Genomic DNA, 57,350 nt, shown 5'->3' with positions numbered 1-57,350 from the left:
CGCCAGGCCTTGAAAGACGGGATGGCGCTGTGCGAAAAGCATAATGACTATGTCAGCCGCGACATCATCCTGGCGCAGCTGCGCGATACGGAAGAAGACCACGCCTACTGGCTTGAAACCCAGCTTGATCTGATCGAGAAGATCGGCCTGGAAAACTACCAGCAGTCGCAGATCTGATTTCCATGAACGGCCGGCGGCGATATCGCTGACGGCCGTGCGTGACGGCGGACACGATCCGCCTGAAGCCTCCGGTCGGCTTGCAAGATGAAATGGCCCTGCAATGCAGGGCCATTTTCATTTCCCTTTCGATGCCGCGTACCGGCATGCCCAGGCACCCGACCCTGCGACAGGGGGCTTCCTGGTCATGCCTGCCCGCGCGCTGCCGCCCGTGCCCGAGTCAAGGGGCGCACCCGCAATACATACACCACACTGATCAGCGCCATCCAGGATACGCCGGCATATAGCGAAACGCGCGAGCTTTCGCCATAGCCCAGCATGAAGAACACGAATCCGATGAACAACAGGCTGATGTAGGGTGTCACGCCCGGCAACGGCAGGGCAAATGCTGATTGTTCGCCCCGAGCGCGCTGGCGCCGGCGAAAGGCCATCCAGGTCAGGACGATCATGGCCCAGGTCCAGACCACATTGAATGCCAGGATGGACATCATCCAGCCAAAGGCCTCATCCGGCACCACATAATTCAACAACACCCCCAACCCCATGCACACCACCGTGGCCAGCACTGCCAGCGCCGGAACACCATTGGGCCGCACCGCACGGAACACGGCAGGTGCCTGGTGGCTGTCTGCCAGGCTTTTCAGAATGCGGGCACCACTGAACAAAATGCAGTTGAAACTGGACAGTGCTGCTGTAATCACCACAAAGTTGATGATCCCTGCCGCCTCGCGGATCCCGAGTTTCTCGAAGGTCATCACGAACGGGCTGCCTTGGGTACCCAATTCATTCCACGGATAGATGGCCAGGATCACTCCCACCGCCGCCACGTAAAACAGCAGGATGCGCCACAGCACCGAATTGACCGCTCGTGGAATGGTACGACCAGGGTTCTCGGCTTCCGCCGCAGCAATACCGATCATTTCCACCCCGGCAAAGGAATAGGCCACCACTGGCAAGGCCAGCAGCACACCAGTGAAACCATTGGGGAACCAGCCGCCATGCTGCCAGAGATTGGACCAGCCGATAGGTACGCCGCCATTGCCCAGCCCCATCATGATCATGCCCAGCCCACCCAGTATCAGGGCGACGATGGTCACGACCTTGATGAGCGCAAACCAGAACTCCGTCTCGCCGAAGATTTTGACAGCCATCAGATTCAGCAGGCAAATGGAGGCAATGGAAGAAAACACCCAGATCCACTGCGGTACATCCGGGAACCAGACCTTCATATAGACCCCGACCGCCGTGGATTCCGCAATGCCGACCCCGACCATCAGAATCCAGTAATTCCAGCTCGAAAGATAACCCGCATACGGCCCCAGATACTCACGCGCATACGCGGCAAAAGAACCTGTCACCGGATGATGTACGGTCATTTCGCCCAGCGCGCGCATGATCAGGAAAATGACACCGCCGCAAACGAGATAGGCCAATAACACCGAGGGGCCGGCCGCTTTGATCGCCGTGGCGGATCCCAGGAACAGTCCAACGCCGATGGACATGCCCAAGGCCATGAAAGTCAGCTGTCGGGCACTTAAAAGTTTAGGGTGTGGAGTCATCATGATCGCAAAGTAGGAACATCAGGAATCGGAATGGATGAGGGCAGCCCATCGCAGCCGGCCTGTCTGTCACCCACGCCAGAATTAAACTATTTTTTGCATATACGCAAAACAAGGGTAAACGCCTAGCGCAAACCCGAAGATAAAAAAATGCCCTTCCAGCCAGCCTGGAAGGGCAATCTATCAAACCGCAGCGCAGCGCCTTCGCACTGTCCCTTTACGCGCCCAAACGATTTACCTCACAACAACTCCGACGCACCATCCAGCACTTCCTGCCCATGCCGTGCATTGGTCATCAGATTGCTTTCGGCTGTAATCACGCCAATGATGCGCGCCAATTGCCGGCTGACACTGATATAGGCATGGCCGATCATGCTTTCGAAATACAGCGAGTCGCCTTTTGCCAGACGCGCCACATCGCCGTTTTCAAAATGCACCTCGATCTCGCCCGACAGCACATAGACAAACTCGACACCGGCGTGACGGGCAAAATCCTCAGGCCCGTTCACCTGCCGCGCATGTATGGTCCCCAGCACCGGATTGATGGGCTTGCCGGTCGCTGCCGTCGCCAGGAATTCATAGGTAAACGACAGCCCCCGATAGGACACGCCCTCTCCCGCCCGCGTCACAATCGGCCCTGCAAAAGGGGCTTGCACCTCGCCATCACAGGCAAACAACGCCCCCATATCCAGCTGCAGCGCCTGCCCCAGCGCTGCCACATTTTCATAGCCCAGCGCCAGCTGCCCACGCTCGGCGCGCGAGATGGTGGTAATCGACACCCCTGAGCGTGCCGCCACCTGCGCGAGCGTCCATCCCAGCTGCTTGCGTGCCACACGCAGACGCTTGCCCAACATCTCTGGTGCCAGCATATGGGGCACGCCTGGCGACCGTTGCGGGTTCTTTTTCAAAGCTTCCTCTCAAATTCTGTTGCCTGCCTCTCTGTAGCCGAATTTTGCCAGCAACCGGCCACGCTGGCAGCATTCCCGCCGCCACGATCGTTCCATCCATTCACAAATCCCAAAAATATTTGCTTAAACGCAAATTTTGTTTGATACTCGATGGATATCGTTCATGGCGCCGCTGCCAGCAGGCATGGCCAGGCCGCCTTCAAGCCAGTCAAAGGACTGTGACATGCATATTGTTGTCGTGGGTGCCGGCGTCGTCGGCACTGTCACCGCGCTGACGCTGGCGCGTGCAGGGCATCAGGTAGAAATCGTGGAAAGTGCCGGCGCCGCAGCGACGGGCGCCAGTTTCGCCAATGCCGGCCTGATCTCGCCTGGCCACTGTTTCAGCTGGGCCGAACCGGGTATTGGCCGGGCCGCCTTGCGCGCCCTGCTAGGCCGGGACGAAGGGCTGGGTATCTGCCAGCCGTGGTCGGCGGCGCTGCTGCGGTGGGGCTCGCTCTTTCTGCGCGAAGGGACACATGAACGCTGGCGCGCCAACTCACAGGCCGCCCTGAAGCTGGCAGCCTATTCCCGCGACCAGCTCTTTCGCAGCGCCACACCCGCCTCCAACGCCTTTGGCGGCCACCAGCATGGCATCCTGTACCTATACGGGGAACAGGATCACCCCGGCCCGGATGACGCCACACTCCTGCACGAGGCCGGCGAGCCCTTCACGGCATTGGACCATGAGCAATTGCTGGCGCAGGAGCCCATGCTGCGCGATGCAGACATCGCATTTGCGCGCGCCGTTCACTGCCCCAACGACGGGACCGGCGATGCCGCCCGCTATACCCGTGCCGCGCTGGACGAAGCGAGCGCCTTGGGCGTCCGCATTCATTTTGATGAGCCCGTCCTGGCGCTCAGTCAGCAGGGCCAGGCTGTCAATGGCGTCACCACCGCACGACAAACCTATCATGCCGATGCCGTCATCGTGGCTGCCGGGCTTGCTTCAAGCGCGCTGCTGCGCCCGCTGGGCTATCGCTTGCCCATCTATCCTGTTACGGGCTACTCCCTGTCCTACCGTCCCGCACCCGCTTCATCCCCCCGCTCAGGTGCCGTATCCATTCCTCACAAGATTGCCTGGGCGGCCTTCGGCGACGACACCATGCGTTTCACGGGATTTGCCGATATCGGCATTCCAAGCCATAAACAAGCCACGGCACGGCTGGCCCAGCTGACGGAATTCGCCCATCTCGTCTGTCCGCCATTGGCACGGGCAACGCCATCCCAATGGATAGGGCAACGTCCCATGACACCGGACAATCTCCCCTTCCTGGGCCAGAGCGCCCATCCCGGGCTGTGGCTCAACTGCGGCCATAGCGCCATGGGCTGGACCATGGCCTGCGGTTCGGCGCAAATCATCGCCGACCTATTGCAAGGCCGGACGCCAGCCATTGATCTGCACCCCTATCGCTGGAACCGCTACCGGCGCTTGAGCCGCCAAGGCGACTGAGCCCCCGGCGCCACCCAGGACGCGCGCCCTGCAAAGATCAGGCGACGCCTTCCACTCCCATGCGTCCTCACCTCAATGCCATGCCCCCATGTCATTCACCCAGGTCACTCCGCCCTGCCAGGCGCATGGATTTTTTCACTTTCCACCAGGAGCCCTCCATGAGCCAGCCCCCCGTCTTTCATCCCGTCTCTGCTGATCTCCCCTTCTCCGCCGCGGTCAGGTACGGCGACTTGCTGATGCTGTCCGGCCAGATTCCTTTTGATGAAGAAGGGAAACCACATACAGGAAGTATCGAAGCCCAGACACACGCCGTTCTGAAAGCAATAGACGCGACCCTGAACGGCCTGGGCAGCTCGCTGGAGCATGTGATCAAAGCCAATGTCTGGCTGGCCGACCTGCAGGATTTCGCTGCCTTCAATGCAATCTATCGCAGCTACTTCCAGGCGGGACGCTATCCGGTACGCAGCCTGGTACAGGCGCAACTGGCGTTCAAGGTGGCCGTGGAAATCGAAGTCCAGGCCATCATTCCCCAAGCCTGAGCGACACCTGCCCAGGGCGATGCCGCAACCTCGCAGCGGCATGCCCGGGCTGCCTCAGGGGCAGAGGCGCCGGCCTGATGCAAAAAGCCCCTTCCCGGTCGCCAGGAAGGGGCTGGAAAGGGGCTGCCATGTGTGCCCAATACCATTTTTACCAAAGCACATTTCCTGCTGCCTCGGGCACCGGCAGCGCGGAGAGATCGCGCTGTCCGCCCGACAGTGAAAATGGCCCTGCGGCTCATGATCTCAAGGCAACACCCCACCCGCGCTTGCGGCACGGGCAGCGCCTCAGGCTCAGGCCTGCAACACTTCCAGGCCTCCGACGTACGGGCGCAGCGCTGCCGGCACGCGAATGGAGCCATCTTCCTGCTGATGGTTTTCCAGCACCGCTACCAGCGCACGGCCTACGGCCAGGCCCGAGCCATTGAGGGTATGCACATACTCGGGCTTGCCCTTTTCCTGGCGGCGCACACGCGCCTGCAAGCGGCGGGCCTGGAAGGCCTCGCAATTCGACACCGACGAAATCTCGCGCCAGGTATCCTGCGCCGGCAGCCAGACCTCCAGGTCATAGGTCTTGGCAGCGGAAAAGCCCATATCGCCCGAGCACAACAGCACGACGCGGTAGGGCAGCTCCAGCGCCTTGAGCACATTTTCCGCATGACCGACCATTTCTTCCAGTGCATCATAGGATGCGTCCGGATCCGTGATCTGCACCATCTCGACCTTATCGAACTGGTGCTGGCGGATCATGCCGCGCGTATCGCGGCCACCGCTGCCCGCTTCCGAACGGAAGCAAGGCGAATGGGCCGTCAGCTTCAACGGCAGCTGATCTGCCGCCAGGATTTCATCACGCACCGAGCCGGTCAGCGTGATTTCCGAGGTCGAAATCAGGTACAGGTCTTCAGCCGTACCGTCTTCCTGGCCGCCTTTGGTCACCCAGAACATATCGTCCTTGAACTTGGGCAGCTGGCCGGTACCAAACAGCGTCGGGCTTTGCACGATGTACGGCGTATAGCATTCGGTATAGCCATGCTGCTGCGTCTGCAGATCCAGCATGAATTGCGACAATGCACGATGCAGGCGAGCCACCGGGCCGCGCATGAACGCGAAACGCGAACCCGACAGCTTGGCTGCCGTTTCGAAGTCCAGGCCCAGCGGCGCTCCCAGCTCCACATGATCACGTGCGGCAAAAGGCAGGGGAGCAGGACGACCGTCCGCCGCTGCCGCGCCAGGCAACCAGCGGCGCACCTCAACATTGTCATCGCTGTCCTTGCCTTGCGGCACGCTGTCATGCGGCACATTGGGCACCGCCAGCAGCAGCGCGTTCAGGTCTTGCTGCAACGTGCCCAGCTCATCCTCCAGGGCTTTCAGCTGCCCCGGAATCTGTTGCGACTCGGCCATCACGGCGCTGGCGTCCTCCCCTTTAGCCTTGAGCTGGCCGATCTGCTTGGCCAGCGCATTGCGGCGTGCCTGCAGGTTTTCGGTTTCCATTTGCAGGGATTTGCGGCGTCCTTCCAGCGCATTGAAACGCTCCACATCAAAGGAAAAGCCACGCAACGACAGGCGTTCGACGATGGCGAGCAAATCTTTACGCAGCAGGGTAGGCTCTAGCATGATGAACAGTAGCAGTAATAAGGAATCGACCCCAGCCAGACGGCTGGAACGGAGATTGTTGCACGCCGGCGCGCTCCCCGAAAGGGCAAGCACGCGTGACGCAATATCGGCTGGCGGCCATGGCACCATGGCAGCGACGCTTACAAGCTTACAAGCGCGGCGGCAAACCGCCAGACATCAGGAGGGTTTGCGGCGCGATTCGCGATCCAGCTCGCGCAGAAAGGCCAGCTTTTGCTGAATTTTAGCTTCCAGCCCACGGTCGGTCGGCTGGTAGAAACGCGCCTTCATGCCATCCGGAAAATAACTTTCGCCAGCCGCATAGCCATGCGGCTCATCGTGTGCATAGCGATAGGCCTTGCCATGGCCCAGCTCTTTCATGAGCTTAGTCGGCGCGTTGCGCAGGTGGATGGGCACAGGTGCACTGCCATTGCTTTCGGCAAACTTGCGCGCCGCTTTATAGGCGTTATAGACCGCATTGGACTTGGCGGCACAGGCCATATAGACCACCGCCTGCGCCAGCGCCAGCTCGCCCTCGGGGGAGCCCAGGCGTTCATAGATATCGGCGGCATTCAATGCCAGTTCAGTCGCACGCGGGTCGGCCAGGCCGATATCCTCGACAGCCATGCGCACAATTCGCCGTGACAGGTAGCGCGGGTCGGCACCGCCATCGAGCATGCGCGCAAACCAGTACAGCGATGCATCCGGATCCGAACCGCGTACCGCTTTGTGCAAGGCGCTGATCTGATCATAAAAAGCATCACCGCCCTTATCGAAACGGCGCAGGTTCTGCGACAACGAGGTTTCCAGCCATTCGCTGTCCACCGTATCGCGGCCGGCGCCCAACGCCGATTCCGCCACCACCTCCACGGCGTTGATCAGGCGGCGCGCATCACCGTCGGCCCACCCGGCCAGCTGCACCACGGCTTCTTCAGAGAAACTCAGCGCGGGTACGCCTTCTGCCGCACGATCGGCATTGAAGGCTTCGACCGCCCGGCGCGCCAGACGCGCCAGCTGCTCGCCGTCTAGCGCCTGCAGCACATACACGCGCGCCCGCGACAGCAAGGCGGAGTTCACCTCGAACGACGGGTTTTCGGTAGTCGCGCCGATAAACGTGAACAGCCCGCTTTCCACGTAAGGCAGGAACGCATCCTGCTGAGCCTTGTTGAAGCGGTGTACCTCATCGACAAACAGGATGGTACGCCGCCCCTGGCCCTGCGCCGCCTGAGCCGACACGACAGCGTCGCGGATATCCTTGACGCCGCCCAGCACAGCGGAAATGGCAATGAAATGGGCGTCGAAACCATCAGCCATCAGCCGGGCCAACGTCGTTTTCCCCACGCCCGGCGGGCCCCAGAAAATCATCGAATGCGGCCGGCCTGATTCAAATGCCACGCGCAGCGGCTTGCCCGGTCCCAGCAGGTGCTCCTGCCCGACCACTTCATCCAGATTGCGCGGCCGCAAACGTTCGGCCAGCGGCACGCTGCCCGGTACCGCCTGCGAAAACAGATCCCCGGCCATCATTACATGACCACCACATCCGTTCCGGCAGGTGGCACGAAGGTAAACAGGCTGTCATCCAGCTGCCCGGCCGTCCGCAGGTCTTCCAGTTCGATACGTGTCATCTGGCCAAAGCCATCACGCACTTCCAGTACAACGGGCAGGTTGTCGCGCAAACCGATATCCAGGCTTTCAAAACCGGCATCCGTCTGGCGCGGCGTCGCCCGCAACCATTCCAGGCCTCCGCGCGCCGGGCGCGGCGTCAGCACGAAATTATCGTCCAGCTTGCCCGAGCCAAACAGAATGGCTGCAGGCGAAGCGCCGATGGCCTCATCCACGCGGCGGCGCGTCATCTGTTCAAGATCCGGGTCATATTGCAACAGCACTTCGCCATCGGACAAGACCAGTTGCTCATAGGGACGCTTGACTTCCCAGCGGAATCGGCCCGGCCGCTGAAAGGCGAAATCGCCTTCTTGCGGCGCCGCCTGACTGCCATCTTCCGCATGCACCACCTGGGTGAAGTGCCCCTGCGCTGCCTGCACATCACCAATGAAGGCCTGCAACTGCGCCAGCGCATCCGCCCGCGCCAGCGAAGCGGAACACATCAGAACTGCAAACAACATCCACTTGCGCATACCGGCCTCCCAGCCCAAAACGCTACGCTGCATCATTCATTCCACAACAGGCTGACGCGATGCCCAGGTCAATCCGATTCTTCTTCACGCCTGGGCGCGAGAATCTCGCGGTTGCCGTTTGACTGCATGGGCGATACGACCCCTGCCACTTCCATTTGTTCCAGCAAACGCGCTGCGCGGTTGTATCCAATACGCAGGTGGCGTTGCACCAGGGAAATCGAAGCACGCTTGTTCTTCAGGACGATCTCCACAGCCTGATCGTACAGCGGGTCGGACTCCGCATCGGCAAAGCCCGTGACGCTACTGACGCCATCACCGGTTTCCCCTTCCACCGCCCCTTCCAGCAGGCCTTCTACATAATTGGCTTCGCCCTGCGCTTTCAGCGACTCGACGACGCGATGCACTTCCTCATCGGAAACAAAAGCACCGTGCACGCGTTCTGGCAGCCCCGACCCCGGCGGCATATAGAGCATATCGCCCTGGCCCAACAGGGTTTCCGCGCCCATCTGGTCAAGAATGGTGCGCGAGTCGATTTTGGACGAGACCTGGAACGCAATACGGGTCGGAATATTCGCCTTGATCAGGCCGGTAATGACATCCACGCTGGGCCGCTGCGTTGCCAGTACCAGGTGGATGCCCGCTGCACGCGCCTTCTGCGCCAAACGGGCGATCAGTTCTTCGATTTTCTTGCCGACCACCATCATGAGGTCGGCCAATTCGTCGATGAAAACCACGATATGCGGCAAATGGCCCAGGGGTTCAGGCGCATCCGGCGTGAGCGAGAACGGGTTGGGAATGTTTTCCTCGCGCTTTTCTGCTTCGCGTATCTTGGCGTTGTAACCGGCCAGGTTGCGCACTCCCAGCTTGCTCATCAGCCGGTAGCGTTTTTCCATCTCATTGACGCACCAGTTCAGCGCATTGGCGGCCTGGCGCATGTCGGTCACGACCGGCGCCAGCAGATGCGGAATGCCTTCATAGACGCTCATTTCCAGCATCTTCGGGTCGATCAGGATCAGGCGGGTATGGTTGGCATCAGCCTTGTACAGCAGCGACAGGATCATGGCATTGATCCCGACCGATTTCCCCGAACCCGTGGTGCCCGCAACCAGCACGTGCGGCATGCGGGCCAGATCGGCCACGACCGGATTGCCTGCAATATCCTTGCCCAGCGCCATGGTCAGCGCCGACGCACTGTCATGATAGGTGCGCGACCCCAGGATTTCCGAGAGCTTCACCATTTGCCGGCGCGGATTGGGCAACTCCAGCCCCATCAGGTTCTTGCCCGGAATCGTTTCCACCACACGGATATTCACCATGCTGAGCGCACGGGCCAGATCCTTGGCCAGATTGACGATCTGGCTACCCTTCACCCCCGTCGCCGGTTCAATTTCGTAACGGGTGATGACAGGGCCGGCCTGAGCGGCCACGACTGTAACCTGCACCCCGAAATCAGCCAGCTTTTTCTCTATCAGGCGCGATGTATATTCAATCGTTTCCTGCGAGACCGTTTCCTGGGCCTCCGGTGCCGGATCCAGTAGGCCCAACGCCGGCAGATCACCTTGAACCGCCTCGGCAAACAAGGTCTGCTGCTTTTCCTTTTCCACACGGGGCGATTTCTGCACTTCGCGCACGGCGGGTTCGATGCGCACAGGCTCGTGCACCATTTTTTCCTGTTTGGCCACCACCTGCTCTTCGCGCTCCGCCTTCGCGACCGCGCCCACACGCCTGTCCTGGCGCGCCACGTAGGCGTCACGGATACGGCATACGACCGTTTCAATCAGGAAACCAATGCGTTCCGCCAGGCGTACCCAGGAAAAGCCGAAGAACAGGCTCAGGCCGATTGCCATCATGACCAGCAATGCCAGCGTGCTGCCGGTAAAGCCGATGGTGTTCTGCAAAACGCCCTTGAGCAGCTGGCCGATCACACCGCCAGCGCCGCTGGCATTGGCGCTGGCCGCCGGCAGCTCGGTTCCCCAGGAATAGAAGCGCAGCGCCTCCAGGCCGACCGAACCCAGCAGGATCAATCCGAAACCCAGCCCTTGCTCCCAGCGCACGCGCGGCAAATCATTGCTCGCCTCATCTTCGGCCTGCAGGCCGAACATGCGTGCCAGGCGACGATAGCCGGCACGGACGCGCTGGGCCAGCAAAACAACCCACCACCACGCGGAAAATCCGAAGATCAACAGCAGCACATCCGCCACATGGGCGCCCGCTACGCCCCCCATATTGGTGACTTCCGCACCTGGCATGGACGAACGCATCCAGCCTGGATCCTGACTGCTCCAGGTGTACAGACTGATACCCAGCCAAACGGCCAGGAAGGCAAACAGAATCCAGCGTGCTTCGCGAAACAGCGATGAAAGACGGCTTTGCAGCGGCGAAGGGCCGTTGCGCGTATTCCGTGAAGAACGAGGGGAACGTGTTACCCGCGGTGTGCGGGATTTTGAAACAGGTACGCGAGGCATGGGGTCATTATAATTGCTGCACTGTTCAACGAATGTAAACCTTGTCAGCCATGTCCACGACCAAACACGCCAAAGTCCTGATCCTGGGTTCCGGCCCTGCCGGCTATACCGCCGCTGTCTATGCCGCCCGTGCCAATCTGCAGCCTATGCTGGTCACGGGCCTGGCCCAAGGCGGCCAGCTGATGACCACGACGGAAGTCGATAACTGGCCTGCCGACCCGCTCGGCGTGCAAGGCCCCGAGTTGATGGAACGGTTCCAGAAGCATGCGGAACGCTTCAATACCGAAATCGTTTTCGACCATATCGACAAGGTCGATTTCAGCACCCGGCCGTTCCGCCTGCATGGCGATAGCGGCACGGACTACACCGCCGATTCCGTCATCCTGGCTACGGGCGCTTCCGCCAAGTATCTGGGGCTGCCATCCGAAACCGCCTTCATGGGCCGGGGGGTATCGGGATGTGCTACATGTGACGGATTTTTTTACAAAAATCAGGATGTGATCGTTGTCGGCGGCGGCAATACCGCTGTCGAAGAAGCGCTGTACCTGTCGAATATCTGTCGCCATGTCACGGTAGTGCATCGCCGCGACACCTTCCGCGCCGAACCCATCATGGTGGATAAGCTGATGGAAAAGGTTCGTTCCGGCAATATTTCGCTCAAGCTGTTCCACGAGCTTGATGAAGTGCTGGGCGATGAAAGCGGTGTAACGGGCGTGCAACTACGTGATGTCCAGACGGGCCAGCTCAGCAAGCTGGAGGTCAGCGGCGCTTTCATCGCCATCGGCCACCATCCCAACACGGATCTGTTCGTCGGCCAATTGCAGATGCAGGATGGCTATATCATTACCCGCAGCGGCCAGAGCGGACTTGCCACCATGACATCGGTGCCTGGCGTTTTCGCAGCCGGCGACGTACAGGATCATGTGTACCGCCAGGCGATTACCAGCGCGGGCACCGGGTGCATGGCTGCGCTGGACGCCCAGCGCTGGCTGGACGATCACGAAGCCCAGAAATGAGCACGCGCAACAAGCCCCTCAAAGGCGGCCTGGAAGATCTGAAACGCCTGCACCAGCAGGCGCGCGAACGCGACGAGCAGCAATTGGCCCGCCAGCGGCTGGCCGCTCGCCAAGCAGCGGCTTCGGCAGTTTCGGCTGCCGCGCCTGCCGGCCGTGCTGCCGACCGCGCCACCGCAGCTGCCCAGGCGGTGGCCAGGCTGGCGCCCAAGCCAGCGGCCACCCCTGCCCTGGCGGGCGAAAAACCGGAGTCAGGCACGGACTTTTACCGTCCGCTTGGCAACGAGGATGATGCCACCCTGCTGTTGCGCAGCCTGGCGGGTGTCATGCCCATCCGCCAGGGGCATGACGTCAACACCAAGGTCTATCGTTCCGCCCCCAGCGATGAGCAATTGCGCAAGCGCCAGGCTGCGGCCGGGGTGGCAACGCTGGAAGAAGCCCATATTCCTGCTCCCGCCGTGTCGGACGAATATATTGCCGCGCGACTGATCGAGAACGGGACAGCCTATTTGCGCGCCGGGATGGCGCCCGACACCATCAAGCGCCTGCGCCGCGGCAAATGGCCGTTCCGCACAGAGATTGACCTGCATGGCATGACGGTCGATGCAGCCCGCGCGGCATTGCTGCCTTTTCTTGCAGCCAGCCGTGCCCAGGGACACCGGGGCGTACGGGTGATCCATGGCAAGGGTTTGGGATCACCGGAACAGCAACCGGTCCTGCGCGAGAAGGTAAAGACCTGGCTGGTGCAATATCCGGACGTCCAGGCCTTCGCCCAGGGGCGCGAGGCCGATGGCGGCGCTGGCGCGGTGCTGGTTCTGCTGGCAGGACTGGATGGCAGCGACGACTAGCGAATCAGGTCAGCAGCCGCGCTTCGAACTTCCATAGCGCCCGCCTGCCCTGAGCAGGGGGCGCTATGGCAATTCCGCATCGCGCCGCAAAATTGGCCAGTATTTTCTAGCGTCCGGATTGACGCGCTTGCAGCGGGCAGGTGCTCAAACCCAGCAAGGGATAGAGCGGGCAATAGCGTACCAGCCCCGTCAGCAGGGGCAGGATACCCAGCCAGCCCCACCATCCGATGACGCCGGACGCCGCCAGGATGATTAGTACCAGGCCCAGAATGACCCTCAGGATGCGGTCCAGGCCGCCAACGTTGGTTTTCATGCATGCTCCCGTCTCTCTTGAATGCACAGTTGCCGTACTGGTTGATTACGCGTGTCAGGCCCTGATCGCCCGTCGGTTCCACGGCATTTTCATGAGCACGCGAGCCAGCCCGCAGAATCCCGAGATACCGGCAAAAATCAGGCCGCAGCCGATAAAACCAGGAATGATGTAGAAACCCGGCGCGACGCCCGCCCCCAGAAGCGTGCCCAGCAGTATCATGGCACCCGCCGCAATTTGTACCTGGCGCTGCAGTTCCAGGGGTTGCTTTGCATCGGCGATCACGGGCAAACCCGCTTTTTTCCATGCATTCAGGCCGCCTTCCAGAACATATGCCTGACAATCCGTGCAAGCCGCCAGCGATCCTGCATTCAACCGTGTCCGGTTACCGGAACGACAATGGAAAATGACGGCAGGCGCACCTTCTATCCCGGCGCCGCTCAACAATTGCTCCATGGGGATATGGCGCGCCTCCCCGATATGCTCCCGCGCATATTCCCCCTCGCCACGGATATCGACCAGCAACGCGCCCTGATCCATCAATCGACGCGCGTCATTCGGAGAAATCACTGGTAATGACATATAAAAAACTCCTGGCAAAATTTCAGATCTGCACACACCTGCCACTTGCGACCGATACCCGGCCATACCGCGACTGCCAGCCGCCCGGCCCATCACACCTGGCCGGCACACGCACCGCAACCCGTTACACAAATGGTGGGAACTCGCTTCGCGGAAAGCGCTCAAAACAATATACTAATTCATATTATATTATTTAATAAATCGTTTTCTGCTAACTATGCACTCAACCGACCCTGCTTTTGCCATGACGCCTGAACAGCTGCGCGGACACGCCGGACAGGCATGCGCGCTGCTCAAAGCATTGGCCAATGAAGACCGCCTCATGCTGCTGTGCCAGATTGCGTCTCGCCAGCGCCTCAATGTCAGCGAACTGGAAAGCGCAACCGGCATCCGCCAACCCACGCTATCCCAGCAGTTGGCCGTCTTGCGGCAGGAGGGACTGGTGGAAACGGAAAAGGAAGGCAAGTATGTTTTCTACAGACTGGCCAACGAAGATGTCGTAAGCATTATGCAGACACTCTGGAACATTTATTGCGCGCCCACGGCATCTTCCGATCCACACCGCACATAAAAAACCCTAGCCCCTGATCCGCACAGGTTTGCGTGCTGCCCTGCCGCCCGGCTCGCATGCAAGATGCAGGCCACGAACAACGCCCTGCCTGCGACTCAGGCAGGCAACTGCCGCCAGCCTGGTATCAGCCAAACATCCTCCAGGTTCCGAGCAGGCCTTGGCAGGCTGAAACGCCAGGGCGCTGCGGTGCCAGCACAGGTACTGCGTTCAAAACATAAATTAAGACTAATATAATAGTGGCATGCCTGCGCGGAAACGCAAAAAGGCCAGCTTGCGCTGGCCTTTTTGCTTTCTTCTTTTTATAGGGTACTGCCTGGTTTTATGATTTTTATATTTACCGGATCACGCCGGTTCGCTGCCCATGCAGGGCATGTCTCCTCACCTGCATGGACGCAATTGTGCACGATGACAGTGCAGGATGCACTAGGGGAATGCCCTAGATAGGGTCACTACTAGGGTGCGAAATTCATAGAGGCTATCGCCATGCGCACACACTTTTCCGACATTCTCCCGCAGGGGGTTCAGCCAGGCGCCATGCGGTTCAGCGGCAGCATGCATGGATCGCATAACCCGGCTCATCCCCTTGCATGGTGACCCACTGCCCGATCCTGAGCACCATTATGGTGCATCCATGATGTCATGGCATTGCCACATGAATTCAATATGCTGGGCGGCGCACCCTGCGCTGCTCGTCATTTGCCCCTGCCTAACTGCTGTTTTCTCATTGGACTTTCCAGACCGAGGTTTTTCCCATGAACGATTCTTCCCGCACTCCGTCCCTGGACGATACTGCCCGCCGCATGCGAGCCGACTTCATCGACAGCCTGGATGAAGAGCTGGAGATGGAGCTGGACGACGAGCGCCTGGCCCATTTTGCCGACCTGCTGCCAGGCGCCGACAAGGGCGACGAAGATGAAATGGATCGCCGGCTTTATTTCCGCGAACTGCTGCGCCTGCAAGGTGAGCTGGTCAAGCTGCAGGACTGGGTCGTCCACAAGAAGCTGAAGATTGTCGTGCTCTTCGAAGGACGCGATGCTGCCGGCAAGGGCGGCACCATCAAACGCATCACCCAGCGCCTCAACCCGCGTATCTGTCGCGTGGCCGCCCTGCCCGCCCCCAGCGAACGGGAGCGTTCACAATGGTACTTCCAGCGCTATGTGCAGCATCTGCCCGCCGGCGGCGAGATCGTGCTGTTCGACCGCAGCTGGTACAACCGGGCGGGCGTCGAACGTGTGATGGGCTTCTGCACGGACGACGAATATGAGGAATTCTTCAACAGCGTCAGCGAGTTCGAAAAGATGCTGGTGCGCTCCGGCATCGTCCTCATCAAATACTGGTTCTCGATTACCGACGACGAACAGCACCGCCGCTTCCTGATGCGCATCCACGATCCGCTCAAGCAGTGGAAGCTGTCGCCAATGGACCTGGAATCCCGGCGCCGCTGGGAAGACTACACCAAGGCCAAGGAGACCATGCTGGAACGCTCGCACATTCCGGAAGCGCCCTGGTGGATCGTCGAAGGCGTGGACAAGAAACGCGCGCGGCTCAACTGCATCAACCATCTGCTGGGGCAAATCCCCTACCAGACGGTACCGCACGAAGAAATCGCGCTGCCCCCGCGCATCCATCACCCCGACTACATCCGCCACCCGGTACCCAAGGATATGTACGTCCCGGAAATCTATTGAACCACGGCCTCACGCCGCACCGTTCAAAGCGTCCGTATCTGCGCCAGCAGCTCGTCCGGGCTGCCATAGACAGCCGTGGACGGCAGCAACTGCATGGTTGCGTCCACCTCCAGCAGCAACGTCGGCACCCCACGCGCATGGGCCGCCTGCATCAACCGGCGCGCATGCTGCGTGCGCGCCTGCAAGGCTTGCACCAAGGCCAGGTCGGGTTCCGCCAACGCGGCGGCCGCCTGCTCCAGCCCCATCTCGCCCAGCAAGCTGACCAGCGAGTCGGTGCGGGTGATATCACGCCCATCGACATAACGGGCCAGCTGGATCGCCTTGAGGGCTTCCAGTTCGCGCTCGGGTGTGCGCTGGTGGACGGCCTGCAAGGCCAGCGTCGCCGCGCCGCTGTCGAACATACCGCCCGCTTCCAGTACCTGCCGACGATAGGCCTCGGTAAAGCGCTGCCCGGTCAACTGTTCGATACGCTGGTCATTCGACCACGCATATGCGGCAAACTCCGTATCCATGACGCGCGCGCCCGGCCCGGAAAACAGACCGGTCGGCCATAACGCCAGCGTCAGGCCCGGTTCCGACTGCGCCTTGCCCATGAAGGCCGACGCGCCATAACACCATCCGCAGAGCGGATCGAACAGGTAATGCAGTGTTTTTTCTTTGACGGACATTTTTATGCTCCAGGCCGGGGGGCGCTGCCCCCAGGCCAGCAAAGTTCAGAACATGGTGTTGCGGTTGGCGGCGTCGGCAGGTACTTCCTGTATGACATCCCAGTGTTCAACAATGCGACCATCCTGCACCCGGAAGATGTCAATGACAGCCTGTCCGCGATCCTGTTCGCCATTGGTCGAATGCACATGCAGGTAAACCAGATCGCCATCGGCAGCGCTGCGGACAATACGCGCCTGTGATTGCGGGTTCTCCTGGAAATAGCCTGTGAAAAAGCCCACAAATGGCGCCTTGCCATCGGGCACCGCCGGATTGTGCTGAATATAGTCTTCCGCCACGACGGCTGCCGCCGCGACCGTGTCATGCTGGTTGAAGAAACGTTCGTAGAAATCGACGACCAGGCGGCGGTTGGCGTCCTCCTGGGCCAGATTCCGGGCAGCGGTGTGCTGCACCACCGGTTTGTTTGCAGAGGCCGGAGCGGCCGATGCGCTGGCTGCTGCCGATTGCGTTGCAGCAGCCAGTGCACTCATGGAAAACAGAACAGCGCCCAGGAGGGCATGACGGAAATTGAGGGACATGGAAACTCCTTATCGTCCTTGTCGCTGCCCGTTGCATCAATGCGCGGGCAAGGTTGCGCAATAGGCATAAACAGTTAGGCACAATCGGTTGGCTGGGATCGGGGCACGCCCATGGCGTCCCGCCGCCGGTCTGTCTTGCGCCTCTCGGCGAGCATCAATGGTCTATAAAATAGACCAATAAAACGCATACTACCCTTACTGTCTGACGCCGACAAGAAGTCACACCGGCGTGACTACCCCGCGGCAAACCCAGGCATCCAATCCGCAACCGTTGCACAGCAAGCGCCCTGCCTGCTCCCTGCGCGGCATGCCCGCATCGCGCAGGCGGCCTGAACGGATATTGCCTGGATGAACCGGACACGAGCGGCGATGGAACCTGAATCCCGCCATCCCGGGCGCCAACCCGCTGACGCAGTGACAACGGCACCAGCCTCGGCCCAGGCCTTGCTCCAGACTTCAAAAAAAAACGGTCGCGCCGGATTTCTCCTGCACGACCGCTCTACGCCCAGGCTGAATGCCCGGAAGTCCAGCAAGCGCCATGCCCTGACGGGCCGACGCCTGCGCACATTGTTTACATGTTGTCGATCATGACCTTGCCGAAGCCCGAGCACGATACCTGGGCAGCCCCTTCGAGCTGACGCGCGAAATCGTAGGTCACATGCTTGGAAAGAATGGCCTTTTCCATGCTGGAGACGATCAACGCGGCAGCTTCCACCCAGCCCAGGTGGCGCAGCATCATCGCCGCCGCCAGGATTTCCGAACCGGGATTCACATAATCCTTGCCCGCGTAGCGCGGCGCCGTGCCGTGCGTGACCTCGAACAAGGCGGTGGTATCGGACAGGTTGGCGCTGGGAGCAATCCCGACAGCGCCGACCTGTGCGGTCAACGCATCGGAAATGTAGTCGCCGTTCAGGTTTAGCGTGGCGATGACATCGTATTCCGCCGGGCGGCGCAGGCTGCGCTGCAGGAAGGCATCCGCCACCACATCCTTGACGATGATCTCGCGGCCCGTCTTGGGATTGCGGAACTTGCACCACGGCCCGCCATCAATAGGCTTGGCATCGAATTCGCGGCGCAACAGTTCATAGCCCCAATCACGGAAACTGCCCTCCGTGAACTTCATGATATTGCCTTTGTGCACCAGCGTGATCGAGCTGCGATCGTGGTCTATGGCATATTGCGCCGCCTTGCGTACCAGGCGCTCGGTGCCTTCGCGCGAGACCACCTTCACCGCCAGCGACGCCGTCTCCGGGAAACGGATCTTGCTGCCCGCGCCCAAACGGTTACGCAGGAATTCGATCAGTTCCTTGGCTTGCTCGGACTCGGCCTGGAATTCAATCCCGGCATAAATGTCCTCGGAATTCTCGCGGAAGATGACCACATCCGTCTTTTCCGGCTCGCGCACCGGTGCCGGCACGCCCTTGAAATAGGCCACGGGACGCAGGCAGACGTAGAGATCGAGCCGCTGGCGCATCGCCACGTTCAACGACCGGATACCGCCACCCACAGGCGCCGCCAGCGGCCCCTTGATCGACACGACATACTCGCGCAACGCCTCCAGGGTTTCATCCGGCAACAGCATGTCCGGCCCATAGACCCGTGTTGCCTTGGCCCCCGCATACACTTCCATCCAGTGTATGGCGCGCTTGCCGCCATAGGCTTTCTCGACGGCAGCGGCCACGACCGACTGCATGACAGGGGTAATATCCACGCCCACGCCATCGCCCTCGATGAAGGGAATGATGACCTGATCGGGAACATTCAGCGAGCCATCGCGATTGACTGTAATTTTCTGGCCCTGCTCTGGAACCTTGATGTGCTGGAAAGACATAGGCGCTCGTATGCTTGGTTCGATGCTTGTGCGACACTGCCGGCCATCCGGACGACCCCCAAGGCCGTACCTTCCCTCCTGTGCGCCGCAAGCGGCGTGGCCAGGCAGAATGATCGCTGATTTTATCCTGCATCCGCCGATTGCGCCGTCAACCGCGGCGCCATGGCGACCCCGGTGCACAAAGGACACATTCCCTCACCATAAAGAAGACTGACTCTGCCATCGGACTGACCCATCTGACTGGCACAATTCAGGTCGTTCCAGGCTGCGATCACCTTGACCGGCCATCACTGCATGCCTGTCGCCCGGGCAAGGAAAAAAATATGAGCGCCACCCCGGCAGAACGCCTGCCCATCAACGCCTACGCAACCGTACAAAACCTGCCTGCCCTGGATTTTCCCCACGAGATGCTGGGTTGCCGTGGATTGGACGACCCGGAGCTGGCGCCGCACCTGCAAGGCTTCGTCGGCTATGTCATGAACCGGGGGGATGGCAACATGAGCGCGCGGCGCTACCATCTGTGGCGCCATATCCAGCGTGTCGGCCAGCAGGCCAGTTTCACCATCGACAGCAGCGACAGCCATGCGCTGGCCGGCATGCAGGAATGGGCCTACCGCGCCAATGCCATCCTGTTCCTGCCCGATGGCTCGGTGCGCGACCCGGCCCTGCGTATTCTGATGGCAGCCGATGGCGAAGCCGACGACGAAGCGCGGCTGCCCTATCCGCCTGACGCCCTGCAGCGGCGCGCCCGCACCCTCGCCCTGCTGGAACAGGCGCGCCCCGCGCCGCCTGCCGGCATGCCGCCCTCGTTGGGCGTGGACGAGGCCGCCCTGCCCGCCGCCGCGCAGGTCGTGCAGCGCGCCATGGCCTTGTTCTGCGTCGCGGCGCACGCCGAGGCCATGCTCAATGGCGACTTCGGCTTCGCAGCCATCATGCGCGCCCGCAACCCCGACGGCGTCGCGGCCCTCAGCCCCCTGGAAAGCGAATTCCTGGACGCGACCCCGGACAGTCCGGAAACCGCCTCGGCCCAGGCTGAAACCGCCAACAATCTGGTGTGGCGCTACGAAGCGCTGCGGATCCTGCTCTGGGCGCTCTCACTGGCCGAGATGGATCCGGCAGAGGCCACTTCGGCAGCACAACCGCAGGCCTTGTCGCACACCGTGCTGCGCCTGGCCGAGGATGCCGCGTTCCGCCAGGCCGCGTGCCTGCGGCCTACCGATGAAATTCTGGATGCGCTGGACATCGTCTGGCGCCAGCACTGGATCGTCCGTCAGGCCGGAAAGCAGAATATTGCGCCGGCAGGCATCAATGGCGACATCGTGATGGAACGCCACCATGCCCTGAACTGGCTGACCGGCTTCCAGAATGATGCGGGCACCCCTTGGGACGACATCGACACGCCCACCTGAACGCCCCGTAAGCCGCGCCGTGCTTGAACCATAGGCTTCAATGCGTGGCGAGAACAACACAACTTGTCAAGCACTAGCCCACCGTAGTAGAATAGCCGTCTTTACGAGACACGATTTGTGTCCCGAGCCGTATTTTTGAGCTGGCGCCTCATCCCTGACCCTTATGGGTCCTGCTGGCGCCCCCGCGAATGCGGTGCTGTAGCGCGATCACCGCGCCATGACAGCGCACAACGGGTTTTTATATTCAACAGACGCCTGCAGCCTGGCCACCATGGCGGGGCGACCAGCCTGAAACATGGTTGGCAGCGACATTTATTGACTAGAGGTGCAACCATGGCACGCGTATGCCAAGTGACCGGCAAGGGCCCAGCGGTGGGCAACAACGTTTCGCACGCGAACAACAAGACCAAACGCCGTTTCCTGCCCAACCTGCAATCGCGCCGGTTCTGGGTTGAAAGCGAGAACCGCTGGGTTCGTCTGCGCGTTTCCGCCAGCGCCCTGCGTACCATCGACAAGCACGGTATCGACGCCGTTCTGGCCGACATGCGTGCCCGCGGCCAAGCCGCCTAAGCAGCCAAGCTGCATTTCACTAGGAGCTCACCATGGCCAAAGGTATTCGCGAAAAGATCAAGCTGGAATCCACTGCCGGCACCGGTCACTTCTACACGACCAGCAAAAACAAGCGCAACATGCCCGAGAAGATGCTGATCAAGAAGTTCGATCCCGTCGCTCGCAAGCACGTGGACTACAAGGAAACCAAGCTGAAGTAAGCCTCTGCGCTACGCCAGCCTGAAAGGCCCTGTTTTTGCAGGGCCTTTTCCTTTTCTGCTGCCTGATTCTGCCGCCTGATTTTCCACGATATCAGGCGTACGGCGTCCAGTTTCCAGACCGAAAACAAGGGTTATCCCTTATCATTCAGTTTCCCGTCCAGACCCGCACGGGACTTATACTTACATTGATGATAACTCTTGGACGCTGCCATCATGTCCCGACTTCGCCGTCTTGCCCGGAGCCTGCTGCTCGGCTCATCCTTGGCCCTGACCGCCTTCCAGGCTTCAGCCGAAAAGCCGCTACGCATCGGTGAAGTCAATAGCTATAAAGCTATCCCGGCCTTTCTCGAGCCCTACAAACTGGGCTGGGAACTGGCACGAGAGGAAATCAATGCCCGTGGCGGCATCCTGGGTCGCCCGGTGGAAGTCGTCTGGCGTGACGACAATGCCAATCCGGGTGAATCCGTACGTGCCGCCCAGGAACTGCTGTCGCGTGAACGCGTAGAGGTACTGTTCGGCGGCTTTCTATCGCATACCGGACTGGCACTGACGGACTTCGCCCGACAGCGCAAGGTCTTTTTCCTGGCAGCAGAACCCCTGACCGACAAGATTACCTGGGGTAATGGCAACCGCTACACCTTCCGGCTGCGTCCTTCAACCTGGATGCATGTCGCGGCGCTGGCGCCCGAAGCCATCGCCCTGAAGAAAAAACGCTGGGCCATCGTCTATCCCGACTATGAATATGGGCAATCGGCTGTCGCCACATTCAAGGAGATGCTGCGCGCCGCCCAGCCGGATGTCGAGTTCGTGGCTGAAATCGCCACGCCGCTCAATAAGCTCGATGCCGGCCCCGTGGTGCAAGCCTTGGCCGACGCCAAGCCTGACGCCATTTTCAACGTCCTGTTCGCAGCCGACCTGACGCGCTTCGTGCGCGAGGGCAATACCCGAGGCTTGTTTGAAGGCCGCGATGTGGTCTCGGTTCTCTCTGGCGAACCCGAATACCTGGAAGCGCTGGGTGCGGAAACCCCCAAGGGCTGGATTGTGACCGGCTACCCCTGGTATGCCATCGACACCCCGCAGAACCAGGCTTTCGTCAAAGCCTACCAGGAACGCTTCAAGCAGAATCCCAAGGTCGGCTCCGTGGTCGGCTACGCCTCGCTGATGTCGCTGGCCGCTGGTATCGAGAAAGCCGGCAGCACCGATACGGAAGCACTGATCCAGGCCTTTCGCGGCCTTCAACTGGACAGCCCCTACGGCCCCATCGAATATCGCGACCTCGATCACCAATCGACGCTGGGCGTCTATGTAGGCACCACCGATCTCGAAAATGGCGAAGGCGTCATGCGCAATATCCGCTACCTGGATGGCGCCACGCTGCAGCCCAGCGATGAGACCGTCCGCCAACTGAGGACTGCACCGCGATGAGTTTCAGCGGGCTGCTGCTGCAGCTGCTCAACGGCCTGGCCGACGCCAGTGCGCTTTTCCTGGTGGCTGCCGGGCTATCGCTGGTCTTCGGCGTCACCCGCATCGTCAATTTCGCCCACGGCTCGTTCTATATGCTGGGCATGTACCTGGCCGTCAGCCTGACCCGGTATGCGACAAACTGGAGCAGCGGTACCGCCTGGGAAGGAGCTGCCTATTGGCTGGCGCTGCCCCTGGCGGCCCTGGCCATCGGGCTGCTGGGCGGGCTGCTGGAAATCGTGGTCCTGCGCCGTATCTATCGCGCGCCCGAGCTGTTTCAACTCCTGGCCACCTTCGCGTTCGTGCTGCTGCTCGGCGACCTGGCACTGGCCATTTGGGGGCCGGCGGACCAGTTCGCTGCGCGAGCGCCGGGGCTGGGCCATGCCATTGAATTGCTGGGCCGCCGCTTCCCCGCCTATGATCTTTTCCTGATCCTGGCCGGGCCGGCCGTGCTGGGCTTGCTCTGGTTGCTGCAGCAACGCACCCGCTGGGGCATGCTGCTGCGCGCCGCCGCGGAAAACCGCGACATGCTATCCGCCTTGGGCGTGAACCAGGCGCTGCTCTTTACCAGCGCCTTCGTGCTGGGTGCATTTCTCGCCGGCCTGGGTGGCGCGCTGGCTGCCCCCCGCACGCCCGCCACACTCAGCCTGGATATCGAAGTCATCGCCAGCGCCTTTGTCGTAGTGGTCGTCGGCGGCCTGGGTTCCATCCCTGGTGCATTCCTGGCGGCGCTGCTCATCTGCGAAATCAAGGCACTATGCATTTTCATCGGCGACATCACCGTTGCCGGCCAGGTTTTCAGCCTGTCGCGCCTGACCCTGGCAGCCGAGTTCATCGTCATGGCGCTGGTGCTGGTATGGCGCCCCTGGGGCTTGCTGGGCAAACCTCTGCCGCCGCCCGCCCCCGAACGCGGCGCCGCGGCATTGCGGCCTGCCGGCCCGCGCCTGCGGCTGGTTTATCTGGCATTGCTGGCCATCCTCGCGGCCTTGCCGCTGCTCGCCGACACCTGGCCCTATCTGACCATTCTGGGCACGGATATCCTGATCGCCGCCCTGTTTGCCGCCAGCCTGCATTTTCTCATCGGCCCATCCGGCATGCATTCTTTCGGCCACGCCGCCTGGTTCGGCCTGGGCGCCTATGGCGCGGCCTTCGCCGCCATTCACGCAGGCTTGCCCATGGAAGCCGCGCTATTGCTGGGGCCATTGCTGGCGGTACTGGCCGCCTTGCTGTTCGGCTGGTTCTGCGTACGTCTGTCTGGCGTCTATATGGCCATGCTGACCTTGGCTTGCGCACAAATCATTTGGGCGCTGGCCTACCAGTTCGATAGCCTGACGGGCGGCAGCAATGGCCTGATCGGCCTCTGGCCGCCCCCCTGGCTGGATACGCCCCAAGCCTATTACTACCTCAGCCTGGCCGCTTGCGCTCTATGTATTTTCCTGCTGCGCAAGCTGATTTTCTCGCCGCTGGGGCTGGGGCTGCGCGCCACCCGCGACCATAGCGCCCGCGCCCAGGCCCTGGGCATGGACACCCGCAATCTGCAATGGGCCGGCTTTATTGCCGCCGCTTTTTTTGCTGGCATGGCAGGCTCGCTCTACGCCTTTTCCAAAGGCAGCATCGCGCCTGATGTCCTGGCCGTCGGCCGCTCCGTCGATGGCCTGGTGATGGTCATGCTGGGCGGCCTGAACGCGCTGGCAGGGCCGCTGGCCGGCGCCAGCGCCTACACCTGGCTGCACGATACCGTTGCCCGTGTTACCGAATACTGGCATGCGGTGCTGGGCCTCATCATCCTGCTGCTGGTCGTCTTGTTGCCCGGCGGCCTGCTGGGCGCACGCAAGCAGGCCGCGCTTGCGCAGGGAGCTTCGCATGCCTGAACCACTGCCCCCTCCCGAGCTACTCCAAACCTCTGCCGTTCCGCTGTTGCAGGTGAATGGCTTGCGGCAGGTTTTCGGCGGCGTCACCGCGCTTGATGGGATTTCCTTCGATCTGCAAGCAGGTGAAATACTGGCCCTGATCGGCCCCAATGGCGCGGGTAAATCGACCTGCTTCAACATTCTCGGCGGCCAGGCCCGGCCCACTGCCGGCTCCGTCAGATTTGATGGCCAGGAGCTGACGCGACTCAGCCCACAGGCCATATGGCGCCTGGGGATAGGCCGCACATTTCAGACGGCAGCCACCTTTGCCACGCTGAGCGCACAGGAAAACGTCCAGGCTGCGCTGCTGTCACGCGACCACCGCCTGATGCGCCTCTGGCGGCGCGCAGACCGCTACCAGCCCGAAGAAGCGCTTGCCCTGCTGGCGCAAGTCGGGCTGGAAGATCAGGCCGGGCGCCCTGCAGGCGTTCTGACCTACGGCGACGTCAAACGTCTGGAACTGGCGCTAGCGCTGGCCCACGCCCCGCGTTTGCTGCTGATGGATGAACCGGCCGCCGGCATGAACAGCGCAGAGCGCCACGCCCTGATGGATCTGGTTCGTTCGCTGGTCGAACAGCGTCAGCTGGCGGTGCTTTTTACCGAGCACAGCCTGGATGTCGTGTTTCGCCATGCCAGCCGCGTTGCCGTACTGGCCCAGGGCCGCCTGATTGCACTGGACACCCCGAACGCCATTGCAGCAGACCCCCTGGTACGGCGCGCCTATCTGGGTAGCGATAGTTTCCGGCGCAGCGCCGCTGCAAGCTAAGTGCTGCAGTACGGCAAGCGCCATGCCACGCCATGCAACCGCACTTCACCATCTGAAATAATCACCCTGCAAGGCATTGATTTCATACATAAAAAAGACATTCACCATATACGTCGAAATACTTTTCAGGTAAAAAGCCTGAAAGACGTTCGCTGCAATGCAACATGCAGTGGCGATAAGAGTTTCAATCAAGGTGGAGTCAATAATGTCTGATCGCATTTCGCGTCACGGCCTGCGTATTGCGCGGGAACTCGACGAATTCCTTTCCAACGAAGCCTTGCCGGCTGCCGACGTTCAAGCGGATACGTTCTGGGCGGGCTTTGCTGCCATCGTCAACGATCTCACCCCACGCAACCAGCAATTGCTGCTTGAACGCGACCGTCTGCAGCAGCAGTTGGATCAATGGCATGCCCAGCATCCCGGCCCGGTCACCGACACGGCAGCCTACCGCGCGTTTCTGGAGAACATCGGCTATCTGCAGCCCCTGCCCGAGGCCGTGTCTGCCGGCTCGGATGACGTCGATGAAGAAATCGCCCGGCAAGCCGGCCCGCAGCTGGTGGTGCCCGCCAGCAATGCCCGTTACGCCCTGAACGCCGCCAATGCCCGCTGGGGCAGCCTGTATGACGCCCTGTACGGCACGGACGCCATTCCCCGCGAAGCCGGTGCACCCACCAAGGGATATGACCCGGTACGCGGCGCCCAGGTCATTGCCCGTGGCAGGACACTGCTTGACGAAGCCGCCCCCTTGCAGCAAGGCTCACATGCCGAGGCCACGCGCTATCGCATCATCAACGGCCAGTTGCAGATCAGCCTGGGCAGCACCGTCACCGCCCTGCGCGACCCCGGCCAATTGCGTGGCTACCAGGGTCCGGCCGAAGCCCCCCACTCCCTGTTGCTGCAGCACAATGGGCTGCACCTGGAAATCCAGTTCGATGGCGAGCATCCCATTGGCCGCACCGATCCGGCCCACATCAAGGACATCGTGCTGGAAGCGGCGCTCAGCACCATCATCGACTGCGAAGACTCCGTCGCCGCCGTCGATGCCGCCGACAAAACCCAGATCTACCGCAACTGGCTGGGGCTGATTCTGGGCACGCTGACCGAATCGGTCAGCAAGGACGGCAAAACCTTTACTCGCGCCTTGAACCCGGATCGCGAGTACACCACGCCCGAAGGCGGCAAACTGACGCTGCATGGTCGCTCGTTGCTGTTCATCCGCAACGTCGGCCACCTCATGCGCAACCCGGCCATCCTGGACGCACAAGGCGAGGAAATCTTCGAAGGGATTCTGGATGCCGTCGTCACGACGCTGGCCGCCCTGCCCGACCTGCACAGCGGGCGCAATTCCCGCCGCCGCTCCATCTATATCGTGAAGCCGAAAATGCACGGGCCGGCTGAAGTCCGCTTTGCCGATGAGCTTTTCACCCGCGTCGAAGGCCTGTTCGGCTTGCCGCGCAACACCGTCAAGCTTGGCATCATGGATGAAGAGCGCCGTACCAGCGTCAATCTGCTGGCCAGCATCGCTGCAGCGCCCGCCCGCGTGGCCTTCATCAATACCGGTTTCCTGGATCGCACCGGTGATGAAATCCACAGCATCATGAATGCCGGCCCGGTTCTGCGCAAAGGCGACATGAAACACTCGGCCTGGATCCAGGCCTACGAACGCAACAACGTGCTGGCCGGTCTGCATGCCGGCCTAGGCGGCCGGGCGCAGATCGGTAAAGGCATGTGGGCCATGCCTGACCTGATGGCAGCCATGCTAGAACAGAAAATCGCCCATCCCAAGGCTGGCGCCAATACCGCCTGGGTGCCCTCACCCACGGCGGCTGTGCTGCACGCCATTCACTATCACCAGGTCAATGTCCAGGCGGTACAGCGCGAACTGGCGCAAACCGCCTATCTGCAAGTCCGCGATGCATTGCTGGACGATCTGCTGCAGATCCCTGTCGTGGCCAAACCGGACTGGAGCGCCGAAGACATCCAACGGGAACTGGATAACAATGCCCAGGGGATACTGGGCTATGTCGTGCGCTGGGTGGACCAGGGCGTAGGCTGCTCCAAGGTACCGGACATCAACAACATCGGCCTGATGGAAGACCGCGCCACGCTGCGCATTTCAAGCCAGCATATCGCCAACTGGCTGCACCACGGGATTGTCAGTGCGGAACAGGTTGACGCCACGCTGCGCCGCATGGCGGCGGTGGTCGATCAGCAAAATGCAGGGGATCCGCTCTATCGCCCGATGGCAGGCCACTTCGATGCCTCACTGGCCTTCCAGGCCGCCCGCGCCCTGGTCTTTCAGGGCCGTGAACAGCCCAACGGCTACACCGAGCCGCTGCTGCACGCCTATCGGCTGAAGGTCAAGGCGCAAGGTTAAGTCGCGCCCGGGCGCAGCATGGCGGGTGGACTTGCCGGTGCCATCCACCCGCCATGCCGCCCCATCCTGATTCCCCTAAGCAGCGTGCCCTGCCGCCATCCCCTTAGGCCGTGATGACAGCTCGCCGGACGCACGCGACTGCGACCGGCGATACTTCCCTCAGCCCTGGAGTTCCCCGGCCCTTCGTTCCTCTGCCCTCAAGGCAGTTCGGCAGGGTAGCTGTCCAGCGCCAAACGGATCTGGCGGCCGATATCCACGGCGCTCAGATGTGCCTGGATCGCGCCATAGAACACCCCGTCACGCACCACGAACATGGCCGGCAGGTGAAACACCTCGTAGCGTTCCACCAGGCCGCCATTCTCTCCGGCATCCACCCAGGCCAGCCGGGCAACCGGCAGGCGCATGCCAGGCAATTGCCGCCGCGCCACCGCGCAATTGGCGCAGGTCTTGCTATGAAAGACCAGCAGCGTCGTGCCAGCGGCATCCAGCAAAAAACGATCCGCCGTACCGTCGTTCAACTCCGTTTCCGATAAGCCGGTGTCTTCGCGCGAGCCCTCATACCCCTCTTCCACTGCCCGGCCCGGCATGCTGTCACGCCATTCCATATCCCTATTCCTTCGAGGCGCCACTGTCGGCCGCCGCAGTCCCGTCATTTCTGCGCTGCACATCAACGGCGGGCCTTCATACCCGGCCCGCGCGCAGCACTTGCAGGCCACATCGTAGCCTGTCCCCAGGCGCCATGGGACAATGGCGGCTTCCGTTGTTTCGATCGCACGCGCCATCCATGCCTTCCTCTCTGACCACCCTGTCTTTCCTGTGGCCGCTCCTGGCCGGCCTGCTGATCGGCCTGATGGTAGCGACACTCCTGTTGCGCGCCCGCCAACGCCATGCCATCGACAGCGCCTGCCAGGCATTGCAGACGGAACTCAGTGCCGCCCAGGTACGCCAGGAAGCCCGCGAATCAGAAATCATCAGCCTGCATCAGCGCCTGGAAGACCAGACCGAACAAACCGAATATTGGCGCGCCACGCTGGATTCGCTGCGCGGCGAACATGCGACGCTGCAGGAACGCCTGGCGGGCAGGCAGGCGCAACTGGAAGCGGAACGGGAACGGCACGCAGAGAAAATCGCCTTGCTGCAAGACGCGCGCAATACGCTGGCCGATCAGTTCCGCAGCCTGGCCAATGACATCCTGGAAGACAAGAGCCGTCGCTTCACGCAGGCCAACCGCGACAACCTGGATCAGATCCTGCAACCCTTGCGCGAACGGCTACAGGAATTCCGGGGCAAAATCGAAGAAATCCATGGCCAGGACATCGCGCACCATGCCAGCCTGAAAGCCGAGCTGGCACAGCTCAAGGAATTGAACCGGCAAATGAGCGCCGAAGCCCATGGCCTGGCCGTCGCGCTCAAGGGCGAAGCCAAAAAGCAAGGCAACTGGGGGGAACTGGTCCTGGAAAATGTGCTGGAGCGCTCCGGCCTTCAGGACGGGCGCGACTACCGCCGCGAAGTCAGCTTTCAAACCGAAGAGGGCCGCCGCCGCCCTGACGCCATTATCTACCTGCCTCAAGGCAAGCACCTGATCGTCGATGCCAAGGCCTCGCTCAATGCCTACACCCGCTACGTCAACGCCGAAGACCCGGCCGAACGCGCCCTGGCGCTGAAGGAGCACGTGGCGGCAATCGGTAGCCGCATCAAGGAGCTCTCGGATCGTTCCTACTTCCAGCTGCCCGGGCTCAACACCCCGGAAATGGTCTTCATGTTCGTCCCCATCGAATCGGCCTTTGCGGAAGCCATGCGCGCCGACAGCGAATTATTCCAGCGCGCCATTGAAAGCAATGTGCTGGTGACCACCCCCACCACACTGCTATCGAGCCTGAATATCGTGCGCCAGCTTTGGCGTTTCGAAGCCCAGAACATGCACACCATGGAACTGGCCGAGCGCGCCTCCAGCGTCTATCGCAAGCTGGTCGGCTTCCTGGCCAGCATGGAAGAAGTCGGCAAGGCGCTGGACCGCGCCCGCGACGCACACAATACTGCCATCAACCGGCTGGTCACGGGACGCGGCAATCTGATCCAGCAAGCCAATGATTTCCAACGCCTGGGCGTCGCCGTGCAAGGCAATCTGCCCGCCCATCTGGTGCAACGCGCCGCGCTGGAGCTCGAGGAAACTGGGCCCCTATCGGACAACAGCACCGGCGCAGCCTCCCCACCAGACTCAACGCCAGACTGAATCCTCACCATGGCAGACCACACAGTCACCGTGCGCAGAATTGCGGAATTGGGCATCGACATCGTCGAAGCGCAATCCCGGCGGCGTTTTGCCAGGCATATCCATGACGAATTCGGGATAGGCCTGATCGTAACGGGTGCGCAGCGCTCGGCCAGTGGCAGGGGTGACGTCGAGGCCACGGCCGGCGACCTCATTTCAGTCAACCCTGGCGAAGTCCACGACGGCATGCCGATCGGCGACGCAGCACGCCGCTGGCACATGCTGTACTTTGCGCCGCAGCTCATCACTGACACCTTGGCCGATATGGCTGAGGGCAACAGTACACACCCCCATGAGTTCGCCCACCCAGCCTTGCGCAACCCACAGGCAGCGCCACTGTTCGCCAAGCTTTACCAAGCCGTGACACAGACCCACCCTGGCGGCACGCACCTGGCCGTCGAGGAAATGTTGCCACTCTTGCTGGCGCATCTGTTAGATCGGCCCGTGCCCGCACCAGTTGTTGGACAGACGACGGCGATACGCGCCAAAACCATGATAGATGACGCGCCTTCTGCACCAGTTTCCCTCGCAGACCTGGCACGGGAAGCCAATATGAGCCGCTTCCAGCTGGTTCGGGCCTTTTCCCGCCTGACCGGACTCACGCCTCATGCCTATCTGGTGCAACGGCGCATCCAGCAAGTACGGCAGTTCATTGCCCAGGGCATGCCGCTGGCGGATGCCGCGCTGGCTTGCGGCTTTGCCGACCAAAGCCACATGACCCGCTGCTTTGTCCGCTGCTTCGGATTTTCTCCCGGCCAGTACGCCCGCGAGGCCAGATCAGGCTGAATCCCCATTCTGCCCCCATCTGATTCCGGGTGCCGTCGCTCCATTGATGCCCCCCTGCGGCCAGCGCCCTGATCCGCATCGTTCTTCCCGGTCATCTTGATCATTGCGCGTCCATCCGTCTCTGGCCAAAAGCCGGGGCGCACCTGGATGCGTCGTGCGCTGCAATTTTTTTCAAGACGCACTGACTGGCTAGCCACAGACTGACCCCCTGTCAGCCACTTGGAAAAATGCCATGCTATCCCGCACTCTGTCCGTAACACGCTTGCACTTCTCTCATCAGGCGGCGCCATCAAGAATGCCGCAGTGCAGTCTCGACCACGCATCACAGGAATAGATTCTCATGACACCGGAATTCCTCCTGACCTCTCTGATTGTGGTGGCTTCGCCCGGAACGGGCGCCGTTTACACCATTGCCGCCGGCCTGGCGCACGGACGGCGCACCAGCGTCATCGCAGCCTTCGGCTGCACCCTGGGCATCGTGCCGCACATACTGGCTGCCATGACAGGGCTGGCAGCGCTGCTGCACACCAGTGCTCTGGCATTTGAAGTCGTGAAATATCTGGGTGTCGCCTACCTGGTCTGGATGGCCTGGATGACGCTGCAGAACCGGGGCAGCGTACGCATGGACACGGATGACACCCCGCGCTCCCATGGGTCCACCATCCTCTCCGGGATCCTGCTCAATCTGCTGAATCCTAAGCTGTCGATATTTTTTCTTGCCTTTCTCCCCCAGTTCGTCTCGCCGGAGGAAAACAACGCCACCTTGCACATGCTGATCCTGAGCCTGGTATTCATGGCCATGACATTTGCGGTATTCGCACTCTATGGCCTGTTCGCCGCCACGATGCGGCGTCATGTGCTGGAAAGGCCAGCGGTGCTGTCATGGATGCGCAGAACCTTCGCTGCGGCATTCGTACTGCTGGCAGCACGACTGGCCTCCCTGCATCGCTAGCGCAAGCTCAGCCCACCATCCCGCCTGCATTCCCGGCCGCACCGCCCCTATCCATTCACAGGGTGGCATGTAAGTTTTGACTGTCTTGGCGCTGCCCCATAAAATATCTTTAATTAAAGATAGTCAATTTAAAGATAATGCAGCCCCCTAATTTTCAGGCCCCTGTTGCACACGAAGACTCCCCGCCTGCGGCCAGTGACCCTGCCGGCGGGGATTTCGTCGATCTCATCCTGTCACAGTGGCAGCAGCATGCCCCTGGCGCAGACATCTCACCCATGCATGTCACCAGCCGCATCTGGCGGCTGGCTGCCCTGCTGGATCGCGATATGCAGCGCCAGTTTCGTGAGCATTCCCTGCAGATGGGCGACTTCGATGTAGTGGCGGCGCTCTACCGCAGCGGCCCGCCCTATACCCTGCACCCCCAGCAACTCACGGCGCAGTTGCTGTTGACGTCCGGTGCCATGACCTACCGTCTTGATTCCCTGGAAAAACGCGGCCTGATTACCCGTACGCCGAATCCCGACGACCGCCGCAGCATTTTTGTCAGCCTGACGGACAGCGGCCAGGCCACCCTGCGGGCCGCGCTGGACACCTACATGGCAGAAATGAAACGCGTGCTGCATCCGCTAGACGATGCGGAATGCCGCGTACTGGCGACGCTGTTGCGCAAAATCCTGCTGCCCTATGACCGCACATAGCCGCATCGCCACCGCCCGCCGCACCGCCCCTGCCGCTCCGCCCGGCAAGCGCCGCACGGCACGCTGCTCAATTTCCAGACCATCAGGCACGCACTCATGAAACTTCGCCCTGGCCAACTGCTCTGTATTGCCGCCATTCTGCTGGTCGGCCTCAATCTGCGGCCAGCGCTGGCCGTCATCAGCCCATTGATCGAAACCATACGCGCGGCCACCGGCCTGAGCTATCAGGCCATGGGCTGGGTCACCGGCATCCCCATCATGGCCATGGGCGTCCTGGCGCTGGCAGGTTCGAGCGTTTATCGCCTGGGCATGCGGCGCGGTGTTGCCATCGGTATCCTGCTGGTCTTTGTCGCCTGCCTGCTGCGCCTGCTGGCCGCTGACCCGGCCTGGCTGATGGGCAGCGCGCTGCTGGCCGGCATCGGGATCGGCATTACCCAGACCCTGGTACCCGGCTTCATCAAGCAGCATTTCCCCCAGAACATAGACACGCTGATGGCCCTGTATGTCAGCATGATCATGGGCGGCGCGGCCATGTCCGCCGCCGGCACGCCCGTCCTGCTGCATAGCCTGGCGTGGCAACCGGCATTGGCCATGTGGGCCGTACCCGCTCTGCTGGGCCTGGCGCTCTGGCTCTTCGCCACTCGCAGCTTCCGCGACCCGGCACAGGCACCCGCCACGGCGGGCACCCCTGCAAGCACAGCAGTTGCCGGGTCCGCCCAAGCAGCCAGCGCCACGCTGCGCCCCTGGCGCCATGCTCGCGCCTGGCTGCTGGCCGGCCTGTTCTGCGCCTCGGGTAGTTGCTACACGCTGGCCCTGGCCTGGCTGGCGCCCTATTACATCGAGCTGGGCGCAACGCCCCAGCGCGCCGGCCTGTTGTTGGCTGTCCTGACCTTGTTTGAAGTTGCCGCCGGGTTCCTGGTTGCATGGCTCGCACCGCGCAACCCCGACCGCCGCTATCTGCTGGCCGCTTGCACCCTGCTGGCATCGCTGGGTTATGTCATGCTGGCATGGATGCCGCTGACTGCTCCTTGGCTCATCATCGCCATCCTTGGGCTGGGCATAGGTGCGCTCTTCCCGCTGACGCTCATCCTGGCCATGGATCACGCCAGCGTGCCACGCAACGCGGGTGTGCTGGCCGCCTTTGTCCAGGGCATCGGCTATCTGGTCGCCGGCTTGCTGCCTTTTGCCGCCGGCCAGCTGCGCGACAGCCTGGGCAGTCTGGAATCTGCGTGGAGCCTGATGGCGGGTGTGGTGCTGCTCTCGCTGATCCTGATTGCACGCGCATCTCCAGCCAGCGCCAAGGCCTTTGACCGGCATTGCCGCCAAGGTTAGCCGCCCGGCAGCGCATCCCCCTATAATGGATACCTTCTTGCGCGGCCCGCTGGCCGCGCTCATTATTTTCTGAATGACGTGAATATCATGCAGGATCGCTACCAGCCCCTCGTCGTCGAATCCCTGGCCCAGCAAAACTGGCAAGGCCGCGACGCCTATCGTGTCACCGAGCATGCCAAAAATGCTGACGGCTCGGAAAAGCCGAAGTTCTACGCATGCAGCATGCTGCCCTACCCCAGCGGCAAGCTACACATGGGGCACGTGCGCAACTACACCATCAATGACATGATGACGCGCCAGTTGCGCATGCGCGGTTACAACGTCCTGATGCCCATGGGCTGGGATGCATTCGGCATGCCGGCCGAAAATGCCGCCATCAAGTCCAAGGTGCCGCCGGCAAAATGGACTTACGACAACATCGCCTACATGAAGAAGCAGATGAAGGCGATGGGTCTGGCCATCGACTGGTCGCGCGAAATGTGCGCCTGCGACCCGTCGTACTACAAGTGGAACCAGTGGCTGTTCCTGAAGATGCTGGAAAAAGGCATCGCCTACCGCAAGACCCAGATCGTCAACTGGGATCCGGTGGACCAGACCGTGCTGGCCAATGAGCAGGTGGTCGATGGCCGTGGCTGGCGCTCTGGCGCCCCCGTTGAAAAACGCGAAATCCCCGGCTACTACCTGCGCATTACCGATTACGCGGAAGAATTGCACGAAACGCTGGAAAGCGGCCTGCCCGGCTGGCCCGAGCGCGTACGCATCATGCAGGACAACTGGATCGGCAAGAGCCAGGGTGTGCGTTTCGCCTTCACCCACGACATCCGCGATGACAACGGCCAACTGATCCAGGATGGCCGCATGTACGTCTTCACGACGCGTGCCGACACCATCATGGGCGTGACCTTCTGCGCCGTGGCGCCGGAGCATCCGCTGGCCCAGCACGCGGCACGCAACAACCCGGAACTCGCCGCATTCATTGAAAAGACCCGTCTGGGCGGCACGACCGAAGCAGAAATCGCCACACGCGAAAAAGAAGGCCTGCCCACCGGCCTGAATGTGATCCACCCGCTCACTGGCGCGCCCGTGCCGGTGTGGGTCGGCAACTATGTTTTGATGAGCTACGGCGACGGCGCCGTGATGGGTGTGCCGGCCCATGACGAACGTGACTTCGCCTTTGCACTGAAATACCAGTTGCCCATCCGTCAGGTCATCGCACAGGACGGCAAGGAATTCTCCGACCAGGCCTGGCAGGACTGGTATGGCGACAAGCAGGCTGGCCTGACCGTGAACTCCGGCAAGTATGACGGCCTGGCCCATGAAGCCGCCGTTGACGCCGTCGCCAACGACCTGGCCGCGCAAGGCCTGGGTGAAAAACGCATCACCTATCGCCTGCGTGATTGGGGTATCTCGCGCCAGCGCTATTGGGGCACCCCCATCCCCATCATCCATTGCCCGGATTGCGGCCCGGTGCCGGTGCCAGAACAAGACCTGCCGGTCGTACTGCCCGAACACCTGATTCCTGATGGCAGCGGCAACCCGCTGGCCACGGATGCTGCGTTCCTGAAATGCAGCTGCCCCAAGTGCGGCAAGGAATCGCGTCGTGAAACCGACACCATGGACACCTTCGTGGACTCGTCCTGGTACTTCATGCGCTATACCTCGCCCGGCAACGACCAGGCCATGGTGGATGCCCGCAATGATTACTGGATGCCGATGGATCAATACATCGGCGGCATCGAGCACGCTGTGCTGCACCTGCTGTATGCGCGATTCTGGACCCGCGTGATGCGCGACATGGATCTCGTCAAATTCGACGAACCCTTCACCCGCCTGCTGTGCCAGGGCATGGTGCTGAACCACATCTATTCGCGCCGCAACGAGCGTGGCGGCATCGAATACTTCTGGCCGGAAGAAGTCGAAAACACCTACGACGCCAAGGGCTCCATCACCGGCGCCCGCCTGAAGGCCGACGACAGCCACATCGACTACGGCGGCGTGGGCACCATGTCCAAGTCCAAGAACAATGGCGTCGATCCACAATCGTTGATCGACAGCCAGGGTGCGGATACCGCCAGGCTGTTCGTCATGTTCGCCAGCCCGCCCGAGCAAACGCTGGAATGGTCTGATGCCGGCGTCGAAGGCGCCAACCGTTTCCTGCGCCGTCTCTGGACCGTGGCTGCCCGTCTGCAACCGGCCGTGGCGCAGGGCCTGGCGGTCAGCGCACCGGACTGGCAAGGCGCCGACAAGGCGGTGAAAGAACTGCGCCGCGAAATCTATACGCTGCTCAAGCAGGCCGACTACGATTACAGCCGTATCCAATACAACACGGTTGTGTCAGCCTGCATGAAGATGCTGAATGTCATCGACGACGTCAGCCTTCCTGACAGCCCGGCGGCACAGGCCGCACAGGCCGAAGTCCTGGGCATCCTGATCCGCGTGCTCTATCCGGTGGTACCGCACATCACCTGGAACCTGTGGAACGAGCTGGGCTACGCCGAACGCATGGGCGACCTGCTGGATGCCCCCTGGCCCGTTCTCGATGAAGCAGCACTGGTAGCTGACGAAATCGAGTTCATGCTGCAGGTCAACGGCAAGCTGCGTGGTAGCCTCAGCGTGCCCAACGGCTCCAGCAAGGAAGCCATTGAGCAGGCGGCAGTCAGCCACGAGGCCGTTGTCCGCTTCCTGGAAGGCCGCCCGCCCAAGCGCGTCATTGTCGTGCCCGGCAAGCTGGTCAACGTCGTCGGCTGATAACCCGAGGAGAAGCCGCATGTCCCGATCCCTGCGCATCCTGGCCGCCATGGCAATCATGCTGACGCTGGGCGCATGCGGCTTCACGCTGCGCGGCGTCTCGCCGCTGCCGTTCGATAGCCTTTACATCAATATCCCGGAAAACTCCCGCTTCGGTTCCAACCTGCGGCGGGCGCTGCAGGCTGCCTCGCCCAACACCCGGCTGGTTGATAGTGCCGACAAGGCGGCAGCCAGCCTGATAGAAGTCAGCCAATCCCGCACGCAGCGCGAAGTCAGCCTGACCCCGCAAGGCCGCGTGGAAGAATATGAACTCATCCTGAGCTATGTGTTCCGGCTGACGACGGCCAGCGGCGACATCCTGCTGCCCGACACCACGCTGACCACCAGCCGCGACCTGCCCTATGAAGAACAGCTGGTTCAGGCCAAGCAAAGCGAAATGGACACGCTCTTCAACAGCATGGAGCAAAGCCTGGTGGAACGCCTGCTGCGACGCCTGACGGCACCGGACGTCGCGGAGGCCTTTGAAGCCTATCAAAAAGAAAACGCGGAATCGCTGCCTGCCCCTGCCGGGGCTGGCCGTCGCGCTCCCATTCCGCAGCACTGAAGCGCTGCCGCGCCCGGCATAGTCATGGACGTCTCCCATCTGCGCCAGCAACTGGCCCGCCAACCGGACAGCCTGTCCCCCATCTATATCGTGGCTGGCGATGAAACCCTGCTGGTCATGGAAACCGTCGATCTGCTGCGCCAGGCCGCCCGTGCCGCCGGCTACACCGACCGGACCTCCCTGGTCGTGGACGCCCGCAGCGACTGGTCACAGATCGAAGCGTCCACCCGCAGCATTTCGCTGTTCGGCGACCGCCAGTTGCTGGAACTCAAGCTGCCCACCGGCAAACCCGGCAAACCCGGCGCAGATGCGCTGCAACGCATGGCTGAACAGGCCGGCGGCCAGGCCCTGCCCGATGCCCTCATCATTCTTGCCCTGCCACGCCTGGACAAAACCCTGCGCGACAGCAAATGGCTGCAGGCCTTGTCCCATAACGGCACATTGATAGAAATCCCCAATGTGGATCTGCCACGCCTGCCGGGCTGGATCGGCGAACGGCTGGCGGCGCAGAACCAAAGCGTGGACAAGGACACGCGCCAATGGCTGGCCGAAAAAGTGGAAGGCAACCTCCTGGCCGCCCACCAGGAAATCCTGAAGCTCGGCCTGCTGTTTCCCGAGGGCGAACTGACTGCGGAACAGGTGCAGTCAGCCGTGCTGAACGTCGCGCGCTACAACATTTTCGGTCTGCGTGATGCCATGCTGGCTGGCGACCCGGCACGCGTTACCCGTATCCTGGACGGCCTGCGCGCTGAAGGCGAAGCCCTGCCGCTGGTGCTTTGGGCCGTCGGCGAGGAAGTCCGCCTGCTGGCCAGGCTTGCTCAGGCCCGCGCCGCCGGTCAGGATCTCAACGCCCTGCTGCGCAAAATGCGTATTTTCGGTGATCACGAACGCCTGGCCCGGCAAGCGCTGGGACGCATCCCGCCACGCATCTGGCCTGCCGCCGTACAGCATGCGCACGACATAGACCGGCTCATCAAAGGACTGCGTACCGAAGGAAGGATGCAAGATCCCTGGGAAGAAATGCTGCGCTTGGCATTGCGTCTGTCACTGCCCGCCAGAGCCGGATAGAATGGCGCATAGCCCTCCTTTTTTCTCTGCCCCATGACCACCGATACGCTTTTTACCGCCATGCAGGAGCTGGGCCGGCGTGCCCGCTCTGCTTCGCGCCACATGATGCGTGCCAGCAGCCAGGCCAAGAACGATGCCCTGCGCGGCATGGCTCAGGCCTTGCATGAGCAGCGCGAGGCCATTCTGGCCGCCAATGCCCTGGATCTGCAAGCGGCAATCGACAACCAGCTGCAACCTTCACTGGTGGATAGGCTGCGGATTTCCGAAAAAACGCTGGGCCTGATGGCCACCGGTCTGGAACAGATCGCTGCCATGCCGGATCCGGTCGGCAGCCTGTCGCCCACGACCCAGCGTCCCAACGGCATGCGCATCGCCAAGATGCGCGTGCCGCTGGGCGTGATCGGCATCATCTATGAATCGCGTCCCAATGTCACCATCGACGCAGCCGCGCTGTGCCTGAAATCCGGCAATGCCGCGATTCTGCGCGGCGGCAAGGAAGCGCTGCATTCGAATATCGCGCTGGGCGCAGTCGTGCGCCATGGTTTATCCGCCGCAGGCCTGCCGGCTGAAGCCGTACAGGTCGTGGAGACAACGGATCGTGCTGCCGTCGGCCATCTGGTCACCATGACCGAATACGTCGATGTCATCGTGCCGCGTGGCGGCAAAAGCCTGGTGGCCCGCTTGTCGGCCGAGGCACGGGTGCCCATGATCAAGCATCTGGACGGCAACTGCCATGTCTATGTGGACCAGCACGCCGACCTGGAAACCGCGCACCGCGTCGCCTTCAATGCCAAGACCTACCGCTATGGCGTCTGTGGCACGATGGAGACCCTGCTGGTGCATCAGGCCATCGCCGAACGTTTCCTGCCTGGCCTGGCACGCGCCTTCCAGGAACATGGCGTAGAACTGCGTGGCTGTGAGCGTACCCGCGCGCTGGTTCCAAGCGCCCTGGCAGCGACCAACGAAGACTGGGCAACCGAATACCTGGCTCCCATTCTCGCCATCCGCATCGTGGACAGCATTGACGAAGCCATGGAGCATATTGCCACCTGGAGCTCGGGCCATACGGAAAGCATCGTGACGGAAGCCCTGCGTGAAGCCCAGCGCTTCCAGCGAGAAGTGGATTCCAGCTCGGTGTATGTCAATCTGCCCACGGTATTCGCAGACGGTTTCGAGTATGGTCTGGGTGCAGAAATCGGCATTTCCACCAACCGTTTGCATGCCCGCGGCCCGGTGGGCCTGGAAGGCCTGACCACAGAAAAATGGGTCTTGACGGGTGAAGGCCAGCTGCGCGGTTGATGCCGTGCAGCCGCATGACCGTCCTGCCCCATGCATGCGGTGACACTCGCTGATGCGATGGCACCGCGCCAGACACACGGCCTGCCGCGCAGCTTGCGGCAGGCTCGCCCCCGCAGGGGGTTCCTGTATTGAGGGAACGCTAACTTCGTTCTCCCGCCGATACCTATCGGCCTTGACGTTCCCCGGTCACCACCGGGTCATTTTCTTCTTATTGCGCGGCCTGCCGCCACACCCATGTCATCCAACGATTCCGCTCCTCCCCGCAAGACCCTGAGTATTACGGCCCGCCCGGCCGCGCCATCGGCCCAGAAAAAAGATACGCCCAGCATGCGCTCCGGCAGCCGTGCCCGCGTACACAAGGAGCGGCTGCGCACTCAGGATGACAACCAGAAACCCGGTGCTGGCGAGCGCCGCGACGGTGAATTCAAGCCGCGCGGGGAGTTCCGCGAACGCCGTGAAGGCAATTTCGCGCCGCGTGAGCGTCGTGAGGGCGAATTCTCGTCCCGCCCGCCGCGCCGCGATGGCGAATTCAAGCCACGCGGGGAATTCCGCGAACGCCGTGAAGGCAATTTNGCACCCCGTGAGCGTCGTGAGGGCGANTTCTCGTCCCGCCCGCCNCGCCGNGATGGCGAGTTCNAGCCGCGCGGGGAATTCCGCGANCGCNGNGAAGGCAACTTCGNGCCGCGTGAACGCCGTGAAGGCGAATTCGCGNNNCGNGANCGNCGTGAAGGCGANTTCNCGTCCCGCCCGCCGCGCCGCGATGGCGAGTTCAAGCCGCGCGGGGAATTCCGCGAGCGCCGCGAAGGCAATTTCGCGCCGCGTGAACGCAATGATGGTGGTTTTCAAGCCCGTAGCAGCAATATTGGCGCAGGCGCCCAAACCCGTGAATCTTCGGTTTTCAAGGTATTCGCGTCTTGCCCGCAAGGCCTGGAAGCCGCGCTGGAAGCCGAACTGCAGGCACTGGATTTCGCCGAAGTCCGCCAAGGGCGCGCCGGTTGCCATTTCGAGGCCGACTGGCGTGGCGTCATGCGCGCCAACCTGTACTCCCGCCTGGCCACCCGGGTGCTGATTCAACTGGCCCAGGCGCCGGTACAGACCGAGGATGACATCCTGGCCCTGTCCGCGGAGACCGAATGGGAACAATGGTTCGGCCCGGAGCACCGCCTGCGCGTCGATACCTCGGCTATCCGCAGCCCCATGCAAAGCTTGCAGTACTGCAATCTGCGCGTAAAAGATGGCATCTGCGACCGGCTGCGCGCCCGTGAGGGCGCACGCCCCGATATCGACACGGTGCGCCCGGATGCCCGCGTTCATCTTTTCCTGTCGGAAGACACTGCAACGCTTTACCTGGACACCTCCGGCGAATCGCTGTTCAAGCGCGGCTGGCGCTATGACAAGGGTGCTGCCCCGCTGCGTGAAAATCTGGCGGCGGGCTTGCTTGCCCTGTCCGATTGGGATCCGTCCGCGGCCCTGCTGGATCCTTTCTGCGGCAGCGGCACCATCCTCATTGAAGCCGCCTGGATCGCCCTGGGTGTGCCACCGGGCATGAACCGGCCTTTCGGTTTCGAGCGCCTGCGCGACTACGACCCCTATCAACTGGGCCAATTGCGCCAGGAAGCGCAAGCAGCCATTCTGCCGTCACTGGATGCGCCGCTGGTAGGCGTGGATCTTGATCCGGCCGTCATTGCCGCGGCACGCAGCAATGCCGAGCGCGCCCGCCTTGGCCCGGATGCCATCCGCTTCGAAGTGGGCGATGCCCGCCATTTCGCGCCCCCGGCGGAAAGCGGCTGGATTGTCACCAACCCGCCTTATGGCGAACGGCTGGACGAGCACGAAGATGTGCTGTGGCAGGAATGGGCCAGCCATCTCAAACATAGTTATGCCGGCTGGCGTCTGAATGTCATTTCCAATGACATGTCCCTGCCCCAGGCGCTGCGCCTGAAAGCATCGCGTCGCCAACCCATCTTCAACGGCTCGCTGGAATGTCGTCTGTTCTCCTTCGATCTGGTCGAAGGCTCCAACCGTAGCTGATCACGCTACGTCTGCGCGCCACCGTTCCGGTGGCGCGCAGTCCACCTGCACACACGGCAAACGCTCAGCCCCCCTGAAACACCAGGAAACGCGCTGAGCCCCTCCCGCCGACCACGAGATCCGACCGTTCGGTCACAAACGCGTCATCCCGCCATGTTTCCATGTTGGCAATGCCATCGCACGGGAGCCGCCATGACCACCTCGCCTCATTCAGATGCCCAGGCCGGACAAGATCCAGAGCCTGCGGAAACCGGCGGCAAAACGGTCAAGCGCTGGCGTACGCTGTGGATCTCGGACCTGCATCTGGGCTCATCGGGCTGCAAGGCCAATTTCCTGCTCGACTTCCTCGAATACAACGAAACCCAGACGCTCTACCTGGTCGGCGATATCATCGACGGCTGGCAGCTGCGGCGTCACTGGCACTGGCCTCGTGCGCACAATGATGTGGTGCAAAAGATACTGCGCCTGTCACGCAATGGCACACGGGTGTATTTCATTCCGGGCAACCATGATGAATTCGCCCGGCAATTCCTGGGCTATGCCTTCGGCGACATCGAAATCCACGACGAAATCGAACATCTCACCGCTGACAAACGCCGCTTTCTGGTGATGCACGGCGACCGCTTCGATGCGGTCATCCAGCATGGAAAATGGCTGGCCTATCTGGGCGACCGTCTCTATACCTGCGCCATCTGGCTCAATAATCACTACAACCGGTTTCGCCACCGGCGCGGCCTGCACTACTGGTCGCTGTCCCAGTACCTGAAACACAAAGTCAAGAATGCCGTGTCCTACATCACGGATTTCGAAGAAGCCCTGGCCGGAGAAGCCCGCCGCCGCGGCATGCACGGCATCATCTGCGGCCATATCCACAAGCCGGAAATGCGTGATATCGACGGCATCCTCTATTGCAACGATGGCGATTGGGTAGAAAGCCTGTCTGCCCTGACAGAAGACCATGACGGCAAGCTGTCCTTGATTGACTGGTCTGTCTATGCCAACCTGCATACGCGCCACCCGGCCGCATCGCACCAACCGGTTTCGCTGCCCGCCCTGCCCTCGGCCCTGAGCCGGAAAAGCAAAACCACCGGCCTGCGAGCGTCGGGGAAAACACGCTAAAGCGATCAGGCATATTGCGCAAACCTTCGCCCTGGTTCATGCTTATGGCGTGAAAGCATACCGACGCAGACATTTGTGCACGATTTGCCTGCATGTTCACTACATGCGGGTAGATCGTCACGAGCTGGCGTCTTCCCTGTCCACGGGCCTATGAACGACCAATATTCGCAGCTTTACGAATCCTTCCGGTGGTTATTGCCTGCACAGTTCAATCTGGCGCAGCCCTGTTGCGTCCAATGGTCGATCAGTCCGTCAGATGCCCGTCGCGTGGCGCTGGTCGTGGAAAAAAGCGAGGGTGATGCTACCACCTGGCAGTATGGTCAACTGCAGAATATTTCCAGCCGCCTGGCTGGCGGCCTGGCGCGCATGGGCGTGCAAAGGGGCGACCGCGTCGCGCTGCTGCTGTCTGATCCTGCCTACCTGGTCATTGCCTCCCTGGCCGCCTGGACCCTGGGCGCCATCGTCATGCCGCTTTCCTCCCGCATGCCGCCCACGCAGCTGGCCCAGCGCCTGCGGCAATCCGCCCCCCGCGCGGTACTGCTCGACGACGCCGTGCTCGCCGCCTACTTGGCCGAACGTGCGCGTCTGCCGGCAGGCACGCGCCTGGTGGGCCAGGGCATGGACAGCGAACACTGCATTGCCTGGAAAGGATTGCTTGCGCGCCAGCCCAACGGCCTGCAGCCTGTGCCGCTGCCACCGGATGCGCCGGCGCTCCTGCACTTCCCCCTGGATGCCGGCCCGCAGCACGCGGGCGTCCTGCTGCCGCACAGCGCGCTGATCGGCAATCTGCCTGCATTCGTTGCCTCGCTGGACTGGTTCCCGCGCGGCAAGGATCGCCTCTGGATTGCAGCCAACTGGGCGCAAGCCGATGTGCTGCTGGGTGCTGTCCTGCCCGCGCTGTATTTCGGCGCCACTGCCATTGCCATCACGCAGCCGCCCGATGCCGCATCGCTGCTGTCGCGCCTGTATCGCCTGCGCATCAGTGACATGGTAGCCACCCAGGATACCCTGCGTGAATTCTGTGCTCCCGGCCACCCGCCCCTGCCGCTGGCCAGCCTTAACGCCATTGCAGCGATCGTGACCGATGCCTGTCGGGAAACCGATATGCAGCGCTGCCAGGAACTGCTGGGCCGCCGGCCCAATGCCGTCTATGGCGCGCATGGCATGTATGGCCTGGCTGGCGACAGCGGAGAAAAATGGCCGGTCTCCGATCACAGTCCCGGCCGCGCCTACCCTGGGCATTATCTGGCGGCGGTGGATGATGCCGACAACGAACTCCCCCCAGGCGTTCAGGGAGAACTGGCGTTGCGACAATATGACCGCCACGGCCACCCCGACCCGCTTTTTCCCGTCGGTATCTGGCAACAGGGGGAAATCCAGCCCGCGCCAGCCACCTGGATGCGCACAGGCCTGCAGGCAGCACTCGACAACGAAGGTCGTATTCTGCCCCAGCCGCCGCTCGTCATGGAGAAACACCATGGTGCCGGCCGCAGCAGCAAACCGGTGGCGTCCCGCCCTAACAACCGGCCGACCGCTCCGGCAGCCTTGCGTGTCCGCCGGGCCACAAACACCACGGCCTGACTCCCCCCGACCGACTATGCCTGTTTATCAGCTGGATGATCTGACACCCCGCATCGACCCGGATGCCTATCTCTTCGAGAATGCCGTCGTCATTGGCGACGTCACCATCCATGCAGGCGCCGGCCTCTGGCCCGGCACGATTCTGCGTGGCGACAGCGCTCCCATTGTCGTCGGCGCCAACAGCAATATTCAGGATGGCTGTATCCTGCACGCCGATCCAGGCTTTCCCATGACGGTCGAAGCCAATGTCACAGTCGGCCACCAGGCCATGCTGCATGGCTGTACCGTCGGCAGCGGCAGCCTGGTGGGAATCCAGGCCGTCATCCTCAATGGCGCCGTGATCGGCCGGGACTGCCTGATCGGTGCGGGCGCGCTGGTGCCCGAAGGACGCCAGATTCCCGACCGATCACTCGTCATTGGTGTCGGCAAGATCGTCCGTACCCTCAGCGACGAAGAAATTACCGGCATGCATGCCAACACCGAACGTTATGTGGCGCGCGCGCAGCGCTACCGTCACCGACTGCAACGCATCGCCTGACACCCCTGCCAGCCTGACAGGGGCTTGAGTTAAGATGTGACCATCATGACCGACACCCTGAAAAAATACCTTTTTACCGACCAGCGCGTGCGTGTTGTCACCGCCTCGCTGGATCAATCCTGGCAGGACTCCCTGCAGCACGCCCAGTACCCGGAGGGCGTACGTGACCTGCTTGGCGAGCTGGTGGCTGCTGCCACGCTGCTGACGGCCAACCTGAAGCTGGATGGCTCGCTGTTGCTGCAGATCCAGGGCGACGGCGCCATTGCCCTGCTGGTGGTCGAATGCCGCAGCGATCTCTCCATACGCGCCACTGTCAAACTGCGCTCAGGACAGGCCTGGCCGCAAGGCGTAGGGCTGCAGGCGCTGCTGAACCCTGGTGGCCAGGGCCGCTTCGTCGCCGTCCTCGACCCGCGCAACAAATTGCCTGGTCAGCAAGCCTATCAGGCCGTCGTGCCGCTGATCGGTGAAAACGTGTCCGAAGTGCTGGAACACTATATGAAGTCCTCCGAGCAGCTCGACACGCGCTTGTGGCTGGCTGCCAATGACAAACGGGCAGCCGGACTGCTGATCCAGCGCCTGCCGGATCACGGTGGCACACTGGCCACCGACAGCGAATTGCCCGCAGACCAGATGGATGACACCTGGGAACGCGCCACGACGCTGGCCGGCACGCTGAGCTACCAGGAGCTGCTCAGCAACGATACCGATATCCTGATTCACCGCCTGTTCTGGGAAGAGAGCCTGCTGGAACTGCCGCCACGCAGCATCCGCTACTTCTGCCCCTGCACCCGCGAGCGTGTCGCTGGCATGCTGCGCATGCTGGGCCAGCAGGAAACCGACTCGATCATCGCAGAACAGGGCCAGATCGAAGTGCAATGCGACTTCTGCGGCAAGCCCTATGTCTTCGATGCTGTCGATACAGCAGCGCTGTTTGCCGCTCCCAGCCCGACCGGTAACGCCGACCAGGCTGACACCCGGCACTAAGCGCGGCAACGCTGTGCTTCACGCCTGATGTGTACGCCTGACGTACTTCGCCGGCCCCCTTGCGTGGCCGGCTTTCTTTTGGCGCCACACAAGCTCGCGCGCCAGGGCTTCCGCCGGCTGCACCGCCCCTCAGTAACAGCCTGGCTACCACATGCCTGTCTGAATATCTGAGTCTCTGAACGCCCGAACGCCTGAACGCCTGAACGCCTGAACGCCTGAACGCCTGAACGCCTGAACGCCACCGTAGTATTGCGACCTGACAGCTTCTTTGCAAACGCGCAGACTGGATCCGTAACCGGCCTCCCCCCTGCCCGTCCGTCATGCGCCTTCCGCATTGTCCGCCTGCGCTATCTGCCACTGCCCCTGCCCGGGCAAGCTATCCCCATTTGCCGGCACGGCCTCAGTCCCAAGCGGGCAGCGCCATGGCGGAATCCTCCCTGGCGCTTGTGATACTAGGTGTCCTGACATTGGCAACGCTGGAATTCTGGCATGCCCGCAACACTGCCCAGATTGCAGAATTGGCCCTGCTCGAAGCCCTGCGCGCCGGAGCCAGCGACCATGCCAGCCCGCACGCCATGCAACAGGCCTTTGAACACGCCATGCGTGCCAGCCTGCCGGACACACCCGGCCACACGCCTGGCACTCGCTTGCACCAAAATTGGCAGCGGCGCCAATCTGCCAGCGGATTGGCGGTCTGGCGTCTGGATATCCTCAATCCCGGCCCCGCCAGCCTGGCCGACCATGCCGCCCCCGGACGCGACACGAGGGGCAATATTGCCGCGGCCCATGCCACTGCCAGCACCGCCGCTTTAGCCTTCTACTATCAGGATCTGCGCCACCAGGAACATCTGTCCCAAGGATGGCCACAAGGCAAGGGACCGACCTCCGGCCAGGATGTCTTTGAAGCCAATCTGCTGACACTAAGATTGCGCTACCTGCATCAGCCGCTCAGCGCACCCGCGCGCTGGTTCTTGCAACTGAGCCGCTCGTTAGCGCCGGATCAGGCAGACAGTGAAGGCGGGCAAATCGCCCGGGCCGGGCTCTGGCCTATCTATCGCACAGCCTCGTTGCCCATGGCATCCGAAGCCTGGCCTTGGCCGCAACGCCGGCTGCAAAGCCTGTCACCACCGGGCAACGCCCTGCCACGGCCCCCAGACAGGGACTCCGTCCAGGCGCTGCCACACGAACTGCCTGCCCCTGCAAGACCCGGCAGCCCCGAGGCGCCTGGCACACTGCCATCATCTGCCAGCCCGCCGCTTGAACACCTCCGTCCTGACAGCACCAGCCCACCCGCCACGCCCTCCCTGGAACCCGAACCACCAGCCCACGGCCTGCCCGAAGCCAGCGAGCCACTTTGCGGCGTCCTGCTCTGTTGCGCCCAATGAACACCGCCGCCCGATCGTGCCTGGCGCCACGGCCACGGCGCGGACGGCTAGGCCAGCCGCAGAATGCCCGCGCCCAAGGCAATGATCGCTGCGGCCAGCAGACGCTGGCGGCCGACATGCTCTTTCAACACCAGCGCGGAGATCAAGATACCGAACAGAATGGAAGTTTCCCTCAGGGCCGCGATCATGGCCACGGGCGCGCGCGTCATGGCCCACAAAGCCACACCATAGGACAGCAAGGTTCCCGCCCCGCCTGCCGCCCCCAGCATCCAGTTCTTCCGCGCATAGCGAAAAAATTGTCCGGCACGGACAATGACTGCCCAAACCAGCAGCGGCACCCCGGTCAGCAGAAAGATCCATAAGGTATAGGCCACTGGCGACCCGGACAGCCGTACGCCAGCGCCATCCACCAAGGTATAGCTGGCGATGACCAACGCATTGCACAGCGCCAGGCGCATGCCGTTGCCGCTTTTGCCTGTGGCGCGGGCCAGGGCCATGCTCAGCACGCCCAGGCAGATCACTGCAATGCCCAACCAGCCCGCCAGTCCGATGGCATCATGGAGAAAGACAACGCCGATACCTGCCACGATCAGCGGCGCGCTGCCCCGCATGACGGGATAGGTCTGGCTCATATCGGCAATCTGATAGGTCTTGGCCAGCAGCAGGTAATAAACAATCTGCAGGGCCGTGGACACCGCAATGAACGGCCAGCTTTCCTGTGCCGGCGGCGCCAGGAACGGCAGCACGACTGCGCCCATCAACATGGCGCTCACGGCAACCAGCACCGTCGTCAGCAAGGTGTCGGCGCCTCCTTTGACAATCGCATTCCAGGTCGCGTGACACGCGGCCGCCAGCAGCACCCAGATAAACACAGTCAAAGACATGATGATCAAGCATCCAATCCGATTCGCTTGGAAAAGGTGGTCGCCGCCCTGCCATGGCACGGCCTCCCTGCTGCGCATGCCTGCTCGGCCATGCGCCATGACAGGCGCGCCGCTGCCCCGCAAAAGAAATGCCCCTGTGAAAATCATCAGGGGCAATGTTTCGGCGCAGCGCGCAGGCCAAGATCAAACCACTTGCATCAACGCCGGCGGTTCTGCGCGGCCGTTTCCGGCCGTTTGACTTCCGGCAGCGGGGCACCATGCGGCAGGATACGAACAAATACTTCTTCCTGGCGCATCATGCTCAATTCACCCCGGGCACGTTCCTCCAGGGCTTCCGTTCCCGTGCGCAAATCACGCACTTCAGCATCCAGCGCCAGATTGCGCGCCCGCAGGCCTTCGTTGACATCCAGCTGTTCGACCAGTTGTTGCTGCAACTCATGGGTTGCAAACCAGCCCCCCTTGCCTAACCACAAGGGGTACTGGATCAACCCAACCAGAAGCAACAGTAGCAGTGCGAGCAGCCGCATGTATGTTTCCATCAAGGAAGGCTGGCGGGCACGCAAGCCCACCCGCCTTCACGGCAACGATCAGCGCAGGTTGTAGAAAGCTTCGACGCCGGGATAATACGCCACGTCCGCCAGCTCTTCTTCGATACGCAGCAGCTGGTTGTACTTGGCCATGCGGTCGGAACGCGACAGCGAACCGGTCTTGATCTGCATGGCATTGGTTGCCACGGCGATGTCGGCAATGGTGGAATCTTCGGTTTCGCCCGAACGGTGCGACACGACTGCCGTGTAGCCTGCGCGCTTGGCCATTTCGATGGCAGCGAAGGTTTCCGTCAGCGTACCGATCTGGTTGATCTTGATGAGGATCGAGTTGGCGATACCCTTGTCGATGCCTTCCTTCAGGATCTTGGTGTTGGTCACGAACAGGTCGTCGCCCACCAGCTGGACTTTCTTGCCCAGGCGCTCGGTCAGGTGCTTCCAGCCATCCCAGTCGCCTTCGGCCATGCCGTCTTCGATGGTGATGATCGGGTACTTGTCGCACCAGGTTTCCAGCAGGTCGGTGAACTGCTCGGCCGTCAGGGACACGCCACCTTCACCTTCCAGGTGGTACTTGCCGTCACGGAAGAACTCGGAGCTGGCGCAATCCAGGCCCAGGGCAACCTGGGTACCCGGCTCGTAACCGGCCTCTTCGATGGCGCGCAGAATCAGCTGGATGGCTGCTTCATGGCTTTCCACGCTGGGAGCAAAACCGCCTTCGTCGCCCACGGCCGTGGACAGGCCCTGGTCATGCAGAATTTTCTTCAGTGCATGGAATACTTCAGCGCCGATGCGCAGGGCTTCACGGAAGCTGCGGGCACCGACCGGCAGAATCATGAATTCCTGCAGATCCAGCGAGTTATTGGCATGCGCGCCGCCATTGATGATGTTCATCATCGGCACGGGCATGCTCAGCGGGCCGCTGCCACCAAAGTAGCGGTACAGAGACAGGCCGGCCTCATCAGCAGCGGCACGGGCCACGGCCATGCTGACAGCCAGCATGGCGTTAGCGCCCAGGCGCTCCTTGTTCTCGCTGCCATCCAGTTCGATCAAGGTACGGTCGATGAAAGTCTGTTCCTGGGCATCCAGGCCAATCAGCGCTTCGGAGATTTCGGTATTGACGTTCTCGACCGCGCGCAGCACGCCCTTGCCGAGGTAGCGCGACTTGTCGCCATCACGCAGTTCGATGGCTTCGCGCGAACCGGTGGATGCGCCCGACGGCACGGAAGCACGGCCCATTGCGCCGGATTCCAGCAGAACGTCACATTCGACGGTGGGATTGCCGCGCGAATCCAGAATCTCGCGGCCGATGATATCGACGATAGCACTCATTGTCTTAAAACCCCCAGATGGTTACTGATTCAGTTGTTCTTGCGTCAGGCGGCCGTCTAGGCCTGCCCGTGCGTCCTGTCCATGGCAGCCAGCGGCAACGCACCCCTGGGTGCCCTGCCGCTGCTTGTCGCCGCACGAGATGAACGCCTGAGACACCCCTGGCGCAGAACCGTGCGGACAATACCGCTCGCCTTTGCTTACTTCTCTTCAGCCTGCAGGCGTGCCTGGCGCTGGGCCTGGGCCGCACGTACATAGCCGGTGAACAGCGGATGGCCGTCGCGTGGCGTGGAGGTGAATTCCGGATGGAACTGCACGCCCAGGAACCACGGGTGATCCGGAATTTCCATGATTTCCGGCAGGTTCTCGGTCGGCGTGCGGGCGCTGATCACCAGGCCTGCCTCTTCCAGACGGGGCACATACACGTTGTTGACTTCATAGCGATGGCGATGGCGCTCGTTGACTTCGTCACCGTAGATCTTGTGCGCCAGCGTGCCGGGCTTGACCGGTACGCGTTGCGCGCCCTTGCGCATGGTGCCGCCCAGGTCGGAGTTGTCGCTGCGGCGTTCGACCTTGCCTTCGCGATCCATCCACTCGGTAATCAGCGCCACGACCGGATGCGGTGCGGAAGGATCGAATTCGGTGCTGTTGGCGCCGCCCAAGCCAGCCTTGTGGCGTGCATATTCCACCACGGCCAGCTGCATGCCCAGGCAGATGCCCAGGAACGGCACCTTGTTTTCGCGGGCATAGCGCACGGCGGCAATCTTGCCTTCCGTGCCGCGCTTGCCGAAGCCGCCCGGAACCAGAATGGCATCCAGGCCGGACAACAACTCGGCCGCACCGCGCTTTTCGATTTCTTCGGAGTCGATGTAGTCGATGATGACCTTGCTGCGCGTGTGGATGCTGGCATGCACCAGCGCCTCGCTCAGCGATTTGTAGGATTCGGTCAGATCGACATACTTGCCCACCATGCCGATGCGCACTTCCGATTCCGGATGGCGCAGCGCGTCGTTCATCGCATCCCAGGCGCTCAGATCAGCCGGCGGCGGGTTCAGATTCAGCGCATCGCACACCAGGCTATCCAGCCCCTGCTTGTGCAGCATGGCGGGAATTTCATAAATGGATTCCGCATCCCAGACGGAGATCACGGCATCCTGGGGCACGTTGGCGAACAGCGAAATCTTGGCGCGCTCTTCATCCGGAATGGGACGATCGGCGCGGCACAGCAGCGCGTTCGGATAAATGCCGATTTCGCGCAACTTCTGCACCGAATGCTGCGTAGGCTTGGTCTTCAGTTCACCGGCGGAGGGAATGAACGGCACCAGCGTCAGGTGCACAAAGGCAGCGTTGCCACGGCCCAGGCGCAGGCTCATCTGGCGCACGGCCTCCAGGAACGGCAGGGATTCGATATCCCCGACCGTACCGCCGATTTCAACAATGGCGACATCCGCATTGCCGTTGTAGGCAGCCTTGGCGCCACGCGCGATGAAATCCTGGATTTCGTTGGTGATATGTGGAATCACCTGCACGGTCTTGCCGAGGTAATCCCCGCGGCGTTCCTTGCGCAGCACCGATTCATAGATCTGGCCGGTGGTGAAATTATTCACCTTGTGCATGCGCGCAGAGATGAAGCGCTCATAGTGGCCGAGGTCAAGATCGGTCTCTGCGCCATCTTCCGTCACGAACACTTCACCGTGCTGGAACGGACTCATCGTGCCCGGATCGACGTTGATGTAGGGATCGAGCTTGAGCATCGTCACCTGCAGGCCACGCGATTCCAGGATCGCGGCCAGGGAAGCTGCAGATATGCCTTTACCAAGCGAGGACACTACCCCGCCCGTCACGAATACGTACTTGGTCATTTCAGAATACGGCCGGGGCAATCGGCCGTTGCGGTCTGGAACAGAACAGGCGGCTTGCGCCGAGCCCGCACCATCCCCAGGAACCCCGGGCACGGCCAGCCACGTCCGGGGTTCGGGTTGATAGGGATAAAGAGGAAGTTTAACTCAGCTTCCGGGCCGCTAGTGGCCCGGCTTGCAAGTTGCCCCCTGCCGGATGCCCGCGAAATCCCGCCCGCCACGCTGGCCCGGTGTCTCAGCCCGGCGGTTTGTGACGCGCGGCGCTGATGCCATCGCCCCGCCCGGATGCCGCCAGCATGGCTGGCCCCGCCCCGCAAAAGCCGCCCTCGGGCCAGGCCACAGCGCCGTCACGCCCTGTCGCAGACGGACACATACCGCCGAACCTTGTTGCCTGCACCGCAGATATGATGGAAAGGTAGCTCTGGCGCCAGGTGCAGCCCGCTTTTCAATTGGCCGCACGGCGTCACCGCGTCTCCGACCCGCCTTCTTTCCTCTACAGGAGCAACCTATGCGTTTTACTCCCCGTTACATCGCCGGCGCCGCCGTCCTGATTCCTGCCCTGGCGCTGTTGGCCGCCTGCGACAACAAGCCCAGCGCTCCCGCGCCGAGCACGCCGCCTGCGACTTCGGCACCGGCACCGGCGGCCGAAGCGCCCGCAACGACCCCGGCACCCGCCGCAGGCACGGGCACCGACGCACCGGCCGCGCCTGCTGCCGACACCCCCGCCATCGGCACCAACGAGTGGTTCGACTGGGTAGAAACCACCGCCGGCATTACCGATGGCCAGGGCCATGGTCCCGACCAGGGCTCGCAGGAATGGTGCCAGGCCGTTTCCTTCAAGGTCTATGGCAAGCAGCCTGAAACCACCGTCACCTGCGATCAGGTCTGGATGGCCGATATCGACGCCCGTCTGCGCACGAGCAAATAAGTCGCTTCCACCTGCGACAGCCAGGCTGTCGCTCACAGAAAAACACGCGCATGGGTGAACCACCCATGCGCGTGTTTTCTCGTTCTTACAGTCTTGGCTGCCCGTTTAGATCAATCCGGCAACAAGGCTTGAGTCCGCTGTTCCAGCCAGCGCAAGGTTTCGCCTTGCAACAAAGGTGCCAATCGTTGACGCACCTCGGCATGGTAGGCGTCCAGCCAGCGCAGTTCGTCCTCGCGCATGAATTCCATCGCAATGCAGCGCGTGTCGATCGGGCACAGCGTCAAGGTTTCAAACGCCAGGAAATCCCCGAACTCGGTTTCGCCTGCAGGCACGGCCAATACCAGGTTTTCTATCCTGATCCCCCACTGCCCTGGCCGATACAGACCCGGCTCATTGGATGTCACCATACCGGCCTCCAGCGGCACCGCTACCGGCGCGCGCCAGGAAATGCTTTGTGGGCCTTCGTGCACATTCAGGAAGTAGCCCACGCCATGCCCTGTACCGTGGCCGTAATCCAGGCCTTGCTCCCATAATGGCAGGCGCGCCAGGACATCCAGCGCCGTGCCGCTGACGCCTTTGGGAAAACGGGCGCGAGACAAGCCAATCATGCCTTTGAGCACCAGGGTGAAATCCCGTTTCTGCGCATCAGAAGGCTGGCCGATCGGCACCACTCGGGTGATGTCAGTGGTTCCCCCCAGATACTGGGCACCCGAGTCGATCAACAGCAGGCCGTTGCCCTTGATATCCGCATAGGCTTCTGGCAATGCGCGGTAATGCGGCATGGCGCCATTGGCGTTGAAGCCTGCTATGGTCGGAAAACTCAAGGAAACGAAATCCGGGCGGCGCATGCGCGCCGCCGTCAGCACCTCATCTACCGTCAATTCCGTGAGCGCAGCGCCTGCCGCGCATTCACGCTCGAACCAGGCAAAGAATTCGCACAGCGCCGCCCCGTCCTGTTCCATCGCACGCCGGATATGCGCCTGCTGAGCAGGCAATTTGCAGGCCTTGAACAAACGTGAGGGGTTCGCTGCTTCTATCGTCGGCAAAGACTCGGGCACACGTCGCGCCAAATCTACGACCACGCTGGCAGCATCCAACAACAAACCGCATCCGTTCAAACCGGCTATTGCTGCGGCAATCTGGTCGTACGGCCGCAACTGCACGCCAGCGCATTGCAATTGATCCGCGACTCCGGCGCCCAGGCGCGAGGCATCGACAAACAGCTGAGCCTGGCCGTCCGTACCGATCAAGGCATGCGCCAGAAAGACAGGGTTGTAATCCACATCGCTGCCGCGCAGGTTGAACAGCCAGGCGATGTCATCCAAAGTGGAAAGCAGATGCCAATCGGCACCCTGCGCCCGCATGGCATCGCGCACCCGGCCCAGCTTCTCTTCACGCGATTCGATGGCCCAAGCCAGTTCATGTTCGACCACAGGCGATGCCGGCAACGCAGGACGGTCATGCCAGGCCTGGCTGACGCCATCGAAGTCCACCTGCAAACGCCAGCCTCGCGCTGCAAGGTCTGCATCCATGCGGCGCCACAAGGACAGCGACAAAGTACGGCCATCCACCGCCAGCTGTCCCGCGCTGCACTGCTCCGCCAGCCAGTCAGCCATGCTGGGCGCGCCGCCCCCCAGACGCATCAGCGTGATGCCCGTGCCCGCCAGTTGGGCGTCAGCCTGTTCCCAATAACGGCTATCTGCCCACAGGGCCGCGGCTTGCTGGGTCACCAGCAGATTGCCCGCCGACCCGGTAAAACCGCTCAGCCATTCCCGCACCTGCCAATACCCCGGCAGGTATTCAGAGAGATGCGGATCGGAGGTCAGCACCAGCCCGGCCTGGCAATCCGCCTGGCTCAATGCTAGACGGAACGCCTCCAGGCGTTGTTGTATTGCATGTTGATTCATTGCGGCACTCTCACGTTTGCACGCACAAATCATACCCCTGCATGCCTGGTACGCCAGCCAACCCGGCACACCCTGCCGGAAAACCCGTTTATTGCGTGGGGACTTCCAGTTTCGCCGCCGTTTTTGCCTGGACTTCCTCGACCGTGACGCCAGGCGCCAGTTCCAGCAGACGCAGGCCGTCAGGCGTGACTTCCAGCACGCACAGATCCGTGATGATCAGGTCCACCACCCCTACGCCCGTCAAGGGCAGCGTGCAGGCCTGCAGCAGCTTGAGGTCTTCGCCGCCATCCTTGCGCCGCGCCACATGCTCCATCAGCACCACCACGCGCCCCACACCGGCCACCAGATCCATGGCCCCACCCATGCCCTTGACCATCTTGCCCGGAATCATCCAGTTGGCGAGATCTCCGCGTTCCGAGACCTGCATCGCGCCAAGAATCGCCAGATTGATCTTGCCGCCGCGAATCATCGCAAACGAATCCGCGGACGAAAAGAACGAGGAACCCGGCAAGGTCGTCACGGTTTGCTTGCCCGCGTTGATCAGGTCGGCATCGACCTCCTCTTCCGTCGGAAAGGGGCCGATACCCAGCAGGCCGTTTTCCGATTGCAGCCAGACTTCCATGCCGGACGGCACATGGTTGGCCACCAGCGTCGGCAGGCCGATGCCCAGGTTCACATAGAAGCCATCCTGCAATTCACGGGCAGCGCGCGCCGCCATTTCATCTCTGGTCCAAGCCATCGTGATGTCCTCCTCAGGNGCTGCGCGTCGTGCGCTGTTCAATACGTTTTTCTGGATGGGCATTGACGACGATGCGGTGCACGAAGATGCCAGGCAGGTGAATCGCATCCGGGTCCAGTTCACCGACTTCCACCAGTTCTTCCACCTCCGCCACCGTCACCCGCCCTGCCATGGCGACGTTGGGGTTAAAGTTGCGCGCCGTCTTGCGAAAAATCAGATTGCCGCTGCGGTCGGCCTTCCAGGCATGCACCAGCGCGACATCCGGCACGATGGCATGTTCCAGCACGTAGTCCTGTCCATCGAAATGCCGGATTTCCTTGCCCTGCGCCACTATGGTGCCAACCCCGGTGCGAGTGTAGAACGCCGGGATGCCAGCTCCGCCCGCACGCAGCTTTTCCGCCAGCGTGCCTTGCGGCGTGAACTCGACTTCCAGTTCTCCAGCCAGGTATTGCCGTTCAAATTCTTTGTTTTCTCCCACGTACGAGGAGATCATTTTGCGTACCTGCCGGGTGGCGAGCAACTGCCCCAGGCCCGCGCCATCGACACCGGCGTTGTTGCTCACGCAGGTCAAGCCGCTGACGCCGCTGTCCCGCAGCGCTGCGATCAGCGCTTCGGGAATGCCGCACAGACCGAAGCCCCCCACCCCGATGGTCTGGCCGTCTGCCACGATGCCATCCAGCGCCTGCGCGGCGCTTCGATAGACTTTATCCATTGATTGCTGCTCCTTACTGGCCTTGAGACTGCACGACAACAAAGCCTGCCTCAGGCGCCAGCGAGTTCTGGACGCAAGGCCCGGCTAGGTCAAGAAGGTGTTCTAAAGAATTACCGGTAATTAGAAGGCCGCGCCGTTCGCATGAGGCGCTGTCGGCTTGCCCTACAATCCCGCCCATCATACTTCGAGTTCCAGCAAGGAAAACCATTAGCTATGTCGCAATTGTCTCAACGCGAATCCATGGAATATGACGTGGTGATCGTCGGCGGCGGGCCCGCCGGCCTGTCTGCCGCGATCCGTCTGAAACAGTTGGCCGCCCAGGCCGGCAGCGAGCTGAGCGTCTGTGTGCTGGAGAAGGGCGCGGAGTTGGGCGCGCATACTTTGTCGGGCGCCATCATGGATCCGCGCGCGTTGAGCGAGTTGTTGCCGGATTGGCGCGAGCGCGGCGCCCCGCTGGAGGTGCCGGTGACGGAGGATCGCTTTCTGTTCCTGACACCCGGCAAGGCGTTGCGTACGCCGGATTGGCTGTTGCCGTCCTGTTTCCACAATGAGGGCAATTTCATTGTTCGCCTGGGCTATGTGGTGCGCTGGCTGGGCGAGCAGGCCGAGGCGTTGGGCGTGGATATTTTCCCGGGTTTTGCCGCCGTGGAGGTGCTGTATGACGAGCAAGGCGCGGTGCGGGGGGTGGCGACGGGCGATATGGGCGTGGCCCGCGATGGCAGCCATACGGCGAATTATCAGCCGGGGATGGAGTTGCTGGCGCGTTATACGGTGTTTGCCGAGGGCGCCCGCGGCCAGTTGGGCCGTGAGTTGATCGAGCGTTTCGGGCTGGATGCCGGGCGTGATCCGCAGAGTTACGGGATCGGGATCAAGGAGTTCTGGGAGGTGGATCCGGCGCAGTCGCGCCCCGGGNTGGCGATTCATACCAGTGGCTGGCCTTTGGATAGCAAGACGTATGGCGGTACGTTTTTGTATCACCTGAATGACAATCAGGTGGCGCTGGGGATGGTGGTAGGCTTGGATTATCGTAATCCGTGGCTGTCGCCGTTCGAGGAGTTCCAGCGTTTCAAGACGCATCCGGCGATCCGGCCGATGTTGGAGGGCGGGAAGCGTTTGGCGTATGGCGCCCGGGCGATTACGGCTGGCGGTTTGTTGTCTTTGCCGCAGCTGGATTTTCCCGGNGGGGTGTTGGTGGGCTGTGAGGCCGGGTTTATGAATGCGTCACGGATCAAGGGGAGCCATGCGGCGATCAAGTCCGGGATGTTGGCAGCGGAGTCGATTCATGCCGCGTTGTCCGAGGGGCGCGGGCAGGATGCCTTGGCCAGTTATGGCGAGGCGTTCCAGGCGTCCTGGCTGTATGAGGAGTTGAACCGGGCGCGCAATTTCAAGCAGT

General features: G+C 62.0%; 50 protein-coding genes and 2 pseudogenes (1 of these 52 running past the window's edge). 33 read left to right on the top strand and 19 right to left on the bottom strand.

The features are described 5' to 3' along the window. Positions 1 to 177: the end of a bacterioferritin gene (gene bfr / locus ACNA1V_RS13690; RefSeq protein WP_415834156.1), read on the top strand. It extends 288 nt beyond the left edge of the window; 177 of the gene's 465 nt are visible here — the last part of the coding sequence; its start codon lies off the left edge, out of view; its stop codon occupies positions 175 to 177. 185 nt (positions 178 to 362) lie between these two features. Here the strand turns inward: bfr and ACNA1V_RS13685 are convergent, their stop codons facing one another. Together ACNA1V_RS13685 and ACNA1V_RS13680 are read right to left on the bottom strand one after the other, a co-directional pair. Continuing rightward, positions 363 to 1,739, bottom strand: coding sequence for an amino acid permease (locus ACNA1V_RS13685; protein WP_415834155.1), 1,377 nt, complete (start codon positions 1,737 to 1,739; stop codon positions 363 to 365). Between the two features lie 236 nt (positions 1,740 to 1,975). After that, positions 1,976 to 2,605, bottom strand: coding sequence for a helix-turn-helix domain-containing protein (locus ACNA1V_RS13680; protein ID WP_415834154.1), 630 nt, complete (start codon positions 2,603 to 2,605; stop codon positions 1,976 to 1,978). A 262-nt stretch (positions 2,606 to 2,867) separates the two neighbouring features. Here ACNA1V_RS13680 and ACNA1V_RS13675 point away from each other — a divergent pair, with 262 nt between their 5' ends. Then, entirely contained in the window at positions 2,868 to 4,133 is a 1,266-nt protein-coding gene (locus ACNA1V_RS13675) for an FAD-dependent oxidoreductase (RefSeq protein ID WP_415834153.1), read from the top strand. A gap of 158 nt (positions 4,134 to 4,291) precedes the next feature. Beyond that, entirely contained in the window at positions 4,292 to 4,672 is a 381-nt protein-coding gene (locus ACNA1V_RS13670) for a RidA family protein (protein WP_415834152.1), read from the top strand. 291 nt (positions 4,673 to 4,963) lie between these two features. On the opposite strand, the gene serS is transcribed toward ACNA1V_RS13670, so the two are convergent. From serS to ACNA1V_RS13650, 4 genes are all read right to left on the bottom strand, one after another. Next, on the bottom strand, positions 4,964 to 6,283 hold the full coding sequence (serS, locus tag ACNA1V_RS13665) for a serine--tRNA ligase (RefSeq protein ID WP_415834151.1): 1,320 nt from the start codon (positions 6,281 to 6,283) through the stop codon (positions 4,964 to 4,966). 177 nt (positions 6,284 to 6,460) lie between these two features. Next, positions 6,461 to 7,801, bottom strand: a complete 1,341-nt coding sequence (locus ACNA1V_RS13660; RefSeq protein ID WP_415834172.1) for a replication-associated recombination protein A — start codon at positions 7,799 to 7,801, stop codon at positions 6,461 to 6,463. Between the two features lie 2 nt (positions 7,802 to 7,803). Next, positions 7,804 to 8,451: an outer membrane lipoprotein periplasmic chaperone LolA gene (gene lolA / locus ACNA1V_RS13655; RefSeq protein ID WP_415834149.1), complete on the bottom strand. Its 648-nt coding sequence runs from the start codon at positions 8,449 to 8,451 to the stop codon at positions 7,804 to 7,806. Positions 8,452 to 8,483: 32 nt separating this feature from the next. After that, positions 8,484 to 10,880 (bottom strand): DNA translocase FtsK, encoded by a 2,397-nt coding sequence (locus ACNA1V_RS13650; protein ID WP_415834148.1) that lies wholly within the window; start codon positions 10,878 to 10,880, stop codon positions 8,484 to 8,486. A 50-nt stretch (positions 10,881 to 10,930) separates the two neighbouring features. Between ACNA1V_RS13650 and trxB the strand changes: the two genes are divergently transcribed. Both trxB and ACNA1V_RS13640 read left to right on the top strand, forming a co-directional pair. After that, positions 10,931 to 11,896 carry a thioredoxin-disulfide reductase gene (gene trxB, locus ACNA1V_RS13645; RefSeq protein ID WP_415834147.1) on the top strand — a complete coding sequence of 322 codons (966 nt, stop codon included), beginning with the start codon at positions 10,931 to 10,933 and terminating at the stop codon, positions 11,894 to 11,896. Next, entirely contained in the window at positions 11,893 to 12,741 is an 849-nt protein-coding gene (locus tag ACNA1V_RS13640) for a Smr/MutS family protein (protein WP_415834146.1), read from the top strand. Before trxB ends, ACNA1V_RS13640 begins: the two co-directional genes overlap by 4 nt. Positions 12,742 to 12,847: 106 nt before the next feature. On the opposite strand, the gene ACNA1V_RS13635 is transcribed toward ACNA1V_RS13640, so the two are convergent. Then, the gene (locus tag ACNA1V_RS13635) at positions 12,848 to 13,054 is read right to left on the bottom strand and encodes a YgaP family membrane protein (RefSeq protein WP_415834145.1); all 207 of its coding nucleotides are present in this window, start codon (positions 13,052 to 13,054) and stop codon (positions 12,848 to 12,850) included. 54 nt (positions 13,055 to 13,108) lie between these two features. Further along, positions 13,109 to 13,633, bottom strand: a complete 525-nt coding sequence (locus tag ACNA1V_RS13630; RefSeq protein ID WP_415834144.1) for a rhodanese family protein — start codon at positions 13,631 to 13,633, stop codon at positions 13,109 to 13,111. 244 nt (positions 13,634 to 13,877) lie between these two features. On the opposite strand from ACNA1V_RS13630, the gene ACNA1V_RS13625 reads away from it, so the two are divergent. Both ACNA1V_RS13625 and ppk2 read left to right on the top strand, forming a co-directional pair. Continuing rightward, positions 13,878 to 14,204, top strand: coding sequence for a metalloregulator ArsR/SmtB family transcription factor (locus ACNA1V_RS13625; RefSeq protein ID WP_415834143.1), 327 nt, complete (start codon positions 13,878 to 13,880; stop codon positions 14,202 to 14,204). A 752-nt stretch (positions 14,205 to 14,956) separates the two neighbouring features. Further along, positions 14,957 to 15,892 carry a polyphosphate kinase 2 gene (gene ppk2, locus ACNA1V_RS13620; RefSeq protein WP_415834142.1) on the top strand — a complete coding sequence of 312 codons (936 nt, stop codon included), beginning with the start codon at positions 14,957 to 14,959 and terminating at the stop codon, positions 15,890 to 15,892. Between the two features lie 23 nt (positions 15,893 to 15,915). On the opposite strand, the gene ACNA1V_RS13615 is transcribed toward ppk2, so the two are convergent. From ACNA1V_RS13615 to icd, 3 genes are all read right to left on the bottom strand, one after another. Continuing rightward, on the bottom strand, positions 15,916 to 16,560 hold the full coding sequence (locus tag ACNA1V_RS13615; protein ID WP_415834141.1) for a DsbA family protein: 645 nt from the start codon (positions 16,558 to 16,560) through the stop codon (positions 15,916 to 15,918). Positions 16,561 to 16,605: 45 nt separating this feature from the next. Further along, positions 16,606 to 17,136, bottom strand: coding sequence for a nuclear transport factor 2 family protein (locus tag ACNA1V_RS13610; RefSeq protein WP_415834140.1), 531 nt, complete (start codon positions 17,134 to 17,136; stop codon positions 16,606 to 16,608). A 571-nt stretch (positions 17,137 to 17,707) separates the two neighbouring features. Then, a complete protein-coding gene (gene icd / locus ACNA1V_RS13605; RefSeq protein ID WP_415834139.1) occupies positions 17,708 to 18,967 on the bottom strand; it encodes an NADP-dependent isocitrate dehydrogenase in 1,260 nt (419 codons plus the stop codon). Between the two features lie 323 nt (positions 18,968 to 19,290). Here icd and ACNA1V_RS13600 point away from each other — a divergent pair, with 323 nt between their 5' ends. The 7 genes from ACNA1V_RS13600 to ACNA1V_RS13570 all read left to right on the top strand — a co-directional run bounded on the left by ACNA1V_RS13600 (position 19,291) and on the right by ACNA1V_RS13570 (position 27,660). Further along, positions 19,291 to 20,376, top strand: coding sequence for a DUF4272 domain-containing protein (locus ACNA1V_RS13600; protein WP_415834138.1), 1,086 nt, complete (start codon positions 19,291 to 19,293; stop codon positions 20,374 to 20,376). 333 nt (positions 20,377 to 20,709) lie between these two features. Further along, entirely contained in the window at positions 20,710 to 20,946 is a 237-nt protein-coding gene (rpmB, locus tag ACNA1V_RS13595; RefSeq protein ID WP_415834137.1) for a 50S ribosomal protein L28, read from the top strand. Positions 20,947 to 20,978: 32 nt separating this feature from the next. Further along, a complete protein-coding gene (gene rpmG / locus ACNA1V_RS13590) occupies positions 20,979 to 21,146 on the top strand; it encodes a 50S ribosomal protein L33 (protein ID WP_068366564.1) in 168 nt (55 codons plus the stop codon). Between the two features lie 213 nt (positions 21,147 to 21,359). Further along, positions 21,360 to 22,571, top strand: coding sequence for an ABC transporter substrate-binding protein (locus tag ACNA1V_RS13585; protein ID WP_415834136.1), 1,212 nt, complete (start codon positions 21,360 to 21,362; stop codon positions 22,569 to 22,571). Further along, the gene (locus tag ACNA1V_RS13580) at positions 22,568 to 24,478 is read left to right on the top strand and encodes an ABC transporter permease (protein ID WP_415834135.1); all 1,911 of its coding nucleotides are present in this window, start codon (positions 22,568 to 22,570) and stop codon (positions 24,476 to 24,478) included. The genes ACNA1V_RS13585 and ACNA1V_RS13580 overlap by 4 nt, the downstream gene beginning before the upstream one ends. After that, positions 24,471 to 25,283, top strand: coding sequence for an ABC transporter ATP-binding protein (locus ACNA1V_RS13575; RefSeq protein WP_415834134.1), 813 nt, complete (start codon positions 24,471 to 24,473; stop codon positions 25,281 to 25,283). Before ACNA1V_RS13580 ends, ACNA1V_RS13575 begins: the two co-directional genes overlap by 8 nt. A 205-nt stretch (positions 25,284 to 25,488) precedes the next feature. After that, on the top strand, positions 25,489 to 27,660 hold the full coding sequence (locus ACNA1V_RS13570) for a malate synthase G (protein WP_415834133.1): 2,172 nt from the start codon (positions 25,489 to 25,491) through the stop codon (positions 27,658 to 27,660). A 197-nt stretch (positions 27,661 to 27,857) separates the two neighbouring features. Here the strand turns inward: ACNA1V_RS13570 and ACNA1V_RS13565 are convergent, their stop codons facing one another. Then, a complete protein-coding gene (locus tag ACNA1V_RS13565; RefSeq protein WP_415834171.1) occupies positions 27,858 to 28,247 on the bottom strand; it encodes a YbbN family protein in 390 nt (129 codons plus the stop codon). Positions 28,248 to 28,444: 197 nt separating this feature from the next. On the opposite strand from ACNA1V_RS13565, the gene ACNA1V_RS13560 reads away from it, so the two are divergent. The 15 genes from ACNA1V_RS13560 to ACNA1V_RS13490 all read left to right on the top strand — a co-directional run bounded on the left by ACNA1V_RS13560 (position 28,445) and on the right by ACNA1V_RS13490 (position 47,057). Further along, entirely contained in the window at positions 28,445 to 29,893 is a 1,449-nt protein-coding gene (locus ACNA1V_RS13560) for a DNA recombination protein RmuC (protein WP_415834132.1), read from the top strand. Positions 29,894 to 29,902: 9 nt separating this feature from the next. Further along, positions 29,903 to 30,718, top strand: a complete 816-nt coding sequence (locus ACNA1V_RS13555) for a helix-turn-helix transcriptional regulator (protein WP_415834131.1) — start codon at positions 29,903 to 29,905, stop codon at positions 30,716 to 30,718. A gap of 340 nt (positions 30,719 to 31,058) precedes the next feature. Continuing rightward, entirely contained in the window at positions 31,059 to 31,670 is a 612-nt protein-coding gene (locus ACNA1V_RS13550; RefSeq protein WP_415834130.1) for a LysE family translocator, read from the top strand. Positions 31,671 to 31,807: 137 nt separating this feature from the next. Then, a complete protein-coding gene (locus ACNA1V_RS13545) occupies positions 31,808 to 32,368 on the top strand; it encodes a MarR family winged helix-turn-helix transcriptional regulator (RefSeq protein WP_415834129.1) in 561 nt (186 codons plus the stop codon). A gap of 96 nt (positions 32,369 to 32,464) precedes the next feature. Continuing rightward, positions 32,465 to 33,700 carry an MFS transporter gene (locus ACNA1V_RS13540; RefSeq protein ID WP_415834128.1) on the top strand — a complete coding sequence of 412 codons (1,236 nt, stop codon included), beginning with the start codon at positions 32,465 to 32,467 and terminating at the stop codon, positions 33,698 to 33,700. Between the two features lie 87 nt (positions 33,701 to 33,787). Further along, complete coding sequence (leuS, locus tag ACNA1V_RS13535) at positions 33,788 to 36,448, top strand: leucine--tRNA ligase (protein WP_415834170.1); 2,661 nt, start codon at positions 33,788 to 33,790, stop codon at positions 36,446 to 36,448. 19 nt (positions 36,449 to 36,467) lie between these two features. After that, positions 36,468 to 37,052, top strand: coding sequence for an LPS-assembly lipoprotein LptE (locus ACNA1V_RS13530; RefSeq protein ID WP_415834127.1), 585 nt, complete (start codon positions 36,468 to 36,470; stop codon positions 37,050 to 37,052). Positions 37,053 to 37,076: 24 nt separating this feature from the next. After that, complete coding sequence (gene holA / locus ACNA1V_RS13525; RefSeq protein ID WP_415834126.1) at positions 37,077 to 38,120, top strand: DNA polymerase III subunit delta; 1,044 nt, start codon at positions 37,077 to 37,079, stop codon at positions 38,118 to 38,120. A 33-nt stretch (positions 38,121 to 38,153) separates the two neighbouring features. Then, positions 38,154 to 39,419: a glutamate-5-semialdehyde dehydrogenase gene (locus tag ACNA1V_RS13520; protein WP_415834125.1), complete on the top strand. Its 1,266-nt coding sequence runs from the start codon at positions 38,154 to 38,156 to the stop codon at positions 39,417 to 39,419. Between the two features lie 739 nt (positions 39,420 to 40,158). Next, positions 40,159 to 41,450, top strand: a 1,292-nt coding sequence (locus ACNA1V_RS13515) for a THUMP domain-containing class I SAM-dependent RNA methyltransferase (protein WP_415834124.1), incomplete at its 5' end; no start/stop codon positions are given. 153 nt (positions 41,451 to 41,603) lie between these two features. After that, on the top strand, positions 41,604 to 42,569 hold the full coding sequence (locus tag ACNA1V_RS13510) for a UDP-2,3-diacylglucosamine diphosphatase (protein ID WP_415834123.1): 966 nt from the start codon (positions 41,604 to 41,606) through the stop codon (positions 42,567 to 42,569). Positions 42,570 to 42,719: 150 nt separating this feature from the next. After that, the gene (locus tag ACNA1V_RS13505; RefSeq protein ID WP_415834122.1) at positions 42,720 to 44,150 is read left to right on the top strand and encodes an AMP-binding protein; all 1,431 of its coding nucleotides are present in this window, start codon (positions 42,720 to 42,722) and stop codon (positions 44,148 to 44,150) included. Between the two features lie 16 nt (positions 44,151 to 44,166). Then, complete coding sequence (locus ACNA1V_RS13500; protein ID WP_415834121.1) at positions 44,167 to 44,688, top strand: gamma carbonic anhydrase family protein; 522 nt, start codon at positions 44,167 to 44,169, stop codon at positions 44,686 to 44,688. 45 nt (positions 44,689 to 44,733) lie between these two features. Further along, complete coding sequence (gene hslO, locus ACNA1V_RS13495) at positions 44,734 to 45,672, top strand: Hsp33 family molecular chaperone HslO (protein WP_415834120.1); 939 nt, start codon at positions 44,734 to 44,736, stop codon at positions 45,670 to 45,672. 422 nt (positions 45,673 to 46,094) lie between these two features. Then, positions 46,095 to 47,057, top strand: coding sequence for a hypothetical protein (locus ACNA1V_RS13490; RefSeq protein WP_415834119.1), 963 nt, complete (start codon positions 46,095 to 46,097; stop codon positions 47,055 to 47,057). Between the two features lie 47 nt (positions 47,058 to 47,104). Here ACNA1V_RS13490 and ACNA1V_RS13485 read toward each other — a convergent pair whose 3' ends face one another. From ACNA1V_RS13485 to ACNA1V_RS13470, 4 genes are all read right to left on the bottom strand, one after another. Further along, on the bottom strand, positions 47,105 to 47,941 hold the full coding sequence (locus ACNA1V_RS13485; protein ID WP_415834118.1) for an EamA family transporter: 837 nt from the start codon (positions 47,939 to 47,941) through the stop codon (positions 47,105 to 47,107). A 197-nt stretch (positions 47,942 to 48,138) separates the two neighbouring features. Further along, positions 48,139 to 48,468 (bottom strand): cell division protein FtsB, encoded by a 330-nt coding sequence (gene ftsB, locus ACNA1V_RS13480; RefSeq protein ID WP_415834117.1) that lies wholly within the window; start codon positions 48,466 to 48,468, stop codon positions 48,139 to 48,141. Between the two features lie 60 nt (positions 48,469 to 48,528). Then, positions 48,529 to 49,815: a phosphopyruvate hydratase gene (gene eno, locus ACNA1V_RS13475; protein ID WP_415834116.1), complete on the bottom strand. Its 1,287-nt coding sequence runs from the start codon at positions 49,813 to 49,815 to the stop codon at positions 48,529 to 48,531. A gap of 197 nt (positions 49,816 to 50,012) precedes the next feature. Then, a complete protein-coding gene (locus ACNA1V_RS13470) occupies positions 50,013 to 51,674 on the bottom strand; it encodes a CTP synthase (RefSeq protein ID WP_415834115.1) in 1,662 nt (553 codons plus the stop codon). Between the two features lie 505 nt (positions 51,675 to 52,179). On the opposite strand from ACNA1V_RS13470, the gene ACNA1V_RS13465 reads away from it, so the two are divergent. Further along, a complete protein-coding gene (locus tag ACNA1V_RS13465; protein ID WP_415834114.1) occupies positions 52,180 to 52,599 on the top strand; it encodes a hypothetical protein in 420 nt (139 codons plus the stop codon). A gap of 110 nt (positions 52,600 to 52,709) precedes the next feature. Here the strand turns inward: ACNA1V_RS13465 and ACNA1V_RS13460 are convergent, their stop codons facing one another. From ACNA1V_RS13460 to ACNA1V_RS13450, 3 genes are all read right to left on the bottom strand, one after another. After that, entirely contained in the window at positions 52,710 to 54,506 is a 1,797-nt protein-coding gene (locus ACNA1V_RS13460) for a M24 family metallopeptidase (protein ID WP_415834113.1), read from the bottom strand. Between the two features lie 88 nt (positions 54,507 to 54,594). Further along, the gene (locus ACNA1V_RS13455) at positions 54,595 to 55,245 is read right to left on the bottom strand and encodes a 3-oxoacid CoA-transferase subunit B (RefSeq protein ID WP_415834169.1); all 651 of its coding nucleotides are present in this window, start codon (positions 55,243 to 55,245) and stop codon (positions 54,595 to 54,597) included. Between the two features lie 19 nt (positions 55,246 to 55,264). Further along, a partial coding sequence (locus ACNA1V_RS13450) for a CoA transferase subunit A (protein ID WP_415834112.1) occupies positions 55,265 to 55,957 on the bottom strand: 693 nt, incomplete at its 3' end. A 240-nt stretch (positions 55,958 to 56,197) separates the two neighbouring features. Here ACNA1V_RS13450 and ACNA1V_RS13445 point away from each other — a divergent pair. The 3 genes and pseudogenes from ACNA1V_RS13445 to ACNA1V_RS13435 all read left to right on the top strand — a co-directional run. Further along, a pseudogene (locus ACNA1V_RS13445) lies at positions 56,198 to 56,869 on the top strand (NAD(P)/FAD-dependent oxidoreductase); the annotation flags it as partial. A 1-nt stretch (position 56,870) separates the two neighbouring features. Beyond that, a pseudogene (locus ACNA1V_RS13440) lies at positions 56,871 to 57,138 on the top strand (electron transfer flavoprotein-ubiquinone oxidoreductase); the annotation flags it as partial. Between the two features lies 1 nt (position 57,139). Continuing rightward, the coding region (locus tag ACNA1V_RS13435; RefSeq protein WP_415834111.1) for an NAD(P)/FAD-dependent oxidoreductase at positions 57,140 to 57,350 on the top strand (211 nt) is incomplete at both ends.

This window comes from Kerstersia similis (genome assembly GCF_965139615.1).
Lineage (GTDB): Bacteria > Pseudomonadota > Gammaproteobacteria > Burkholderiales > Burkholderiaceae_B > Kerstersia > Kerstersia similis.
The sequence above is the reverse complement of the archived record's forward strand: the minus strand, read 5'-3'. Positions and strand labels throughout refer to the sequence as shown.

Coding starts and splice junctions, on each gene's coding strand:
- ACNA1V_RS13520 (WP_415834125.1), top strand. CDS start 38,154: ATGACCACCGATACGCTTTTTACCGCCATGCAGGAGCTGGGCCGGCGT.
- ftsB (WP_415834117.1), bottom strand. CDS start 48,468: ATGCGGCTGCTCGCACTGCTACTGTTGCTTCTGGTTGGGTTGATCCAG.
- ACNA1V_RS13640 (WP_415834146.1), top strand. CDS start 11,893: ATGAGCACGCGCAACAAGCCCCTCAAAGGCGGCCTGGAAGATCTGAAA.
- ACNA1V_RS13685 (WP_415834155.1), bottom strand. CDS start 1,739: ATGATGACTCCACACCCTAAACTTTTAAGTGCCCGACAGCTGACTTTC.
- ACNA1V_RS13470 (WP_415834115.1), bottom strand. CDS start 51,674: ATGACCAAGTACGTATTCGTGACGGGCGGGGTAGTGTCCTCGCTTGGT.
- rpmG (WP_068366564.1), top strand. CDS start 20,979: ATGGCCAAAGGTATTCGCGAAAAGATCAAGCTGGAATCCACTGCCGGC.
- ACNA1V_RS13570 (WP_415834133.1), top strand. CDS start 25,489: ATGTCTGATCGCATTTCGCGTCACGGCCTGCGTATTGCGCGGGAACTC.
- ACNA1V_RS13625 (WP_415834143.1), top strand. CDS start 13,878: ATGACGCCTGAACAGCTGCGCGGACACGCCGGACAGGCATGCGCGCTG.
- ACNA1V_RS13660 (WP_415834172.1), bottom strand. CDS start 7,801: ATGGCCGGGGATCTGTTTTCGCAGGCGGTACCGGGCAGCGTGCCGCTG.
- hslO (WP_415834120.1), top strand. CDS start 44,734: ATGACCGACACCCTGAAAAAATACCTTTTTACCGACCAGCGCGTGCGT.
- ACNA1V_RS13485 (WP_415834118.1), bottom strand. CDS start 47,941: ATGTCTTTGACTGTGTTTATCTGGGTGCTGCTGGCGGCCGCGTGTCAC.
- ACNA1V_RS13610 (WP_415834140.1), bottom strand. CDS start 17,136: ATGTCCCTCAATTTCCGTCATGCCCTCCTGGGCGCTGTTCTGTTTTCC.
- ACNA1V_RS13490 (WP_415834119.1), top strand. CDS start 46,095: ATGGCGGAATCCTCCCTGGCGCTTGTGATACTAGGTGTCCTGACATTG.
- ACNA1V_RS13465 (WP_415834114.1), top strand. CDS start 52,180: ATGCGTTTTACTCCCCGTTACATCGCCGGCGCCGCCGTCCTGATTCCT.
- rpmB (WP_415834137.1), top strand. CDS start 20,710: ATGGCACGCGTATGCCAAGTGACCGGCAAGGGCCCAGCGGTGGGCAAC.
- ACNA1V_RS13510 (WP_415834123.1), top strand. CDS start 41,604: ATGTTTCCATGTTGGCAATGCCATCGCACGGGAGCCGCCATGACCACC.
- ACNA1V_RS13530 (WP_415834127.1), top strand. CDS start 36,468: ATGTCCCGATCCCTGCGCATCCTGGCCGCCATGGCAATCATGCTGACG.
- serS (WP_415834151.1), bottom strand. CDS start 6,283: ATGCTAGAGCCTACCCTGCTGCGTAAAGATTTGCTCGCCATCGTCGAA.
- ACNA1V_RS13650 (WP_415834148.1), bottom strand. CDS start 10,880: ATGCCTCGCGTACCTGTTTCAAAATCCCGCACACCGCGGGTAACACGT.
- ACNA1V_RS13555 (WP_415834131.1), top strand. CDS start 29,903: ATGGCAGACCACACAGTCACCGTGCGCAGAATTGCGGAATTGGGCATC.
- ACNA1V_RS13500 (WP_415834121.1), top strand. CDS start 44,167: ATGCCTGTTTATCAGCTGGATGATCTGACACCCCGCATCGACCCGGAT.
- ACNA1V_RS13565 (WP_415834171.1), bottom strand. CDS start 28,247: ATGCCGGGCCGGGCAGTGGAAGAGGGGTATGAGGGCTCGCGCGAAGAC.
- icd (WP_415834139.1), bottom strand. CDS start 18,967: ATGTCTTTCCAGCACATCAAGGTTCCAGAGCAGGGCCAGAAAATTACA.
- ppk2 (WP_415834142.1), top strand. CDS start 14,957: ATGAACGATTCTTCCCGCACTCCGTCCCTGGACGATACTGCCCGCCGC.
- ACNA1V_RS13680 (WP_415834154.1), bottom strand. CDS start 2,605: ATGCTGGCACCAGAGATGTTGGGCAAGCGTCTGCGTGTGGCACGCAAG.
- ACNA1V_RS13545 (WP_415834129.1), top strand. CDS start 31,808: ATGCAGCCCCCTAATTTTCAGGCCCCTGTTGCACACGAAGACTCCCCG.
- trxB (WP_415834147.1), top strand. CDS start 10,931: ATGTCCACGACCAAACACGCCAAAGTCCTGATCCTGGGTTCCGGCCCT.
- ACNA1V_RS13460 (WP_415834113.1), bottom strand. CDS start 54,506: ATGAATCAACATGCAATACAACAACGCCTGGAGGCGTTCCGTCTAGCA.
- ACNA1V_RS13635 (WP_415834145.1), bottom strand. CDS start 13,054: ATGAAAACCAACGTTGGCGGCCTGGACCGCATCCTGAGGGTCATTCTG.
- ACNA1V_RS13455 (WP_415834169.1), bottom strand. CDS start 55,245: ATGGCTTGGACCAGAGATGAAATGGCGGCGCGCGCTGCCCGTGAATTG.
- ACNA1V_RS13580 (WP_415834135.1), top strand. CDS start 22,568: ATGAGTTTCAGCGGGCTGCTGCTGCAGCTGCTCAACGGCCTGGCCGAC.
- ACNA1V_RS13550 (WP_415834130.1), top strand. CDS start 31,059: ATGACACCGGAATTCCTCCTGACCTCTCTGATTGTGGTGGCTTCGCCC.
- holA (WP_415834126.1), top strand. CDS start 37,077: ATGGACGTCTCCCATCTGCGCCAGCAACTGGCCCGCCAACCGGACAGC.
- lolA (WP_415834149.1), bottom strand. CDS start 8,451: ATGATGCAGCGTAGCGTTTTGGGCTGGGAGGCCGGTATGCGCAAGTGG.
- ACNA1V_RS13615 (WP_415834141.1), bottom strand. CDS start 16,560: ATGTCCGTCAAAGAAAAAACACTGCATTACCTGTTCGATCCGCTCTGC.
- leuS (WP_415834170.1), top strand. CDS start 33,788: ATGCAGGATCGCTACCAGCCCCTCGTCGTCGAATCCCTGGCCCAGCAA.
- ACNA1V_RS13675 (WP_415834153.1), top strand. CDS start 2,868: ATGCATATTGTTGTCGTGGGTGCCGGCGTCGTCGGCACTGTCACCGCG.
- ACNA1V_RS13670 (WP_415834152.1), top strand. CDS start 4,292: ATGAGCCAGCCCCCCGTCTTTCATCCCGTCTCTGCTGATCTCCCCTTC.
- ACNA1V_RS13540 (WP_415834128.1), top strand. CDS start 32,465: ATGAAACTTCGCCCTGGCCAACTGCTCTGTATTGCCGCCATTCTGCTG.
- ACNA1V_RS13560 (WP_415834132.1), top strand. CDS start 28,445: ATGCCTTCCTCTCTGACCACCCTGTCTTTCCTGTGGCCGCTCCTGGCC.
- ACNA1V_RS13600 (WP_415834138.1), top strand. CDS start 19,291: ATGAGCGCCACCCCGGCAGAACGCCTGCCCATCAACGCCTACGCAACC.
- ACNA1V_RS13575 (WP_415834134.1), top strand. CDS start 24,471: ATGCCTGAACCACTGCCCCCTCCCGAGCTACTCCAAACCTCTGCCGTT.
- ACNA1V_RS13585 (WP_415834136.1), top strand. CDS start 21,360: ATGTCCCGACTTCGCCGTCTTGCCCGGAGCCTGCTGCTCGGCTCATCC.
- eno (WP_415834116.1), bottom strand. CDS start 49,815: ATGAGTGCTATCGTCGATATCATCGGCCGCGAGATTCTGGATTCGCGC.
- ACNA1V_RS13505 (WP_415834122.1), top strand. CDS start 42,720: ATGAACGACCAATATTCGCAGCTTTACGAATCCTTCCGGTGGTTATTG.
- ACNA1V_RS13630 (WP_415834144.1), bottom strand. CDS start 13,633: ATGTCATTACCAGTGATTTCTCCGAATGACGCGCGTCGATTGATGGAT.